49 protein-coding genes and 1 pseudogene (1 of these 50 only partly in view) are annotated in these 55,873 nt (G+C 72.4%); 20 read left to right on the top strand and 30 right to left on the bottom strand.

Translation table 11 applies throughout. The features are described 5' to 3' along the window. The 4 genes from ACLBXO_RS04625 to ACLBXO_RS04610 all read left to right on the top strand — a co-directional run. Positions 1–1,315 carry the 3' portion of a dihydrolipoyl dehydrogenase gene (locus tag ACLBXO_RS04625; protein WP_447684633.1) on the top strand. 71 nt of this gene lie to the left of the window's left edge, so only the last 1,315 of its 1,386 coding nucleotides appear in the window; its start codon lies beyond the left edge, outside the window; its stop codon occupies positions 1,313–1,315. An 84-nt stretch (positions 1,316–1,399) separates the two neighbouring features. Further along, complete coding sequence (locus ACLBXO_RS04620) at positions 1,400–4,015, top strand: histidine kinase dimerization/phosphoacceptor domain -containing protein (protein ID WP_447684632.1); 2,616 nt, start codon at positions 1,400–1,402, stop codon at positions 4,013–4,015. Then, a complete protein-coding gene (locus ACLBXO_RS04615) occupies positions 4,012–4,605 on the top strand; it encodes a biliverdin-producing heme oxygenase (protein WP_447684631.1) in 594 nt (197 codons plus the stop codon). The genes ACLBXO_RS04620 and ACLBXO_RS04615 overlap by 4 nt, the downstream gene beginning before the upstream one ends. A 138-nt stretch (positions 4,606–4,743) precedes the next feature. Beyond that, complete coding sequence (locus ACLBXO_RS04610; RefSeq protein WP_447684630.1) at positions 4,744–5,190, top strand: DMT family transporter; 447 nt, start codon at positions 4,744–4,746, stop codon at positions 5,188–5,190. A 70-nt stretch (positions 5,191–5,260) separates the two neighbouring features. Here the strand turns inward: ACLBXO_RS04610 and gmk are convergent, their stop codons facing one another. Together gmk and ACLBXO_RS04600 are read right to left on the bottom strand one after the other, a co-directional pair. Then, positions 5,261–5,923 (bottom strand): guanylate kinase, encoded by a 663-nt coding sequence (gene gmk, locus ACLBXO_RS04605; protein ID WP_056525786.1) that lies wholly within the window; start codon positions 5,921–5,923, stop codon positions 5,261–5,263. Between the two features lie 52 nt (positions 5,924–5,975). Beyond that, entirely contained in the window at positions 5,976–6,833 is an 858-nt protein-coding gene (locus ACLBXO_RS04600) for a YicC/YloC family endoribonuclease (protein ID WP_331313575.1), read from the bottom strand. Positions 6,834–7,102: 269 nt separating this feature from the next. Here ACLBXO_RS04600 and ACLBXO_RS04595 point away from each other — a divergent pair, with 269 nt between their 5' ends. Beyond that, on the top strand, positions 7,103–7,738 hold the full coding sequence (locus ACLBXO_RS04595) for a PAS domain-containing protein (RefSeq protein WP_447684629.1): 636 nt from the start codon (positions 7,103–7,105) through the stop codon (positions 7,736–7,738). A 33-nt stretch (positions 7,739–7,771) separates the two neighbouring features. On the opposite strand, the gene mltG is transcribed toward ACLBXO_RS04595, so the two are convergent. The 5 genes from mltG to ACLBXO_RS04570 form a co-directional block, all read right to left on the bottom strand. Beyond that, positions 7,772–9,187: an endolytic transglycosylase MltG gene (gene mltG / locus ACLBXO_RS04590; protein ID WP_331313444.1), complete on the bottom strand. Its 1,416-nt coding sequence runs from the start codon at positions 9,185–9,187 to the stop codon at positions 7,772–7,774. A 150-nt stretch (positions 9,188–9,337) separates the two neighbouring features. Further along, complete coding sequence (gene mutM, locus ACLBXO_RS04585) at positions 9,338–10,228, bottom strand: bifunctional DNA-formamidopyrimidine glycosylase/DNA-(apurinic or apyrimidinic site) lyase (protein WP_331313445.1); 891 nt, start codon at positions 10,226–10,228, stop codon at positions 9,338–9,340. 124 nt (positions 10,229–10,352) lie between these two features. Next, the gene (locus tag ACLBXO_RS04580) at positions 10,353–11,000 is read right to left on the bottom strand and encodes a Smr/MutS family protein (protein WP_447684628.1); all 648 of its coding nucleotides are present in this window, start codon (positions 10,998–11,000) and stop codon (positions 10,353–10,355) included. Beyond that, positions 10,997–12,193: a murein transglycosylase A gene (gene mltA, locus ACLBXO_RS04575; protein WP_447684627.1), complete on the bottom strand. Its 1,197-nt coding sequence runs from the start codon at positions 12,191–12,193 to the stop codon at positions 10,997–10,999. The genes ACLBXO_RS04580 and mltA overlap by 4 nt, the downstream gene beginning before the upstream one ends. A gap of 32 nt (positions 12,194–12,225) precedes the next feature. Continuing rightward, positions 12,226–12,939: a Tim44/TimA family putative adaptor protein gene (locus ACLBXO_RS04570; protein WP_447684626.1), complete on the bottom strand. Its 714-nt coding sequence runs from the start codon at positions 12,937–12,939 to the stop codon at positions 12,226–12,228. 347 nt (positions 12,940–13,286) lie between these two features. Here ACLBXO_RS04570 and secB point away from each other — a divergent pair, with 347 nt between their 5' ends. Together secB and ACLBXO_RS04560 are read left to right on the top strand one after the other, a co-directional pair. Beyond that, positions 13,287–13,787, top strand: a complete 501-nt coding sequence (gene secB, locus ACLBXO_RS04565) for a protein-export chaperone SecB (protein ID WP_447684625.1) — start codon at positions 13,287–13,289, stop codon at positions 13,785–13,787. A gap of 485 nt (positions 13,788–14,272) precedes the next feature. Next, the gene (locus ACLBXO_RS04560) at positions 14,273–15,505 is read left to right on the top strand and encodes an MFS transporter (RefSeq protein ID WP_447684624.1); all 1,233 of its coding nucleotides are present in this window, start codon (positions 14,273–14,275) and stop codon (positions 15,503–15,505) included. A 109-nt stretch (positions 15,506–15,614) separates the two neighbouring features. Here the strand turns inward: ACLBXO_RS04560 and ACLBXO_RS04555 are convergent, their stop codons facing one another. From ACLBXO_RS04555 to ACLBXO_RS04520, 8 genes are all read right to left on the bottom strand, one after another. Then, the gene (locus tag ACLBXO_RS04555) at positions 15,615–16,490 is read right to left on the bottom strand and encodes an RNA polymerase factor sigma-32 (protein WP_012320644.1); all 876 of its coding nucleotides are present in this window, start codon (positions 16,488–16,490) and stop codon (positions 15,615–15,617) included. 298 nt (positions 16,491–16,788) lie between these two features. Continuing rightward, a complete protein-coding gene (locus ACLBXO_RS04550) occupies positions 16,789–17,394 on the bottom strand; it encodes a CarD family transcriptional regulator (protein ID WP_331313446.1) in 606 nt (201 codons plus the stop codon). Between the two features lie 503 nt (positions 17,395–17,897). Continuing rightward, positions 17,898–18,236 (bottom strand): ferredoxin FdxA, encoded by a 339-nt coding sequence (gene fdxA / locus ACLBXO_RS04545; RefSeq protein WP_012320642.1) that lies wholly within the window; start codon positions 18,234–18,236, stop codon positions 17,898–17,900. 217 nt (positions 18,237–18,453) lie between these two features. Beyond that, positions 18,454–18,762, bottom strand: a complete 309-nt coding sequence (locus ACLBXO_RS04540; protein ID WP_447684623.1) for an RNA-binding S4 domain-containing protein — start codon at positions 18,760–18,762, stop codon at positions 18,454–18,456. Between the two features lie 10 nt (positions 18,763–18,772). Next, on the bottom strand, positions 18,773–22,120 hold the full coding sequence (locus ACLBXO_RS04535; protein WP_447684641.1) for a helicase-related protein: 3,348 nt from the start codon (positions 22,118–22,120) through the stop codon (positions 18,773–18,775). A 101-nt stretch (positions 22,121–22,221) separates the two neighbouring features. Beyond that, on the bottom strand, positions 22,222–22,530 hold the full coding sequence (locus ACLBXO_RS04530) for a hypothetical protein (RefSeq protein WP_447684622.1): 309 nt from the start codon (positions 22,528–22,530) through the stop codon (positions 22,222–22,224). A 216-nt stretch (positions 22,531–22,746) separates the two neighbouring features. After that, positions 22,747–23,037 (bottom strand): DUF1330 domain-containing protein, encoded by a 291-nt coding sequence (locus tag ACLBXO_RS04525; RefSeq protein WP_331313448.1) that lies wholly within the window; start codon positions 23,035–23,037, stop codon positions 22,747–22,749. An 81-nt stretch (positions 23,038–23,118) separates the two neighbouring features. Continuing rightward, a complete protein-coding gene (locus ACLBXO_RS04520; protein ID WP_419539317.1) occupies positions 23,119–24,054 on the bottom strand; it encodes a DUF3108 domain-containing protein in 936 nt (311 codons plus the stop codon). A gap of 377 nt (positions 24,055–24,431) precedes the next feature. On the opposite strand from ACLBXO_RS04520, the gene rpmB reads away from it, so the two are divergent. Continuing rightward, positions 24,432–24,734: a 50S ribosomal protein L28 gene (gene rpmB / locus ACLBXO_RS04515; RefSeq protein WP_012320636.1), complete on the top strand. Its 303-nt coding sequence runs from the start codon at positions 24,432–24,434 to the stop codon at positions 24,732–24,734. A 262-nt stretch (positions 24,735–24,996) separates the two neighbouring features. On the opposite strand, the gene cobT is transcribed toward rpmB, so the two are convergent. From cobT to ACLBXO_RS04495, 4 genes are all read right to left on the bottom strand, one after another. After that, entirely contained in the window at positions 24,997–26,901 is a 1,905-nt protein-coding gene (gene cobT, locus ACLBXO_RS04510; protein ID WP_447684621.1) for a cobaltochelatase subunit CobT, read from the bottom strand. Positions 26,902–26,907: 6 nt separating this feature from the next. Next, positions 26,908–27,414, bottom strand: coding sequence for a DUF29 domain-containing protein (locus tag ACLBXO_RS04505; RefSeq protein ID WP_447684620.1), 507 nt, complete (start codon positions 27,412–27,414; stop codon positions 26,908–26,910). A 5-nt stretch (positions 27,415–27,419) separates the two neighbouring features. Beyond that, positions 27,420–28,403 carry a cobaltochelatase subunit CobS gene (cobS, locus tag ACLBXO_RS04500; protein WP_012320633.1) on the bottom strand — a complete coding sequence of 328 codons (984 nt, stop codon included), beginning with the start codon at positions 28,401–28,403 and terminating at the stop codon, positions 27,420–27,422. Positions 28,404–28,611: 208 nt separating this feature from the next. Further along, a complete protein-coding gene (locus ACLBXO_RS04495; RefSeq protein ID WP_331313452.1) occupies positions 28,612–29,238 on the bottom strand; it encodes a J domain-containing protein in 627 nt (208 codons plus the stop codon). Positions 29,239–29,346: 108 nt separating this feature from the next. Between ACLBXO_RS04495 and ACLBXO_RS04490 the strand changes: the two genes are divergently transcribed. Both ACLBXO_RS04490 and arfB read left to right on the top strand, forming a co-directional pair. Continuing rightward, complete coding sequence (locus tag ACLBXO_RS04490; protein ID WP_331313453.1) at positions 29,347–29,643, top strand: BolA family protein; 297 nt, start codon at positions 29,347–29,349, stop codon at positions 29,641–29,643. Between the two features lie 171 nt (positions 29,644–29,814). Next, a complete protein-coding gene (gene arfB / locus ACLBXO_RS04485; RefSeq protein ID WP_331313454.1) occupies positions 29,815–30,246 on the top strand; it encodes an alternative ribosome rescue aminoacyl-tRNA hydrolase ArfB in 432 nt (143 codons plus the stop codon). A gap of 18 nt (positions 30,247–30,264) precedes the next feature. Here the strand turns inward: arfB and ACLBXO_RS04480 are convergent, their stop codons facing one another. Both ACLBXO_RS04480 and ACLBXO_RS04475 read right to left on the bottom strand, forming a co-directional pair. Continuing rightward, on the bottom strand, positions 30,265–31,059 hold the full coding sequence (locus ACLBXO_RS04480; RefSeq protein ID WP_447684619.1) for a YoaK family protein: 795 nt from the start codon (positions 31,057–31,059) through the stop codon (positions 30,265–30,267). 69 nt (positions 31,060–31,128) lie between these two features. Beyond that, on the bottom strand, positions 31,129–32,076 hold the full coding sequence (locus ACLBXO_RS04475) for a class I SAM-dependent DNA methyltransferase (protein ID WP_447684618.1): 948 nt from the start codon (positions 32,074–32,076) through the stop codon (positions 31,129–31,131). Between the two features lie 68 nt (positions 32,077–32,144). Between ACLBXO_RS04475 and ACLBXO_RS04470 the strand changes: the two genes are divergently transcribed. The 5 genes and pseudogenes from ACLBXO_RS04470 (at position 32,145) to ACLBXO_RS04450 (ending at position 36,314) form a co-directional block, all read left to right on the top strand. Beyond that, complete coding sequence (locus ACLBXO_RS04470; protein WP_331313458.1) at positions 32,145–33,200, top strand: ligase-associated DNA damage response exonuclease; 1,056 nt, start codon at positions 32,145–32,147, stop codon at positions 33,198–33,200. Then, positions 33,197–34,915, top strand: coding sequence for a cisplatin damage response ATP-dependent DNA ligase (locus ACLBXO_RS04465; protein ID WP_447684617.1), 1,719 nt, complete (start codon positions 33,197–33,199; stop codon positions 34,913–34,915). Before ACLBXO_RS04470 ends, ACLBXO_RS04465 begins: the two co-directional genes overlap by 4 nt. Further along, positions 34,912–35,385: a secondary thiamine-phosphate synthase enzyme YjbQ gene (locus tag ACLBXO_RS04460; RefSeq protein WP_331313460.1), complete on the top strand. Its 474-nt coding sequence runs from the start codon at positions 34,912–34,914 to the stop codon at positions 35,383–35,385. Before ACLBXO_RS04465 ends, ACLBXO_RS04460 begins: the two co-directional genes overlap by 4 nt. Before the next feature lie 137 nt (positions 35,386–35,522). Further along, positions 35,523–35,954, top strand: a pseudogene (locus ACLBXO_RS04455) (flagellar hook basal-body protein); the annotation flags it as partial. A 21-nt stretch (positions 35,955–35,975) separates the two neighbouring features. Beyond that, positions 35,976–36,314 (top strand): flagellar hook-basal body complex protein, encoded by a 339-nt coding sequence (locus tag ACLBXO_RS04450; protein WP_419539318.1) that lies wholly within the window; start codon positions 35,976–35,978, stop codon positions 36,312–36,314. Positions 36,315–36,489: 175 nt separating this feature from the next. Here the strand turns inward: ACLBXO_RS04450 and ACLBXO_RS04445 are convergent, their stop codons facing one another. From ACLBXO_RS04445 to ACLBXO_RS04435, 3 genes are all read right to left on the bottom strand, one after another. Next, a complete protein-coding gene (locus ACLBXO_RS04445; RefSeq protein ID WP_331313462.1) occupies positions 36,490–38,025 on the bottom strand; it encodes an efflux transporter outer membrane subunit in 1,536 nt (511 codons plus the stop codon). 143 nt (positions 38,026–38,168) lie between these two features. Next, positions 38,169–41,318: an efflux RND transporter permease subunit gene (locus ACLBXO_RS04440; RefSeq protein WP_331313463.1), complete on the bottom strand. Its 3,150-nt coding sequence runs from the start codon at positions 41,316–41,318 to the stop codon at positions 38,169–38,171. A 16-nt stretch (positions 41,319–41,334) separates the two neighbouring features. Further along, positions 41,335–42,657, bottom strand: coding sequence for an efflux RND transporter periplasmic adaptor subunit (locus tag ACLBXO_RS04435; protein ID WP_331313464.1), 1,323 nt, complete (start codon positions 42,655–42,657; stop codon positions 41,335–41,337). Positions 42,658–42,950: 293 nt separating this feature from the next. Here ACLBXO_RS04435 and ACLBXO_RS04430 point away from each other — a divergent pair, with 293 nt between their 5' ends. The 3 genes from ACLBXO_RS04430 to ACLBXO_RS04420 all read left to right on the top strand — a co-directional run bounded on the left by ACLBXO_RS04430 (position 42,951) and on the right by ACLBXO_RS04420 (position 48,721). Beyond that, positions 42,951–43,958 (top strand): CobW family GTP-binding protein, encoded by a 1,008-nt coding sequence (locus ACLBXO_RS04430; RefSeq protein ID WP_331313465.1) that lies wholly within the window; start codon positions 42,951–42,953, stop codon positions 43,956–43,958. Positions 43,959–44,070: 112 nt separating this feature from the next. Beyond that, positions 44,071–45,345 (top strand): O-antigen ligase family protein, encoded by a 1,275-nt coding sequence (locus ACLBXO_RS04425; RefSeq protein ID WP_331313466.1) that lies wholly within the window; start codon positions 44,071–44,073, stop codon positions 45,343–45,345. A gap of 46 nt (positions 45,346–45,391) precedes the next feature. Continuing rightward, a complete protein-coding gene (locus ACLBXO_RS04420; protein WP_447684616.1) occupies positions 45,392–48,721 on the top strand; it encodes an ATP-binding protein in 3,330 nt (1,109 codons plus the stop codon). A gap of 73 nt (positions 48,722–48,794) precedes the next feature. Here ACLBXO_RS04420 and ACLBXO_RS04415 read toward each other — a convergent pair whose 3' ends face one another. The 4 genes from ACLBXO_RS04415 to maiA all read right to left on the bottom strand — a co-directional run bounded on the left by ACLBXO_RS04415 (position 48,795) and on the right by maiA (position 51,606). Further along, the gene (locus ACLBXO_RS04415) at positions 48,795–49,112 is read right to left on the bottom strand and encodes a hypothetical protein (protein ID WP_331313469.1); all 318 of its coding nucleotides are present in this window, start codon (positions 49,110–49,112) and stop codon (positions 48,795–48,797) included. Then, positions 49,109–49,420: an EthD family reductase gene (locus tag ACLBXO_RS04410; RefSeq protein WP_447684615.1), complete on the bottom strand. Its 312-nt coding sequence runs from the start codon at positions 49,418–49,420 to the stop codon at positions 49,109–49,111. The genes ACLBXO_RS04415 and ACLBXO_RS04410 overlap by 4 nt, the downstream gene beginning before the upstream one ends. A 65-nt stretch (positions 49,421–49,485) precedes the next feature. Beyond that, a complete protein-coding gene (locus ACLBXO_RS04405) occupies positions 49,486–50,817 on the bottom strand; it encodes an NAD(P)/FAD-dependent oxidoreductase (RefSeq protein WP_331313471.1) in 1,332 nt (443 codons plus the stop codon). Positions 50,818–50,958: 141 nt separating this feature from the next. Beyond that, positions 50,959–51,606: a maleylacetoacetate isomerase gene (maiA, locus tag ACLBXO_RS04400; protein ID WP_447684614.1), complete on the bottom strand. Its 648-nt coding sequence runs from the start codon at positions 51,604–51,606 to the stop codon at positions 50,959–50,961. Positions 51,607–51,782: 176 nt separating this feature from the next. Between maiA and moaB the strand changes: the two genes are divergently transcribed. Then, positions 51,783–52,340: a molybdenum cofactor biosynthesis protein B gene (gene moaB, locus ACLBXO_RS04395; RefSeq protein ID WP_331313473.1), complete on the top strand. Its 558-nt coding sequence runs from the start codon at positions 51,783–51,785 to the stop codon at positions 52,338–52,340. A gap of 7 nt (positions 52,341–52,347) precedes the next feature. Here the strand turns inward: moaB and ACLBXO_RS04390 are convergent, their stop codons facing one another. Both ACLBXO_RS04390 and ACLBXO_RS04385 read right to left on the bottom strand, forming a co-directional pair. Beyond that, complete coding sequence (locus ACLBXO_RS04390; RefSeq protein WP_331313474.1) at positions 52,348–53,796, bottom strand: amino acid permease; 1,449 nt, start codon at positions 53,794–53,796, stop codon at positions 52,348–52,350. A 149-nt stretch (positions 53,797–53,945) separates the two neighbouring features. Beyond that, positions 53,946–54,476 carry a hypothetical protein gene (locus ACLBXO_RS04385; RefSeq protein ID WP_447684613.1) on the bottom strand — a complete coding sequence of 177 codons (531 nt, stop codon included), beginning with the start codon at positions 54,474–54,476 and terminating at the stop codon, positions 53,946–53,948. Positions 54,477–54,634: 158 nt separating this feature from the next. Here ACLBXO_RS04385 and ACLBXO_RS04380 point away from each other — a divergent pair, with 158 nt between their 5' ends. Further along, positions 54,635–55,750, top strand: coding sequence for a PA0069 family radical SAM protein (locus tag ACLBXO_RS04380; protein ID WP_447684612.1), 1,116 nt, complete (start codon positions 54,635–54,637; stop codon positions 55,748–55,750). The last annotated feature ends 123 nt before the right edge of the window (positions 55,751–55,873 follow it).

Here is a 55,873-nt window from a genome sequence, read left to right as displayed (position 1 = left end):
CACCGCGGCGGGGGCGCGGTCGGTGCTGATCGAGCGCGGGCCCGGCGGGACGACCTGCGCGCGGGTCGGCTGCATGCCCTCGAAGCTCCTGATCGCCGCGGCCGCGGCCGCGCACGCGGCGCGCAGCACCGACCTGTTCGGCATCCGGGTTCCCGAGGTCGCGGTGGACGGGCCCGCCGTGCTGCGGCGCCTCCGCGCGGAGCGCGACCGGTTCGTCGGCAGCGTGCTCGACGGCCTCGACGCTCTGCCCGGCGACGAGCGCCTCGGCGGCACGGCGCGGTTCGAGAGCGACCGCTCCCTGCTGATCGACGGCGCGACCCGGATCCGCTTCCGGGCCGCGGTCATCGCCACGGGCTCGAGCCCGATCCTCCCGGAGCCCCTGCGCGGCCTCGGCGCGGACGTCCTCACCACCGACACCCTTTTCGAGATCCCCGACCTCCCGGCTTCGCTGGCCGTCCTGGGGGCCGGTGCCGTCGGGATCGAGATCGCGCAGGCGATGGCGCGGCTCGGCGTCGCCGTCACGGTGATCGACGCGGGCGACACCGTCGCGGGCCTGACCGAGCCCGGTCTCGCCCGGCAGGCCGCCGCGATCTTCGGCGCGGACCTGGATCTCCACCTCGGCGCCGGGCTTCGGGAGGCCGTTCCGGACGGCGACGGCGTCCGCCTTCACTGGACCGATCGCCACGGCCGCGAACAGGTCACGCGGGCGGCGCGGGTGCTGGCCGCCACCGGCCGTTCCCCCAATCTGGGGGCCCTGTGCCTCGAAGCGACCGGTCTGTTCCTCGAGCCGGAGGGCCTGCCGGATTTCGACCGGCGCAGCCTCGTCTGCGCGGGGGCACCGATCCTGATCGCGGGCGACGCCGACGGCTGGCGGCCGGTTCTGCACGAGGCGAGCCGTCAGGGCGGCATCGCGGGGGCCAACGCGGCCGCCCTGGCCGCGGGCCGCCCGGTCGCGACGCCGGAGCCCTGGACGCGCCTCGCGATGGTCTTCACCCATCCCCAGGCGGCGGTGATCGGAGCGCCCTACGAGCCGGAGGACGATCGACGGATCGTCGGGGCCCTCGATTTCTCGGACCAGGGGCGCGCCCGCGTCGAGGGCCTGAACCGCGGCGGCATGCGGATCTGGGCCGACCGGTCCGGACGGCTGCTCGGGGGTGAGATGCTCGGGCCGGCCGTCGAGCACCTCGCGCACCTGCTGACCTACGCCGTTGCGGACCAGCAGACGGCCCAGGCCGTGCATGACCGACCGGTATATCATCCTACGGTTGAAGAAGGACTTATCAGTATTATGTCTAAGATCATACAGAGAAGCTGAGCCGTTGTTCTTGCCGACATCACAAGCATTGCGCTCGGCCATTCCGGTCGCCATACCCGTCTGAATGCGCCGGTCTCGTTCCTGATGCCGCCCAGCCAGGCCCCCGATACGGACGTCGATCTCGACGTCATGGCGCCGGACGCGCTCGACCGCCTGGACCAGGGCGTGATCGGGCTCGATGCGGCCGGCACCGTCGTGGCCTTCAGCGAGGGCGCGAGCGCGATCTCCGGGCTTTCGCGCGAGGCCGTCCTCGGGCGCGACTATTTCCGCGACGTGATGCCGGGCACGAACGTGCCGAGCTTCCGCGGGAGGTTCCTGGCGGGCGCGCGCCGCGGCGCCCTCGACGAGAGCTTCGACTACGTCTTCGGCCGGCTGCCGCAGCCGCTCCGGGCCCGGATTCACATGCGTCACGGCCAGATCGGCGGCACGCGCCCCGTGACGTGGCTGACCATCGACCCCGTCGAGAGCCTCGGGGCCGACCTGTCGCGCGAGGCCGTCCTGGCGGCGATCGGCCGGCGGGTCCGCGCCGAACCGGTGGATGCCAGCCTCTGCGAGCGCGAACCGATCCACATCCCGGGCTCGATCCAGCCCAACGCCGTGATGCTCGCGGCCGATGCCGGAACCCTCCTGGTCGCGGCCTACTCGGCCAATGTCGGCGAGATCATCGACCCGATCGAGCCGCCGCTGGCGGGCCGGCCCCTGGCGGACGTGCTGCCGGCGGCGTTCGTCGCGGCGATCCGGTCGCGGCTGGCGAGCGGAACCCTCGACGACGGTGCCTCCCTGCGCCGGACCCTGACCTTCCCGGATCGCGGCACCGCCTATCACGCCGTCGCCCACGCCCATGCCGGCCGCGTCATCGTCGAGCTGGAGCTGGAGCCGGATTCGGCCGAGGATTTCGCCACGGCGAGCCAGGTCGACACCGAGCTCGCCGTCGGGCGCCTGCGCGAGGCCGGGACGCTGATGGAGGCCGCCCGGATCGCGGCCCACGAGATCCGGGCCCTGACCGGCTTCGAGGCGGTCCTGGTCTACCGCTTCGACGCGGACTGGAACGGCGAGGCCGTGGCCGAGGACAAGGTGCCGGGCTGGTCGCGCAGCCTGCTGGGCCTGCGCTTCCCCGCCTCCGACATTCCCGCCCAGGCCCGGGCCCTCTACACCAAGGCCAAGAGCCGCTTCGTGATCGATCGCGACTGCGTCCCGGTCGGGCTGGTCTCGGCGCCCGGCGCGGGCAACGGCCCGATCGACCTGACTTTCGCCCAGCACCGCACGCTCTCGCCGATCCACCTGGAGTACCAGCGCAATCTCGGCGTGAACGGCTCCATGTCGATCTCGATCATGGTCGAGGGACGGCTCTGGGGCCTGATGATCGGCCACCACCGTCGCCCGCACTACGTCACGCCGGAGACGCGCGCGGCCGCCACGGTGCTCACCGACGCCTTCGCCATGCGCGTGCAGGAGATCGAGTCGCGCCGGCTCTGGGCCGAGCGGCAGGCGCATCTCGACGTCGAGGGGCGCCTCGTCCGCGGCCTGACGCGGTCCGACGACTTCGTGGCCGCCCTGACCGCCGGCACGACGACGCTGCTCGACCTGTTCAGCGCCACCGGCGCCGGCATCGTCTCGGGCGAGCGGGTCACGCTGATCGGCCGGACGCCACCGGCGGAGATGGTGCCGGCGATCGCGGCCTGGCTGCGGGCGCGCGTCCCGGCGGGCGAGGTCGTCTACAGCAGCGACAGCTTCAGCGCCGATTATCCGGAGGCCGGCCCGCATCGCGAGATCGCCAGCGGCCTGCTCGCGGCCTTCGTCGACGATTCGCGCGAGAACCTGCTGCTGTGGTTCCGGCCCGAGGTGCCCAGCACGGTCACCTGGGGCGGCGACCCGCGCAAGCCCGTGCTCGCCGGGAGCGGCCCCGTGGCCGTGCTGCCCCGCCGGTCCTTCGAGCGCTGGGTCGAGGAGCGTACCGGCTTCGCCGCGCCCTTCGCGGAATGGCAGGTCCAGCTCGCCGGCTCCCTGGCCGAGGCGGTCGAGGGCGTGGTGCTGCGCCAGCGGCGCAAGATCGACGAGCTCACCGGCCTGCTCGCCGAGAAGGAGCGCCTGCTCGAGCAGAAGGACCTGCTCACGCGCGAGATCGACCACCGGGTCAAGAACTCGCTGCAGATCGTCTCGGCCTTCCTGCAGATGCAGCGCCGCCAGATCGCCGACGGCGAGGCGCGGCAGGCTTTCGCCGACACCTCCGCGCGGGTGATGAGCGTCGCGCGGGTGCACGACAGCCTCTACCAGGCCGATCGCTTCGACGAGGTCGATCTCGGCCAGACCATCGAGAGCCTGTGCAACGACCTCGCGGGGCTCGCCGGCGACGGGCACGCGGTCGACATGTCGGCGGAGCCCGGCCTGATGGTGCCGTACCGCAAGGCGGTGGCGCTCTCGCTGATCGCCACGGAACTCGTCACCAACGCCTTCAAGTACGCGGCCAACCCGGCCGGCGTCGGCCGCGTCGAGGTCAGCGTGTCGGCCTCCGGCCCCGGCGAGGTCCAGCTGCGCGTCTGCGACGACGGGGCCGGCCTGCCCGACGACTGGGCGGACGCGAAGGCGCGGAGCAAGGGCTCCGGCCTGGGCATGAAGCTGATCCGCGCGATGCTCGATCAGATCAACGCCAAGCTCACCGTCGCCAACAATCCCGGCGCCTGCTTCACGATCACCGCGTGAGATCCCGCGACGGCCTGCACGCGCGGCTGCGCGCCGCGACCGACCCGGCCCACCGGGCGCTGGAGACGTCCCTCGACTGGCAGGCGCGGGTGGCGACGCTCGGCGGCTACCGGGATCTGCTGGGACGCCTCTACGGCTTCCACGCGGTCTGGGAAGCGGCCATCGGGTCGGGGCTCGCCGACGAGCCGTTCCTGGGGCCGCGCCGCCGCCTCGCGCTCCTCGCGGCCGACCTCGGCCATCTCGGCCTCCTGCCCGGCGCGGTCGCGGCGCTCCCGAGGCCGGCCGCTCCGGTTCTCCGCGGGCCGGCCGCCGCCACGGGCGCGCTCTACGTGCTGGAGGGATCGACCCTCGGCGGGCAGCTGATCGGCCGCCACATCGCCTCCCTGCACGGCTTCTCCGACGCGGGGCTCGCCTATTACCGGGCGCACGGGCCCGCCGCGGGGGCGATGTGGGCCGCCTTCCGCACGCGCCTGGACGCGTTCGGCGACGACCCGGCCGCGGAGGCCGCGCTCACCGGCGCGGCCGTGTCGACCTTCGCGGCGATGCGCGCGTGGCTCTGCCCGGTCCCGGAGCTGCCGGCCGCCGCCTGAGCCGCTCAGGGGCCCCAGACGCCGTCGCGCTCCGCCGTCGGATGATCGATCAGCCGCGGGACAGCGTGGCAATTGACGGAGTCGGCCGGGACGGTTGTCAATGCCGCCCGCCGTCCCGACCCCGAGGTTCGCCCCGCAATGCTCGCCTTCGCGCTCTCCGCCCTGCTCGCCGTGCTGGCGGGCGCCGGCCTCGTCCTGCAGCAGATCCTGAACGCGAATCTCCGCGCGGGCCTCGGCTCGGCGTCCTGGGCGGGCGTGTCCAGCTACGCGGTCGGGCTCGCCTGCATGGCGCTCCTGGCCGCCGCCCTGCGCGACCCGGTGCCGGCCGCCGGCGTGGCGGAGCGGATCCCGTGGTGGACCTGGAGCGGCGGGCTGTTCGGCGCGGTGTTCATCGGCCTCGCGATCCTGCTCGTCCCGAAGATCGGCGCCGCGACCTTCTTCGCGCTCTTGGTCACGGGCCAGATGCTCGCCTCGGTGCTGTTCGACCACGCCGGCCTGCTCGGCCTCGCGCAGCGGCCCGTCGACCTGCCGCGCCTGCTCGGGATCGCGCTCCTGATCGGCGGCGTCGTGCTGATCCGCCGCTAGAGCCGTGCCCAGACGCGCCCTCTCGCGCCGAACCGGTATCCACTTCGGCGGAGAGCGCTCCAGGGCCGGATCACGGCGTCTCGGCCAGCAGGCCCTCGACGAAGGGGGCGAGGCCGGTGCGGCGCGCCCGCCGGAGGCGCTCGGCCGCCAGGATCCCCTGGAGGGCCCGGAAGGCGTTCTGCAGGTCGTCGTTGACGATGACGTAGTCGTACTCGACCCAGCGCTGGATCTCCGTCCGGGCGTTGGCGAGGCGCTTCTCGATCGTCTCGGCGGAATCCTCCGCCCGGCGCTCCAGGCGCTGGCGCAGTTCGGCCATGCTGGGCGGCAGGATGAACACGGTCACCACGTCCTGGGCGAGCTTGGAGCGCACCTGCCGCGTGCCCTGGTAGTCGATGTCGAAGATCATGTCCCGGCCGGAACCCAGCACCTTCTCCACCGGCCGCCGGGGCGTACCGTAGAAGTTGCCATGGACTTCGGCCCATTCGAGCAGGTCGTCGCGCTCGCGCAGGTCGTCGAACGCCTCGCGATCGATGAAGTGGTAGTGCCGCCCGTCGATCTCGGACGGCCGCCGCCCCCGCGTGGTCACGGAGATCGACAGGTCGAGCGCCCAGCTCGGATCCTGCGCGATCGCCCGCGTCAGGGTGGTCTTCCCCGCGCCCGAGGGCGAGGAGAGGATCAGGATCAACCCGCGCCGCGCGATCGAGTCGGAGACGCTCCCGGCCGGCTCGGTCATGCGCGTGGCTCCCCGACGTTTCGCATCCGTATCCTCACGTCCTGATCCGGCATCATTCGATGTTCTGGACCTGCTCGCGGAACTGCTCGACCACGGCCTTCAGGTCGAGTCCGATCCGGGACAGGCTGATGTCGTTGGCCTTGGCGCACAGGGTGTTGGCCTCGCGGCCGAATTCCTGGGCCAGGAAGTCCAGGCGGCGGCCGATCGCGCCGCCGGCCGCCAGCAGCTCGCGGGCGCTCGCCACGTGGGCGCGGAGCCGGTCCAGCTCCTCGCGCACGTCCGCCTTGCCGGCGAGCAGCATGGCCTCCTGGTGCAGGCGGTCCGGATCGAGGCCGGTGCCGCCGAGCGCCGCGACGGCCGCCTCCAGGCGCGCCCGCACGGCCTCGGGCTGGCGGGCCGGGTTCGCCTCGGCGGCCTCGGTCAGCGCGGCGATCCGCTCGACCTGGGCGGTGACGACCTGTTCGAGCTGACGCCCCTCGGCGCGGCGGGCCTCGACGAGATCCGCGACCAGCCGGACGACGCCCGCGGCCAGGTCCCGGGCGAGGGAGTCGGTGTCCGCCGCCTCGTCCTCGACCTCGATCACGCCGCGCACGCCGAGCAGCCCGTCCATGGTGGCGGGGGAGACCCCCTCGGGGACCGGCACACGGGCCACAGCCTGGGCGAGGCTCGCCAGGAGGGTCTCGTTGATCCGCACCCGCGCCGTCGCCTCCGGCTTGGTGAGCGTCAGCGTCAGCTGGCACTGCCCGCGGCTCAGGGTCTTCTGCAGGGCGGCTCGGGCCGTCTCGCCGAAACCGTCATAGCCGGCCGGCACGCGGGTGCGCACGTCGAGGCCGCGCCCGTTGACGCTGCGGACCTCCCAGGCCCAGTGCACCGGTCCGGCACTGCCCGCCGTCCGGGCGAAACCGGTCATGCTCGCGATCTGGGCCACGCCGACCCCCGTCCCCGTGAAGATCGGGGCCTGTAGCACGGATCTCTCCGGTGGGAAGAGGCCGGTCGCCGTGGCCGCCGCGCCGCGGCCCGCTCGGGGCGCCCCGCGGGCCCACCGCACCGGCCGCGCGCGTCGTCCGGGCGCGATCGGTGCGATCACGTTTCCCCGCGGGTGTCGCGCGGCCGACGTTGCCTTTCGCCGTGAAGGTGTGCTCGAAATCTCGCTCGTCTGCACGTGAACTCGGATGGCGCATGCCGCGATCAGTCTTGGGGAGGGCCGCGCTCACGCCGTTCGGGATGTCCGCGCTGGGCGTCGGTATCTGGGAGGATGCGCCGCACACGGGCTACGTGCGCGGGGACGCGACGATGGCGCGGATCTTCGGCCTGACCGAGGCCGAGGCGGCGGACGGCGTCACCTGGGAACAGCTCTCCGCGCTCTTCCACCCGGAGGATCTCGCCCGGGACCAGATCGAGCGACGCCGCGTCCGCGAGGAGGGCGGGCTCTTCGCCTGGGAGCACCGCATCGTGCCCGCGCCGGGAATCGTGCGCTGGGTGCTGGCGCGCGGCCGGTTCGAGCGCCGCGCGGACGGGCACATCTACGGCCGCGGCATCGTGATCGACATCACGGACAGCCGGGCCGACGGCCCGTTCGAGCCGCCGGCCGGCTTTCTCGGGGCCCCCACCGAGCAGGGGACCGCCGTCGAGCGGATGGCCGATTGCGCGATGCGCCTGTGGGAGATGGTCGGCGATCTCGGGCCCGAGGAGGCGAAGCGAGTGCAGCCGCTGCTCGAGGCCCTGCTGTACGAGCTGGGACGGCAGATCGCCGCCACCCTGTCGGGCGCGCCGCCGGACATGCCGCGGCGCCCGCGGAACCCGCGGGCGCACTGAGCCGGGCCCGACGAGGCCGTCCGGCGCCGCTGCCTAGCGGCGGCCCCGCGGCGCCGGTGCCGGCTCGCTCAGGGTCGGGACGGTCTTGGGCGAGCCCAGGTCGTAGCTGCGATTCTTGAGCGGATCGAGGCGCGTGCCCTCGGAGGCGTCGAAGGCGCGCGTGCCCGGCGTGCCGGTATCCAGCGCGAAGGCCGCGTTGGTGTTGATCCCGTTGCCCGCGGGGGCGCCGCCCGGCGCGTAGGCCGAGGCGCGGCCGGGCGTGGCCGGATCCGGGCTCGGCTCGACCTTGTCGACGGCGTCCGGCGGCGCCTGCCGGCTCTTCTCCACCGCCCGCCAGCGGGCGACGTTGCGCTGGTGTGCCTCGAGGGAATCGGCGAAGGCGTGGCCGCCGGTGCCGTCCGCCACGAAGTACAGGTCCTTGGTCCGGGACGGGTTGGCCACCGCCTCCAGGGCGGCGCGGCCGGGATTGGCGATCGGTCCCGGCGGCAGACCCTCGATCACGTAGGTGTTGTAGGGCGTCGGCCGGTCGATCTCGGAGCGCAGGATGCCGCGGCCGAGGGTGCCGCGCCCGCCCACGAGCCCGTACACGATCGTGGGGTCGGATTGCAGCTTCATCCGCTTGTTGAGGCGGTTGATGAAGACGCCGGCCACCCGGGGCCGCTCGTCGGCGCGGCCGGTCTCCTTCTCGACGATGGAGGCGAGGGTGACCATCTCGGCCGGGGTCCGCACCGGCACGTCGGCGCTGCGCCGCAGCCAGATCTGGTTCAGGACCTCGCGCTGCTTGGCCTTCATCAGGTTGACGATCTGCTGCCGGGTGGCGCCGCGCTCGAACTTGTAGGTGTCCGGCAGGAGCGAGCCCTCCGGGGGAATCTCGTTGATCTCGCCGGTGAGCACGTCGTTGTCGTTGAGGCGGGTGACGATCTGCTCGGAGGTCAGGCCCTCGGGGAAGGTGATGGCGTGCTGGACCTGCCGGCCCGTGGCGATCGTGTCGAGCGTGTCGGAGATGCTCGCGTGGGCCTTGAAGACGTACTCGCCGGCCCGCAGCGCCGGCCGGCCGCCGAAGCGGGCGGCGAACTCGAACAGGCCGGTATGGTCGATCACGCCCTCGCGCTTGAGGGTCTCGGCGATCTCGGACGTTCCGCTGTGGGTCGGGATGACCACGACCTTGTCGGCCGCGAGCGGTCCCGGCTCGCGCACCTGCCGCTGGAACAGCGTGATCCCGATCATCGCCGCGATGGCGATGACGACCGCGAAGGTCAGGGCGCCGCTGATCAGGCCCACGAGGCCGCTGCGCTCGCGCTCGGGCTTCTCCGGCGGCGGGGGCGCGACCGTCGGCTTGATCGCCTCGCCGGGCGAGCGCGGCGACAGCCGCTGCGGCAGGGCGGGCTCGTCCGTCGGATCCTGCGCGGTGGTCTCGGGCGCGGGCGTCTTTGAGCGGCGGAAGAACATCGGGATCCTGTCTGGGCCCGCGCGACCCGTCACGCGTCGCGGGCCGGGATCGGCTGCCCGCAACCGGGTGCGCACGTGGAGGGCCGTAACCCTAGTCGGGTTTGTGGCGAAATTGCCGTTCCGCGGCGCGATAGGCGCCGGGCGGCGCGCTCAGCCCGGGGGCTGGCAGGTGGCGCAGTAGAAGGTCGAGCGGTTGGCCTGCACGATGCGGGTGACCGCGCCGGCGCATCCCGGCCGGGTGCAGGGCAGGCCGACCCGGTCGTAGACCCGGAACGCGTGCTGGAAGGCGCCCGCGCTGCCGTCCGTGTGGGCATAGTCGCGCAGGGTCGAGCCGCCGGCCTTCACGGCCTCCTCGAGGACCTGCACGATCGCCTTGGCCAGGGCGTTGGCCTTCTGCGTCGGGCGCCCGTCCGGTCGGGCGAGGCTCCCGGCCGGGGCCTCCGGATGCAGGCGCGCCCGGTGCAGCGCCTCGCACACGTAGATGTTGCCGAGGCCCGCGATCAGGCGCTGGTCGAGCAGGGCGGCCTTGAGCGGCGCGATCTTGTGGCGGAACAGCTGCGCGATCACCGCCCCGGTGAGCCCGTCGAGGGGCTCCACCCCCATCCGGGCGAAGTGGCGGCAGGCCGCGAGTTCCGCGCTCGGGACGAGATCCATGAAGCCGAAGCGGCGGGCGTCGTTGTAGGTCACCGTGGCGCCGGTGCTCATCGCCATGACCACGTGGTCGTGCTTGGGCGTGCCCTGGGCGCCCTCGAGGTAGAAATCCCCCGGCGACAGGTTGCTGCCGTCGGGCAGCGCCACGTCGAACCGGCCGCTCATGCCGAGATGCATCACCAGCGTCTCGCCGGAATCGAGCGCGGCGGTGAGGTACTTCGCCCGGCGCGCGAGGCCCGTGACGGTCCGTCCCTCGAGGCGGGCGGCGAAGCGTTCGGGGAACGGGAAGCGCAGGTTGGCCCGGCGCAGGGTGACGCGGCTGAAGCGCGCGCCGACCAGGGCGGGCGCCAGGCCCCGCCGCACGGTCTCGACCTCGGGAAGCTCCGGCATCTCTCTCGCGGCTTTTCCGTGCGCGGCGCTCCGTGCGCCGGCTCCGGATATCGGCGGGATCGGTCCGGGCCGCAACCGCGCGGAACCGGCGCGGTTTGCCGCGCGTCCCGCGCCGAAAGCCGCGCTACCGGCGGCGCAGGCGCACGTAGAGCGCGCCGCCGCCGCCGTGGTGGCGGGCGGCCTCCTCGAAGCCGAGGACGATCCCGTGCAGATCCGGCCCCCGCAGCCAGTGCGGCACGCTGCGGCGGAGCACGCCGCGCTCGGCGAAGGCCTCGCCGTAACCCGACCCGCCCTTGCCGGTGACGACCAGCACGTAGGCGTGCCCGGCGGCCCGCGAGCGGAGCAGGAAACCCGTCAGCGCCGCGTGCGCCTCCGCCTGCACCATCCCGTGCAGGTCGATCCGCGCGTCGATCGCCAGCCGGCCGCGTCGCAGGGCGACCTTGGCCGTGCGCTCGAGGCCCGTGCTCGGGGCGTGCCGCTGCGGCGGCGGCTGGTACGGCGCGGCGGTCGCCGGGCGGGGCGGCACCGGCGCCGTCTTGGGGGGATGCTTGGGCGGAGGCTTCGCCCGCGGCCTCTTGGCGGCCGGCGGCGCGCTGGGCTTCAGGATCGGCGCCGAGAGCGCCGGCATGGTCGCGGTCGGCGCCGCCGGCGGCGCGGCGGCCGCCGGCTTCGCGGGCGCCCGGTCCGGCAACGGCGTCACCAGCTTGGCGATCGCGTCCCAGAGTCGGGCCTCGCCCGCGGTCAGGCGGCGCCCCCGGCGCGGGGGTCTCACGGCGCGGCTCCCGGCACCGCGGCGCGGCGCGGCAGCAGGACCACGAAGCCGATCGCGTCGCGGAGGTTTCCGGCGGCCGCGCCGGCTTCCGGACCGGTGCCGACGAACAGGTCGCCGCGGGCCGGGCCGACGATCGCCGAGCCGGTATCGGCGGCGATGACGAGGCGCCCGGCCGCGTCCGGCGCGGCGGCCGGCGCCTCCGCGGGGAGCGGGCCCGCGAGCCAGAACGGCAGGCCGTAGCGCCAGAGGGTCGCGTCCACCGCCAGGCTGCGGCCCGGGCTGAGCGGGGCGTTCGCGGCGCCCGGCGGCCCGAGGGACGGGTCCTCGACCGGGGCGAGGCGGAAGAAGATGTAGGAGGCGTTGGCGCGGATCAGGCGCCTGGCGGTCTCGGGATGCGCGCGCAGCCAGCCGGTCCAGCGGGCGAGCGTCAGGCCCTCCAGGGGCAGGTGGCCCTCCTGGACGATCAGCTTGGCCACCGCCGTGTAGGGGCGGCCATTGCGGCCGTCGTAGAGCACCCGCACCGCGCGCCCGTCCGGCAGCCGGACGCGCCCGGAGCCCTGGACCTGGAGGACCAGCAGGTCGACCGGGTCGCGCAGCCACAGGATCGGCTTCGCGCGCGCGCCGAGGGCGCCGTCGTCGATCGCGGCGCGGTCGGGGTAGGGGGCGAACCCGTCCGCGGTGGCGCGGGCGGCGCGCAGGCCCGGATCGAGCCCCGGGCGGGTCTCGCCGGGGCCGAGGGAGATCAGGTCGTCCGGCCGGGCGAGCACCGGCGTCGGGAAATCCGGGCCCGGCTCGAGGGAACCGACGAGTTCCGGCTCGAAATAGCCGGTCAGGAAGCCGGGCCGATCGGCGCCGGGCCGCGCGACGCGGAACGCCGCGAACCGGTCGCGAAAGAAGGCGCCGGCGTCCGGTACGGGTCCGGCGGCCGCCGCGCAGGCCGCGGCGAGGGCGGCCGGATCCCCCGCGACGCCGTCGGGCTGGGGCAGGGCGGGCGGCGGGGCCGTGCAGACCCGGCGGAAGGCCTCGAGCGCCGCGTCCGCCCGCGCGCCGGGGAAGCCCGGCAGGTCGGCCGGGGCGACAGGGGTCAGGATCGCGTCGCCGACCGCCGCCGGCGCGGCGGACACGGCCTGGCTCAGGACCGAGGCGAGGAGGACGGCCGGGACTGCTCCGGACCGGGCGCGGGGGATCGGCACGGCGAGATCGTCACGGGACGCCGGTCACTGGCTCAGGCGCCGGCCTCGGTGGCCACGAGCTGCCAGTTCGGATCCCGCGAGCCGAGGGTGCGGGCGAACGTCCAGACATCCGGCACCTCGACCACCGTCTCGGCGCTGCCGTCCACCACCTTGCCCTCCGCGTTGCGGGTGGCGGTGATCAGGTTCGACAGGAAGCGCACGGTCACGTGCGCCACGCGGTTGCGCACCTCGACGGCGACGATCTCCGCCTTGTCGATCGACACGAAGGTGGTCTCGAGCGTCTGCCGGTTGCGCTCGCGCTCCGCGATCGCCCGCTCGAACGCCTCGCCGACCTCCTTCGAGAGCAGGCCGCGCAGGGTCTTCCGGTCACCCTTGGCGAAGGCGATCATGATGGCGTCGTAGGCGGACTTGGCGCCCTCGATGAAGGCGCGGGGATCGAAGCTGGGCTCGGCCTGGACGCAGGCCTCCAGCCCGCGGGCGACCTCGGACCCCGGCTCGGCGATACCCCGCCAGTCCCGCGGTGCGGCGGCCGGCGCCGGCGCGGCCTGGACCCGGTCGGCGCCGGGCAGACGCACCACGTTGTCTCCATCGGAGCGCGCCTGCGGCTCGGTGCGGCTGCGGTCGACCGGCTTGAACGGCGAGCGCTCCGCCCCGGTCTTCTGGCCGAGCACCGAGCGCAGACGCCAGATCACGAAGACGGCCAGCGCGAGGAAGATGATCGTCGTAACGTCGAAACTGTCCTGCATCACCGATCCGATGGTGGCCGCGGCGAGACCCTGTGCCCCCTGCTCAGGTCACGCGCGGTGCGGCGCCGGCTAAGCGCGCAGAGGTCTGGCCGACTCATATCCGACCAACGCGCCGGGAGCGAGCCGGTTGTGTCGGCCGGACGATCGAACCCACGCGTCAATCGCGTCAGCCGTCGATATGGGTCGCGCAGGCCGCCGGCGCCAGCGCCGGACCCGCTCGCTTGTCCAGGCTCGGCCCGCGTGTTAGCGGCCCTGCCGTTTGGGCAGTTCCGCGGCGTGATCCAGCCGCTCCCGCCGCGACAACAACCCGCGCCGGCCCTGCCGGTCGATCGAGAAGGATGATCCGCATGGCCGATTCCCCGGCAGCGAACGGCAACGGCGGCGGCATGCCGCAGGGCGATGTCCCGACCATCAATGCCCTGGCGCAGTACACGAAGGACCTGTCCTTCGAGAATCCGAACGCGCCGCGCTCGCTCCAGCCCAAGGAGGGCCAGGGGCCGCAGATCAACATCCAGGTGAACGTCAACGCGCAGCAGCTCTCCGAGACCGATTTCGAGGTCGAGCTGAAGCTCGAGGGCGACGCCAAGGTCCAGAACGAGGTGCTGTTCGCCTTCGAGGTCACCTATGCCGGTGTCTTCCGGCTCCTCAACATCCCGGCCGACCAGATCCACCCGGCGGTGATGATCGAGTGCCCGCGCCTGCTCTTCCCCTTCGCCCGCCAGATCGTGGCCGAGGCGGTGCGCAACGGCGGCTTCCCGCCCCTCTACATCGACCCGATCGATTTCGTCGGTCTCTACCGGCAGAAGATGATGGAGCAGCAGGGCGCCCAGGGCCCGCTCGCCTCGTAAGGGCAGGACGGGCCGGTGGCTGCTCTGCGGCCGCCGGGACCGCGACGGGCCGCCGCCGGCGCGCAGCACGACGACGGGGCACGGCAGGTCGGGCGGCCTGAACCGGCTGCCGACCCCCGCGGCGCCGGCCGGTGCCGTGCTCGGCGCCAGGGCCGCCACCCCCGCCGTCACGCCGCCGACGGAGACCTCGGTCCGGGGGCGCCCGACCGCGTCGGGAACCCGCATCGCCGTGCCCCGGATCGGGCCGGGGTCCGCGATCTCGCCCGGGCCCCCGGCCGCGCGCCGGCGGACGTCTCCCTCAATCGCGGCGAGGCCGATTCGGAGACGTGGTCGTCCGGGACGGGCCGAGGCAGCAGTGCGGGCGACCGTGAGACCGGCGCCGCGACGCCGCTGCGGGGGCCGTGCGGCGACGATGGCGACGATCCGGGCTTGACCGTACCGGGAGCGGAGTACAGGTCCGGAGCCCGAAACGGCTCCAGGATCGCATGGCTCCCACCGCAAACCTCGCCCTGATCAACCTGTTCATCGGTGACATCCAGGGCGGCCTCGGACCCTTCCTCGGGACCTGGCTGGCGCAATCGGCCTCGTGGAGCCCCGCGCGGGTCGGGTTCGTCATCACGCTGGTGGGGATCGGCACGCTGTTCCTGAGCGGTCCGTTCGGCGCCCTGGTGGACCGGTTCCCGCGCCCGCGCCTGCTGATCGCGATGGCCTGCGCGGCGATCCTGGCGGGCACGCTGCTGCTCCTGCCGGCCCGCAGCTTCCCGGCGGTGCTGTGCGCGCAGCTCCTCGCCGCGGCGGGCGGGACCCTGCTGCTCCCGGCCGTCGCGTCGCTGACCCTCGGGATCGTCGGGAAGGACCGGTTCCCCGCGCAGCAGGGGCGCAACCAGGCCTTCAACCACGTCGGCATCCTGATCGCGGCGGGCGCCATCAGCCTCGGCACCGGCTATTTCGGCCCCGCGATCGCGTTCTGGGTGCTGGGCGGCATGGCGCTCGCGGCGATCGTCGCCACGGTGACGACGCCGGCCGGCGCCTGGAACCGCCGCCGCGCCGTCGGCTGGAAGGAGGAGGACGCGGACGAGCCGGAGCGCAGCGGCATCCGCCAGGTTCTCGGGAATCGCCGCCTGCTGGTGCTGACCGTCGCGCTGACCCTGTTCAACCTGGGGAATGGCGGCATGCTCTCGCTGCTCGGCCAGAAACTGGTCGCGACCGCGGCCGACGCGACGACCTGGACGGCCCGCTACGTCATGGTGGCCCAGCTGGTGATGGTCCCGGTGGCGCTGTTCGCCGGATCGCTCGCCGACAGGCGCGGCCGCCGCCAGCTGCTCATGGTCGCCTTCGCGGTCCTGCCGGTGCGGGCGCTCCTGTCCGGCCTGATCGACGACCCGGTCTGGCTGATCGCCGCCGAGGTGCTGGACGGCGTCGCCTCCGGCATCGTCGGGGTGGCCGTGCCGGTCGTCGTCGCCGACCTGACCTGGGGATCGGGCCGCACGCAGACGGCCATCGGCAGCGTCAACGCCGTGCAGGGCGTCGGCGGGGCGCTGTCGGGGTGGTACGGCGGCCTGTCCTACGGGCTGTTCGGCTGGACCGGCGCCTTCCTGGCCCTCGGCGTGCCGGCGCTCGGCGCCCTCGCGCTGGTGATCTGGCTCGACGCCACGCCCGAGCCCGGCCGGCGTCGCCGACGGCGCGAGCGGCGCGACGCCGCCGCGCAGGGAGCCTGAACCGGTCGCGCCGCGCGCGCGGGAGCCGCCCGCACGACCTGCCGGAACGCGAGAGCCCGGCCTCGGAGGGCCGGGCTTCGGGTCGCGCGCGGGACGCGGCCGGGGCGGCTCAGCCGATATGCGGGCTGCCCGTCGCGGCGGGGAAGCGGTCGGCCAGGGCGCGGCGCAGCTTCTCCAGGGCCCGGTTCTCGATCTGGCGGACGCGTTCCTTGGAGATACCGAGCCGCTGGCCCAGGGCCTCCAGGGTCGCCTGATCCTCGGCGAGGCGGCGCTCGCGCAGGATGCGCAGCTCGCGCTCCGACAGCACCGTCAGGGCCTGCTGGAGCCAGCTGAGCCGGCGCTCGCCGTCGACCGTGGCGCTCACCGTCTCGTCGGGCAGGTCGGCGCCGTCGACGAGGAAGTCCATCCGCTCCGAGGAGGCGTCGCTGTCCTCGCCCACGGGGGCGTTGAGCGACATGTCGGGGCCCGACAGGCGCGCGTCCATCAGGGCGACGTCGTCCCGGGAGACGCCGATGGCGCTGGCGATGCGGCGGTGGATCTCGTCGCCGACATGCTCCTCGGTCGATTGCATCAGCCGGGCGCGCAGCCGGCGCAGGTTGAAGAACAGGGCCTTCTGCGCCGAGGAAGTCCCGCCGCGCACGATCGACCAGTTGCGCAGGATGTAGTCCTGGATCGAGGCGCGGATCCACCACGTCGCGTAGGTCGAGAAGCGGACGTCCCGCTCGGGCTCGAAGCGGGCCGCGGCCTCCATCAGGCCGACATGCCCTTCCTGGACGAGGTCGGCCATCGGCAGGCCGTAGTGACGAAAACGCCCCGCCAGGGCGATGACGAGGCGCATATGGGCCGAGATCAGACGGTGGAGGGCCCGCTCGTCGCGCTCGTCCTTCCAGCGGACGGCGAGGCCGCGCTCTTCTTCCCGGGCCAGGAAGGGTGCCTCCATGGCAGTCCTTATGAACTGCCGTCGAATTCCCGCGATCTCAGCCATCCGCCTGCCTCTTGTTGTCGAGTGCTGTTGCGGCGTCGAGCCGATAGCCCGACGCGCAGGCGTCACCGGGAGGCGACGCCAGGCAACCGACAACGGAAGGCCGAACGCGAAAGTTCCGCCCCGATGCCCCACAATGCGACAGCCGGGCGGCCACGAAATCGTGTTCCGTGCGATCAGATGGGATCCGGCCGCGCGTCGTCCAGCCCGGTCGTCGCGGAACGACCGCGTCCGGCCTGCCGGGGCACAAAAAACCCGGCCCTCAGGGCCGGGTTCGATGACGTTCGCGGTGGGAGGCGCCTCAGGCGGCCTCCTCCTGAATGTCGTCGCCCTCGCTGTCCCCGTCGGCCTCGGCCTCGGGCTCCGCCTCGCTCTTCGCCCGGCGGGGTGACTTGGCGAGGCTCTGCTCGATCAGCTTCAGCGCCTCGGTCTCGGTGATGCGGTTCACCGACGAGATCTCGCGCACGATCCGGTCCAGGGCGGCCTCGTAGAGCTGACGCTCGGAGTAGGACTGCTCCGGCTGGGCCTCGGACCGGAAGAGATCGCGCACGACCTCGGTGACGGCGAGCAGGTCACCCGAGTTGATCTTGGCCTCGTACTCCTGGGCGCGGCGCGACCACATGGTGCGCTTGATCCGGGCGCGGCCGGTCAGCAGGTCGAGGGCCTTCTTCACCAGTTCCGGCTCGGCGAGCTTGCGCATGCCGACGCTGTTGGCCTTCGCGGTGGGGACGCGCAGGACCATCTTGTCCTTCTCGAACGATACGACGAACAGCTCAAGCTTGTAGCCGGCGATCTCCTGCTCCTCGATCGCGGTGATGCGACCGACGCCGTGGGCCGGATACACGACAGCCTCGCCGGTCTTGAAGCCCTGCCGGCCTGCGGTCGTCGTCTTCTTGACTGTGGTCATGCGAGAAGGGCCTCCACTGGCGCGCAGCGTTCGGCGCCGCGCGAAACCGTGTTCTTCCGGGCGGGACACCCGGTCTGCCTCGCCGCTCCCGGACCCGACGCCGAGCGCGCGAGTCCGGACGTTCCCCGGCGCGACCGTGCAGGCGTCTGGCCCGTCCGCCGAAGTCACCTTCGGCGGTCGAGCGCGTACTACCCCTAACCCACGAAATTCGAAGGCGTTTCAGATGAAGGGAGCACGTCTGGCGCGAGCGACGGCAGGCGGATTGTCTACCACAATCCGGCGCGCAGATCAAAGCATCCCTGAAGACGCACGCGCGGACCAAGCGCGGCGCCAAAGAGTTTTACACTGGTGCGGCGGGACAGGAATGACCTGGCCGCGTATCAGGGCTTCGTATGACGCGGCCCCGTCGCGCGGTTCAGCGGCGGGACGGGCTCGGCAGATCTTCCCGCACTCTGGGAAGCAAACCGCGGGCCGGCGTCAGAACCTGCGGGGACCGCCCGGGGTCAGTCGCCCGAACCGGGGTTGGGCGAGAAATGCGCCTCGAGCTTCCCGGTCTTGCCGTCCCACTCCTTGGCGTCGGCCGGGGCTTCCTTCTTCTGCGTGATGTTCGGCCAGCTCTTGGCGTAGTCGGCGTTCAGCTTCAGCCACGTGTCGAGGTTCGATTCGGTATCGGGCTTGATGGCCTCGGCCGGGCATTCCGGCTCGCAGACGCCGCAATCGATGCACTCGTCCGGATGAATGACGAGCATGTTCTCGCCTTCGTAGAAGCAGTCCACCGGACAGACCTCGACGCAGTCCGTGTACTTGCACTTGATGCAATTGTCGGTGACGACGTAGGTCATCGGATGTCTTCGTCCTAAAACTCGACTTGGCCCGGGCGGAGCCTGGAGACGGCCCGCGCGCCCGGAGGGTGCTGCGAGGGGAACGCCGGTGAGACCCGGCACGGAGCCGGACCTCGGAGGCCCACGGCTCTAGACGCTGCCTCCCGGACTGACAAGCGCGCGGGCGCCGCATGGGTTCGCGTCGGGTCGCGCGCGCGGCCGCTGTGGCGCGGCCTCATCACTCCGAGGGCCCGTCCGAGCCGACCTCGAACGACAGGGCGCCGCCCGACAGGTCGTCGTAGAGCAGCCGCGCCTCCGGCGCCGGGCCGCGGCGCAGGCCGAGACCGAGCACCCGCACCGCCAGCGTCGCGTGCGGCGCCGCCACCGTCACCACGTCGCCGATGCCGACCGCCTTCGCGGGGTTCTCGGCCCGGCTGCCGTTCACCCGCACGAAGCCGTCGGAGGCCAGCCGCGCCGCGAGCGACCGGGTCCGCGCGAAGCGCGCGAACCACAGCCACTTGTCGAGGCGCTGCCGATCCTCGCGCATCCGCCGCGGGTCAGCGCTTCCCGCCGTCGCCGGCCTCGAGCTGCGCCTTCAGGGCCGCGAGCTTGGCGAAGGGCGAGTCCGGGTCGGGCGCCCGCTCGCGCCGCGGCGGCCGCTGGTCGGGACGCGGGCCGGAATGGCGCTGCTCCGCGCTGCGCTGGTCGTCGCGGCGCTCCGGCCGGCCGGCCTCGAAGCGGTCGCGACGCGGGCCGCGGTCTCGGCCGGGCCGCGGGCCGCCGCCGTCACCCTCGGCCCGGCGCTGATCGGGCCGGCCCCCCTCGGGACGTCCATGTCCCGGGTGCTGGCCCTGCTGGCCGCCGTCGCGACCCCGGCCGGCCCCGCGGGGTCGGTTCTGCGGGCGCTGGTGGGCCGGACGCTGGTGGCGCTGCAGGCGCCAGACCTCGATCTGCGGGATCTCGGCGGCCGCTTCGCCCTCGGCACCGGCGGTCTCCGCCGACACGTCCGCGGCGGGTTCGGGGTCGGCGTCGGCGGTGGGCGCGGCCTCCTCGGCGGCCGTGTGCTCGGCGGCCGCTGGCTCGGCGGCGGGCTCGGCACCCGCGGCCGCCGCGACCGGCTGCTCCGCCTCGGGGTGGGGGGGCTCGGTCGCGGGTTCGTCGGCTGCCGCGTCGACGGGCGCGCTGGCCGCGTCGTCCGGAATCTCGCCCTCGGCGGGCGCCGCCTCGGCATCGGCAGCCGGTGACTCCTCCGCTGCGGGAGCGTGGTCGGCGGCGGCCTCGGCGCCCTCGGCGGCCAGGGCTTCGTCGCCGGTCGGCTCGGCGGCGTCCGCCTGCGCGGCGACGGCCTCGTCGGAGGACGCCTCGGCGGCGGCGGCCGGCGCGGCCGGTGCCGTGGCGGCGGCCGGGACGAGCGGCACCGTGATGGCCGGGCCGGGACGCGCCTCGGCCGTGTAGCCGAGCGATTTCAGGATCGAGGCGAAATCCTCGCCCGAGCAGCCGACCAGCGAGGTCATGCCGACGGTGGCCACGAACCCGTCGCCGTCGGCGGTGCCGTCCGGCGGGGCGCCCGGGGTGGTTCCGGGCCGGTAGGCGATGGCCGGGCGGATCAGGTCGGCGAGGCGCTCCAGGATGTCGACGCGCACCGCGCGCTCGCCGCTGACCCGGAAGCCGGCGGCGCGGTAGAGCCCCTTGGCGATCTCGCGGTCGACCTTGATCGAGGTGCGGCCCGAGCCGGCGAGATGCGCGATCTCGTCGAGGCCGCGCTGGTCGAGGCCGCCGTTGCGCAGGGCCCAGAGCTGGGCCGCGAGCGTGCGCGGCGCCGGCTTCAGAAGGGCCGGCAGGAAGATGTGGTAGGCGCCGAACCGGACGCCGTGGCGGCGCAGGGCCCCGCGGCCGTCCTGGTCCAGGCTGCGCATCTCGTGCGCCACCTTCGAGCGCTCCAGCACGCCGAGCGCCTCGACCACTTGGTAGCCGATCCCCTTGGCGAGGCCGGTGAGATCGGCCGCGGTCTCGATCTCCATGAGCGGCCCGAGCAGCCGCACGATGTAGGCCTTCAGCCACGCGTCGAGGCGGGCCTCGACCTTCTCGCGATGCGCGCCGGTCAGGCTGTCGTCCGCCAGCAGACGGATCTGCGGGGCGAACAGCTTCTCGCCGGGGGTGAGCTTGGCGACGGGCGCGCCGGTCCAGCGGATCGTGCCGTCGTGCGAGAGCACGAGGGTGGAATCGGCGGTCGCGGCGAATCGCTCGGCCCGCGCCTCGATCTCGCCCCCGAGCGCCTTCTCGGCGGCGCTCCTCAGGGTCTTGGCCTCGTGCCCCTCGGCGCTGGCATCGGGAACGAACAGGAATCCGTGAAGGTGGCCGACATGCTGACCCTCGACGGTGACGTCACCGTCGGCGGTGATCTGGGCTTCGAGCATCGTGTTCTCTCTCAGGCGCCGCATCAGGACGCTTGTGCGCCGGTCGACGAAGCGGCTCGCGAGGCGTTCGTGCAGGGCGTCGGACAGCCTGTCCTCTACCCGACGCGTCTCGCCCTGCCAATGTTCTGGGTCGCGCAGCCAGTCGGGACGGTTCGCCACGAACGTCCAGGTGCGGCCCTGCGCGATCCGACGGGACAGCGTGTCGATGTCGCCGTCGGTCCGGTCGATCATCGCGACCTGCTCGGCGAACCACGTGTCGGGGATGCGGCCCGCCATGCCCTTCATGAGGAAGCGGTAGAGCTGCGCCACCAGATCGGCGTGCACCTGCGGGTGGACCTTGCGGTAATCCGGCACGCCGCAGACGTCCCACAGGCGGCGCACCGCGGCGGCGCTCCGCGCCATGTCGCGGATGTCGTCCTCCTTCATGAGGATCTCGAGGGCCTGCTGGTCCTCGCCCATGGGGGCGCGGGTCAGGCCCGATTCGCGCGGGTGCTCGTCGAGGCTCGCCTGCAGGCCCTCCAGGCTCCCGAAACTGAGATCCGGGTTGCGCCACTGCAGGATGCGCAGGGGATCGAAATCGTGGCTCTCCAGCCGCTCCACCAGCTCGGCCTCGAAGGGCGGGCAGCGGCCGGTGGAGCCGAAGGTGCCGTCCGCGAGGTGGCGGCCGGCCCGGCCGGCGATCTGGCCCATCTCGGCCGGGGTGAGCTTGCGGAAGCGGGTGCCGTCGTACTTCCAGTTGGCCGCGAAGGCGACGTGATCGACGTCGAGGTTGAGGCCCATCCCGACCGCGTCGGTGGCCACGAGGTAGTCGACGTCCCCCGCCTGGTACATCTCGACCTGGGCGTTGCGGGTCCGCGGCGAGAGCGCGCCCAGCACCACCGCGGCGCCCCCGCGCTGGCGCCGGATCAGCTCGGCGATCGCGTAGACCTCCTCGGCCGAGAACGCTACGATCGCGGTGCGCCGGGGCAGGCGCGACAGGCGCTTCTCCCCCGCGAAGGTGAGCTGCGACAGGCGCGGCCGCGTGGTGGTGTGTACGTTGGGGATCAGGCTCTGGACCAGCGGCAGCATGGTCGAGGAGCCGATCAGGAGCGTCTCCTCGCGGCCGCGGACGTAGAGCAGGCGGTCGGTGAAGACGTGGCCGCGGTCCATGTCGGCGGCGAGCTGGATCTCGTCGATGGCGACGTACGCCACGTCGAGGTCCCGGGGCATCGCCTCGATGGTGCAGATCCAGTAGCGCGGACGGTCCGGCTTGATCTTCTCCTCGCCCGTGACGAGGGCGACCTTCTCGGGGCCCACCTTCGCGACGACGCGCAGGTAGACCTCCCGGGCGAGCAGCCGCAGGGGCAGCCCGATCATGCCGGTCGGGTGGGCGAGCATCCGCTCGATGGCGAGATGCGTCTTGCCGGTGTTGGTCGGCCCGAGGACCGCGGTGACGCCGCGGGCGCGGGCCTCGCGGGACAGCGAGCGGCTGGGCGTGGGGCGGAGCAGCGCGTCGATGGTCGGCGGTTCCTTCGAGCGGGAAGGCCGTCGCGGCGCCGTCGCGGCGCGGGCGGGGAGGCGGGTTCGACCGGCCGGCCGCGTCGGGGACGCTAGGGCCGGTACGGTCCTCCCCCATATGGGATGCCGCCGCCGCCAGGTCCAATCTGCGGCGTGATCATCGGGTAGATGTCGATCTGCGTCGTCGGCGTGCCCGGCTGGGGCGCCAGGTCGGCGCAGAGCGTGTCGGGGGTCGCGACGAGGGGGCCGCGACGGGGCGGCTTGTTCTCGACGACTTCGGCCGACGAGAAGGCGTCACCGCCGCAGCCCGGATCGGCGGGTCCGGCGCTCAGGGATTGTGCCGCGGCCGGACCTGCGAGCGCGGTCAGGACGAGGGCGATTCGGAGGGCAGGCCAGCACATCCGCCCATTATCGCCGGGAACGTGAAGATTCCCTCCACCCGCGCGACGATGCGTTCGAGCACGCGTGCGGCCGCGGGGCGCCGGTTTGCGCCGCGGGCGTTCCCGTCGTCACGGCCGGCGGGCGCAGGGTGATGTCGGGCCCCGCGCGTCCCCGGGGTCATTCCGCGCCGCCGCGGGAGCGGGCCGCGTCGAATCCGGCCGCGGCCGATGCGCCGATCAGTCGGCGCCCTCGACGAGCACCACCTCGCCGATGCCCGCGGGCCGGCGCTTGGCCACGGCGGCCTGGTACTCGGGCGAGAAGTAGTAGGCGCGCGCCGCCTCGTAGGACTCGAATTCGAGCACGACGTTGCGCGGACGGCCCTCGCCCTCCAGCGCCTCGCAGCGGCCGCCGCGCACCAGCGGCTTGCAGCCGTACTTGCGCATCGCCTCGGAGGCCATGGCGGCGTAGTCCCTGTAGGTGTCCGGGTCGGTGACCGTCATCCGGACGATGATGTAGCCCTTGGGCACTGCTGACCTCCCCGCGCGGCTGCCGCGCCGCGCCGAGGTGCCGGGAAACCGGCCGCCGGTCAAACGCCCCCCTCGCCGCCGCTACTGCGCGGCCAGGCTCGCCTGCGCGACGCTGTTGCCGGCCGTGCCGGTGCCAGCCGTGCCGGCGGTCGCCGACGTGCCGCTCTGGCTCCAGCGCGTGGCCTCGATGATGTTGGTGCCGATCGTGGTGAGCACCGAGATGCGCAGCGGGATCAGGACGCGCGTCCCCTCGACGGGGGCGAGCCAGACCGACATCTCGCGGTTCTCCTCCATGAACTTCACCCCCGGCCGGTCCGGGCGGTGGCCGGCCACAGCCTGATAGCGGGCGTTGCACACGAGGACTTGCCCCGCATAGCCGGGCTTCTGCACCGGGCGGGTCTCGGCGTAGCTCAGCACCACGTTGAAGCGGGTGGCGCCGTCGAAGACCGGAAGGGTCCGGTTGCAGTTCTCCGGGTCGAGGGGCTCGCCGCGCCCCTGGGTCGGCATCAGCAGCGCGCTCACCGGGTCGATGATGCCGCGCTTGTTCGCCGGCGTGACCGGCACGCGGTCCTGCATGTCGACGAGCGGCGGCGTGATCTCGGCCTGGACGACGTTGCCGCGCGCCAGGGCCATGCGCACCGCGATGCCGGAGGTCGCCGTCTGGGTCGCGATGGCGAAGGCGCCGGGCTGCGGCGCGGCCGAGAAGCTTCCGGAGGCCCGGGCGGAGCCCTTGCCGCCGGTGATCGCCCCGACGAGGCCGGTGAGCACGGCCGACACGTCCATCATGTAGCGGTCGCGGTCGAAGGAGCCGGCGAGGCGGGCCGTGCCGATCGGGAGGCCGGCGAGGTTGATCCCGTAATCGACCGCCACGGTCGCGGCGGCGGGCGCGGCCCGCTTGGTCCGCGACGCCCGCGCGCCGGCATCGGTCGGAACCGCGAGGGTCGCGACCGCCAGGAGGCTGCCCGCGAGGCTGCCCGCGAGGCGGCCGACAGCGTGCGTCTTCGACGGCTTGATCATTCGACGGATTGGCGTGGCGCTCATGATCCGGATCGCATCCCAGGGCGGGCGGGCCAAGACACTCGCTCGAACGCACCCTCTCGAACACACCCGCTCGCCGGCGTCCTCTGCGACGCACGGAGCGGGCGAGGCGCCTTCCTGCAGGTGGAAGAAGGCTATATCCCGGCATCGTGGTTAACAGATCGTTGGGCGTCCGGCGCGACGCCGGCCTCCCTCTGCACCTTGACGCACCGCGCCTTCGTCGCCTATAGGCTCGCGCCTTCAACAGGACTCCGCCGGACCTGGAACACGCAATGGGCGCCGCCCGCTGCGACGATGATCGCGCCGGCCGCGATCGGGTCTTCACCGGGCGGAACGAGACGGGATCGTTTTTTATCATGGCGCGCCGCTGCGAACTCACCGGCAAGGCCGTTCAGGTCGGCCACCTCGTGAGCCACTCGAACCGCAAGACCAAGTGCCGGTTCCTGCCGAACCTGTGCAACGTCACCCTCCAGTCCGACGCGCTGGGCAAGCGCGTCCGCCTGCGGGTCACCGCGCACGCCCTGCGCTCGGTGGAGCACCGCGGCGGCCTCGACGCCTTCCTGATCAAGGCCGGCGAGGGCGACCTGTCGCAGACCGCGCGTCTCCTGAAGCGCGAGATCCACAAGAAGCTCGCCGAGACCCCGGCCGCCGCGGCCTGATTCGTCGGGCTTCCAGCCATCCTTCATCGGACGGTTCCAACCGCCGTGGCCCCCGGGGCCGCGGCGGTTTCCGCTTGCGCGCGACAGGCGGACTGATCCGGACAGTCCCGTGCAGGCCGTTTCCGGTCGATGCTTCCGACGCCGCCGTCCTCGCTCGCGATGACGGCAGGGACGCGTCAGTCGCAGCGCTCTGTCACCTCAGGATGAGGTCCCGGACCGGACGGCCCGGGAGCCGGAGCAGCGGCTCGGTCCGAACCGGCGATCAGCGCCGGCCGCCTGCCGCGCGCAGCATGCGGCCCGCCGGCGCCGCGCCGTCCTCCTCGAACAGCTCGGCCAGCTTCTCGGTCATCGCCCCGCCGAGCTCCTCGGCATCGATGATCGTCACGGCGCGCCGGTAGTACCGGGTCACGTCGTGGCCGATGCCGATGGCCAGCAGCTCCACCGGCGAGCGCGTCTCGATCTCCTCGATCATCCAGCGCAGGTGCCGCTCGAGGTAGTTGCCGGCATTCACCGACAGGGTCGAATCGTCCACCGGCGCGCCGTCCGAGATCACCATCAGGATCTTGCGCTGCTCCGGCCGGCCGAGCAGGCGCTTGTGCGCCCAGTCGAGGGCCTCGCCGTCGATGTTCTCCTTGAGCAGACCCTCGCGCATCATCAGCCCGAGGTTCTTCCGCGCGCGCCGCCAGGGTGCGTCCGCCGCCTTGTAGACGATGTGGCGCAGGTCGTTCAGGCGGCCGGGGTTCGGCGGCTTGCCGGCGGCGAGCCAGGCCTCGCGGCTCTGGCCGCCCTTCCAGGCGCGAGTGGTGAAGCCCAGGATCTCCACCTTCACGCCGCAGCGCTCCAGCGTCCGCGCCAGGATGTCGGCGCAGGTCGCCGCGACGGTGATCGGCCGGCCGCGCATCGAGCCCGAATTGTCGAGCAGCAGCGTGACCACCGTGTCGCGGAAGTTCGTGTCCTTCTCCTGCTTGAAGGAGAGGGGCTGGTAGGGGTCGATGACGACGCGGACCAGCCGCGCCGGATCGAGCTGACCCTCCTCCAGGTCGAAGTCCCAGGCGCGGTTCTGCTGGGCGAGGAGGCGGCGCTGGAGCCGGTTGGCGAGGCGGCCGACCACGCCCTGCAGGTGCGAGAGCTGCTTGTCGAGGTAGGAGCGCAGGCGCGACAGCTCGTCGGCGTCGCACAGCTCCTCGGCGTGGATGACCTCGTCGAACCGGGGGTTGAACACCCGGTACTCGGGCCCGCGCGCCTCGTTGCCCTGCCGCTGCGGCGGGCGCGACGCCTCCGAGGCTTCCTCCGACTCCGCGTCCTCGGCCTCCTCGGGCAGTTCGCCCGACGGCGCGTCCGCGGATTCCTGGGCGCCCTCCTCGATCTCTTCGGAGGCCTCCTCGGAGGTCTCGATCTCGGCGCGCTCGCCCTGGCTCTTCTCCTCCGAATCGCCCTCGCTGGGGTTCTGCTCGTCGTCCTGGGCGTCGTTCTCGTCGTCGTTCTCGTCGTCCTCCGCGTCGAACGGCGTCTCGTCCGACATGTCGAGGGAGGTCAGGAGGTCGCGCACCGAGCGGGCGAACTTGCGCTGGTCCTCGATCGAGCCGAGCAGCCCGTCGAGGTTCGGGCCGGCCTTGGCCTCGATATGCTCGCGCCACAGCTCGACGATCTTGGTGGCGGCCTCGGGCGGCTTCTGGCCGGTCAGGCGCTCGCGCACCATCAGGGCGACGGCGTCCTCCATCGGGGCGTCGGCCCGGTCGGTGATGGTCTCGTACTTGCCGCCGCGGTGGTAGCGGTCCTCCAGCATCGCCGAGATGTTGCTGGCGACGCCCGCCATCCGGCGCGAGCCGATCGCCTCCACGCGCGCCTGCTCGACCGCGTCGTAGACCGCGCGGGCGGCGCTGTTCTCGGGCGCGAGGCGGCGGTGGACGGCCACGTCGTGGCAGCCGAGGCGGAGGGCCATGGCGTCGGCATTGCCGCGCAGCACCGCGACATCCTGGGCCGAGAGCTTGCGCGGCGGCTCGGGGAGGCGGGCCTTGTCGCCGGTCAGCGCCGGCCGGTCGGTGGCGTAGGTGACCTCGACCTCGGAGCGCCGGGCGATGGCGCGCAGGCACCCGGCCACCGAGCGCTTCAGGGGCTCGGCCACGGGTTCGCGGCGCTCGCCGGGCTTGCGGTTGGAGATGGACATGCGGGGCTACCGGTCGTCGTCGAACGCGAAGGGGCGGTTCAGGATCTCGTCCCAGCTGTAGGGACAATCCGCGGGCAGGGATTTGAGCGCGCGTTTCATCTCGCGGGCTGCCCCGAGGCGACCAAGCCGGAACGCATCGTGCCGGATCTCGTCGAGGCTCGACTTCAAGCCGGGGCTCTTCCGCATCTGGATGAGGGCGCGCTCCCGATGCTCGGCGATGCTGAGTGCCCAGCTGCGGCTTCGCCGCGCCGGTTGATAGTCCCACTTCAGCATGTGTAGAAGGATGATCTCGACTGCGCTCTGAAGCCGGTAATACTCGCTCAGGCCCACGTCGCTCAGCTCCTCGGCGATATTCTCGAGGTCGAGCGCGTCCACACGGCCGGCGCGGAGCAGCGCCACCTGCTCCTGAACCCAGGTGTAGAGATCGTCCGCGTAGCGCGTCCGCACCCGGGCGTGCGCAGTCGCCGGAGCGTCCTCGCGCGTCGGGGCCGGATGCGCCATCGCGTCCTCCATGCGGGTCAGCTCAGCGCGACGTTCACCGCGCTCTCGGGCAGCTCCTTGCCGAAGGCGCGCTGGTAGAACTCGGCCACCAGCGTCCGCTCCAGCTCGTCGCACTTGTTCAGGAAGGTCACCCGGAAGGCGAAGCCGATATCCTTGAAGATGTCGGCGTTCTCGGCCCAGGTGATCACCGTGCGCGGGCTCATGACGGTGGAGAGGTCGCCGTTCATGAAGGCGTTGCGGGTCAGGTCCGCGACGCGCACCATCCGGTTGACGATGTCGCGGCCCTGGTCGCCCCGGTAATGGGTCGCCTTCGAGAGCACGATGTCGACCTCGCGGTCGTGCGGCAGGTAGTTCAGCGTCGTGACGATCGACCAGCGGTCCATCTGGCCCTGATTGATCTGCTGGGTGCCGTGATAGAGGCCCGACGTGTCGCCGAGGCCGACCGTGTTGGCGGTGGCGAACAGCCGGAAGGCCGGGTGCGGGCGGATCACGCGCTTCTGGTCGAGGAGCGTCAGCCGGCCCGAGAGCTCCAGCACGCGCTGGATCACGAACATCACGTCCGGGCGGCCGGCATCGTACTCGTCGAACACGAGGGCGACGTTGTTCTGCAGCGCCCAGGGCAGGATGCCGTCCTGGAAGGCCGTGACCTGCTTGCCGTCCTGCAGGACGATGGCGTCCTTGCCGACGAGGTCGATGCGCGAGACGTGGCTGTCGAGGTTGATCCGGATGCAGGGCCAGTTCAGCCGGGCGGCGACCTGCTCGATATGGGTCGACTTGCCGGTGCCGTGATAGCCGGTGACCATCACGCGCCGGTTGCGGGCGAAGCCGGCCAGGATCGCGAGGGTCGTCTCCCGGTCGAAGATGTAGTCCGGGTCGACATCCGGCACGTGCTCCTCGGGCTCGGCGAAGGCCGGCACCTTCAGGTCGAGGTCGATGCCGAAGACATCGCGGACGGAGACGGTGCGGTCGGGCAGCGCGGCGGGCGTAGCGTCAGAGAGCATTCGGAACCTCGTGAGGCGCGGGCGCTCCACTCCCAAACAGTGAAGCATCCGCGCGGAAGGACGTCGAGCCGGGCCTCCGCGGCGGGGCGGAGCCATCCTTAGACGGCTGCGCGCTCGCGCGCCACCGACCGGCATGGATCCCATATAGGGCCGCCCCGCGCGGTTTGCCCTATCCTGGGTGCGAACCGGCGTGCATCGTTCGTGCCGCTCAGCAGAGATTGGCCGCGCGGAGCACGTCGTGGGCGCGGATGATGTCGCGCAGCCGCTCCTCGAACGACCGGTCGCCGCCGTTGGCGTCGGGGTGGAAGCGCTTCACCAGCACCTTGTACTGCGCCTTGATGGCGGCCGAGTCCGCCCCCTCCTCGAGGCCCATCACGTCGAGGGCCCGGCGCACCGTCGCCGAGTGCTTTGGCTTGCGCGGCTCCTCGGGCTGGCGGGCGCGCCGGCGCGCGTCGCCGACGCCCTCGCCGCGCAGGATCCCGAGCGGGTCGACATAGGCCCAGTCGCGCGCCGGCTCGTCCGCCGGCTTGGCCTGTCCGGTCCGGTTCACGCCCATCGCCCAGGTCGGGCGATGACCGATGATCGCGTCCTTCTGGTAGGCCTGCACGGCGGCGTCGTTCATGCCGTCGAAGTAGTTGTAGGTCGCGTTGTAGGCGCGGACATGGTCGATGCAGAAGCGCCAGTACTGGCCCTCCGCCTTCCGCCCCTTCGGCGCCCGGTACAGGCCCGGATGCGTGCAGCCCGGACTCTCGCAGCCGGCTTCCGCGGCGGGCTTCGGCTCGTCGCAGGACGGTTTGATCCGGATGCTGTCGAACAGGCGCGAGTTGAGATCCATGACGGGCCGATTATGAGGGGGCGGACCTGAGACACAAGGGCACCGGGCCTGATGACGCATGCGCGGGATCGGGCTTGACGGCACCTACGGACACGACGCGAGGGCACGATGGTGGACGGTGTGGGCGCGGGCGGCACCCTGCGGGACTGGATGGAGGCGCGGCTGCGGGAGCAGCTCGCGCCGGCGCGGCTCGACGTGATCGACGAGTCGCATCTGCATGCCGGCCACGCCGGAGCGCGGCCGGGGGGCGAGACCCACTACCGACTCGACATCGTCGCGTCGGCCTTCGAGGGCAAGAGCCGCGTGGAGCGGCACCGGTTGGTGAACGCGCTGCTCGACGACGCGTTCAAGCGGGGGCTGCACGCCCTGGCGCTCCGCGCCCGCACGCCGGCCGAGGCAGCCTGAACCGGGGCGCCCGGAACGGGGGCGTATTTCTCCGACGGGGCGCGGTGAGCGGGACGGGAGGCACGGGACAGATATGGTGACGGGGCCGCCGATCCGCATCCGCCCGCTCGTCGGCGCCGTGCCCGCGGCGGGGGCGCCGCGCGCCGTCGGCGCGCTGCCGGGGAGGCCGCCATGCCCCTGCGGGTGACGCCGCGCATCCTCCTCGACGAGGACGAGATCGAGCTGTCCTTCATGCGCGCCTCCGGCGCCGGCGGACAGAACGTCAACAAGGTCGAGACCGCCGTCCAGCTCCGCTGGGCGGCGCTGGCGTCGGCCGCCATCGACGAGCGGGTGAAGGCCAATCTCGTGCGGCTCGCCGGGCGGCGGATGACCAAGGACGGCGTCCTCGTCCTCGCCGGGCAGCGGCACCGGACGCAGGAGCGCAACCGGGCCGACGTGCTGCAGCGGCTGGTCGATCTCGTCGCGGAGGCGGCCAAGCCGCCGCCGCCGATCCGCCGGCCCACGAAGCCGACCCGGGGCTCGCAGGAGCGGCGCATCGGCGCGAAGAAGAGCCGCGCCGCGATCAAGCAGGGCCGGGGCAGCGTCAAGGATTCCGACGGCTGACCCCGCTCCGCCCGCGTCTCAGTGGATCGCGTCGATGACCTCGGCCTTCGGGCTGGCATCGGGCGCCGGTGACGAGCCGGCCACCAGGGTGCTGCCCGGCTTGGCGACGGTCAGGGCGATCGCGATCAGGGCCAGGATGGCGGCCAGCGCTGCCGGGAACAGGAAGGCCGACTCGCCGTAGCGCATGTCGAGCAGGCCGCCCACGACCGCGCCGGTGCTCAGCCCGGCCCAGAGCGGTGCCTGGATCCAGAAGGAGGGCGCGACCGTGCCGAGCAGCAGGTTGGCGCAGCCCGTGCCGAAGCGCACGACGGCGCCGGTGACGTAGGTGAGCGCGAGGGAGCGGCCGCCCTCGTCCTGGAGCGTCGCGTTCTGGAGGCCGAGCGCCAGGACGATCGGGTAGGCGTGCAGCGGGTAGGCGAAGGTGCCCCAGGGCATGAAGAGCCCGCCCGCGAGCAGCAGGGCCTGGAGCGTGAGCAGCACGGCGAGGCGCCAGCGCCCGACCCAGGCGGCGATCAGCGTCCCCAGGAAGGCGCCGAAGCAGAACATGCAGATGGTGCTGGCGACGCGGGTGACGTTCTCCCAGTCGCCATTGGCGACCGCCACGCCGAAGCGGGTGGTGTTGCCCGACATGAACGACATGAAGAGCTGCGAGAATTCCAGGAAGCCGATGGAGTCGGCGCAGCCCGCGAGGGCCGCCAGGGCGATCGCGAACGGGATGCGTGTCCGCGGATCGGCGGGAAAGGACTTGTCGGCCGGAGGTTCGGGCTTCCGCCCCGGTGCTGCACCGCCTGTCCGACTTCCGTATTCCGCCATGCTGATCCCCCGATCGAGCCGCCGCGCCCAGCCGCGGTCGACTGACAATGGACGAATAGCGGAGCGGTTTCATGCCGATGTGCGCCGCAACACAACGACGCGCCCCGGCACCGGCCGTCCGCCCTCGCGGCGGATTTCCGCGGGGCGTGCCGTCAGCATCTCCAGGCCGCGCGCCGGGGCCATCGCCGCGATATGGGCCTCCGCGTGGGCGTAGCGGCCGTCCTCGCCCAGGACGGAGCCGGATCCGTCGTGGGACTGGACCGTGAAGGCACCGACGCCGCCGGGCCGCAGCACCCGCCCCACGCCCGACAGGAACGACGCGAGATCCGCGACGTAGATCAGGACGTCCGCGGCGAGGCAGAGGTCGACCGAGGCCTCCGGCATGTCGGCCAGGACGGCGGCGACGTCGCCCGCGACGAGGCGCTCGTAGAGCGGCCGGCCGCGCGACGTCTTGGCCCGCGCGAGCGCCAGCATCCCGGGGGAGAGATCGATCCCGGTGAGATGGTCGACCCGGTCGCGCACGACCTCGCCCATCAGCCCCGTGCCGCAGCCGAGATCGAGGGCCACCGCGAAGCGCTCCGGATCGCGCGGCAGGGCGTCGCGGACGAGCTGCGGGCCGACATAGCCCAGACCCTCAACGAGGTGGCGCTCGAAGCGCGGCGCGTAGCCGTCGAACAGGGCGCGGATATAGGCCGGCGACAGGACCGGCAGGCCGTCGCCGCCGCCCAGGCGGACGAGATGCGTGCGTACGCCCAGCCTGTCCTCGGGGTCGATGTCGAGGGCGCGGGCATAGGCCTGCGCCGCCGCGTCGCGGAGGGCCGGATCGGTGCCGGCGGCGGCCAGACCCGCGCGCGCCCGGCCGAGCAGGAGCCAGGCCGGCGCGTAGCGCGGGGCGCGCTCCAGAACCTGCTCGGCGAGGTCGGCGGCGCCCGCGTGGTCGCCGTCGGCGAGGCAGGCCTCCGCGTAGCGGTAGCGGCGATCGGCGAGGAGGTCGCCGGAACTGAGCTGCGAGGCCATGCGTCTGCCGGGTCGGGGGCGCCTATATACCGGGGCCACCGGCGGACTCCACCGGCAGCACGGACCCGATGCCGATACGCGCCAGCGATCTCCTCACCCTGACCCGCGAGGGTCTCTACTGCCCCCTCGGGCGCTTCCACGTCGATCCGACCTGGCCGGTTGAGCGCGCGCTGATCACACACGGGCACGCCGACCACGCCCGCGCGGGCCACGGTCAGGTGCTGGCGACGCCCGAGACCCTGCGCATCATGGCGGTGCGCTACGGCGCGGATTTCTGCCGCCAGCGGCAGGAGGCGCAACTCGGCGCGGCGCTCCGCGTCGGCGACGTCACCGTGCGCTTCGCCCCGGCCGGCCACGTCCTCGGCTCGGCGCAGATCGCCATCGAGCGGGACGGGGTCCGGGTCGTGGTCTCGGGCGACTACAAGCGCGCGCCGGACCCGACCTGCCTGCCGTTCGAGGTCGTGCCCTGCGACGTGTTCATCACAGAGGCGACCTTCGGCCTGCCGGTCTTCACCCACCCCGACACGCGGGGCGAGGTCCGCAAGCTCCTCGAATCGGTCAGGCTGTTCCCGGAACGGGCCCACATCGTGGGGGCCTACGCCCTCGGCAAGGCGCAGCGGGTGATGGCGCTGCTGCGCGAGGAGGGCTGGGACCGGCCGATCCACCTGCACGGCGCCATGGAGAAGCTGACGACGCTCTACAAGGAGGAGGGCGTGCCGCTGGGCGACACGCCGAAGGTCGTGGCCGCCGAGCGCAAGGACCTGCACGGGGCGATCGTGCTCTGCCCGCCCTCGTCGATCCAGGATCTGTGGTCCCGCAAATTCCCCGACCCGGTGACCTGCTTCGCCTCGGGCTGGATGCGCGTGCGCGCCCGCGCCCGCCAGAAGGGCGTCGAGCTGCCGCTGGTGATCTCCGACCATTCCGACTGGCCGGACCTGTGCCGCACCATCCGCGACACCGGCGCCGGGGAGGTCTGGGTGACGCACGGCCAGGAGGACGCGCTGGTCCACTGGTGCGGGACGGAAGGCATCCGGGCCAAGCCGCTCCACCTGCTCGGCTACGGCGATGACGGCGAGGTCGAGGGGGCCTCGGAGGCGGCCTCCGAGGCGGAGGCGGCGGCGTGAACGACTTCGCCCACCTGCTCGACCGCCTCGCCTACGAGCCGCGCCGCAACGCCAAGCTGCGGATGCTCCAGGATTACTTCGCGCGCACGCCCGATCCCGAGCGGGGCTACGCGCTGGGCGCCATGACCGGCACGCTGAGCTTCCGCGAGGCCAAGCCGGCCCTGATCCGGGGGCTGGTGGAGGCGCGGATCGACCCGGTCCTGTTCCGGCTCTCGCACAATTACGTGGGTGACCTCGCGGAGACGACGGCGCTGATCTGGCCGGGACCGGCGGAGGCGCCGCGGGAACCGGGCCCCGGCCACAACAACCCGCCGCCGCATGTCCCGACCCTCGCCGAGGTCGTGGAGACCCTCGCGACCATCCCCAAGCGCGAGCTGCCCCGCCATCTCGCCGACTGGCTCGACGCCCTCGACGAGACCGGGCGCTGGGCGCTCCTGAAGCTCGTCACCGGCAACCTGCGGGTCGGCGTGTCGGCGCGGCTCGCCAAGACCGCGGTCGGCGCGCTCGGCGGCCACGACGCCGACGCCGTGGAGGAGGTCTGGCACGGGCTGACCCCGCCCTTCGCGACCCTGTTCGCCTGGGTCGAGGGCCGGGCCGCGCGGCCCGAGACCCTGAACCCCGCGCCGTTCCGGCCGCCGATGCTGTCGCACCCGATCGAGGAGGAGGCCGACCTCGAGAAGCTGGAGGCCGCGGCCTTCTCGGCCGAGTGGAAGTGGGACGGCATCCGCGTCCAGCTCGTCGGCGGCCTCGACCGGGCCGGCCAGCAGGTCGGGAAGGTCTATTCCCGCACCGGCGAGGACATCACCGGGGCGTTCCCGGACCTCGCCGAGGCCATCACCTTCGCGGGCGCCCTCGACGGCGAGCTGCTGATCCTCCGCGAGCGGCGGGTGCAGAGCTTCAACGTGCTGCAGCAGCGCCTGAACCGGAAGGCCGTGACGGGCAAGCTCCTGGAGGAGTTCCCGGCCCACGTGCGGGCCTACGACCTGCTCACCCTGGAGGGCGACGACCTGCGCGGGGAGCCCTTCGCGGACCGGCGGCGGAAGCTGGAGGCGCTGGTCACGCGCCTCGACCACGCGCGGATCGACATCTCGCCGCTCGTGCCCTTCGCGGATTGGGAGGCCCTGGCGGCCGCCCGGGCGGACCCGGCCTCGGTGGGCGCCGGCGCGGATGCCGACGCCATCGAGGGCGTGATGCTCAAGCGCCTCAACAGCCCCTACCTGCCGGGACGCCCCAAGGGGCCGTGGTGGAAGTGGAAGCGCGAGCCGCACATCGTCGATGCGGTGATGATGTATGCCCAGCGCGGCCACGGGAAGCGCTCGTCCTTCTACTCGGACTACACGTTCGGGGTCTGGCGGGCGGCGCCCGAGGGCGGCGACGAGCTGGTGCCGGTGGGCAAGGCCTATCACGGCTTCACCGACGCCGAGCTCGCCAAGCTCGACCGCTACGTCCGCAACAACACCACCAAGCGCTTCGGCCCGGTGCGCGAGGTCGCCCACGGCCGCGAGGCCGGGCTCGTCCTCGAGATCGCCTTCGAGGGCGTTCAGCGCTCGACCCGGCACAAGTCTGGCGTGGCGATGCGCTTCCCCCGGGTCAGCCGCATCCGCTGGGACAAGCCGCCCGCGGAGGCCGACCGGATCGACGTGCTCGAACGGATCCTCGCCCGCGGCGAGCGCGAGATCGCGCCGGGCACGGCGCTGATGGAGAAGACCGCATGAGGCAGGCACACGGCAGGGTCGGGCCGGTCGAGGCGCTGGCCTCAGGCCCGGTGGAGCGCCACGCCAGCGGCCGCCTCACCGTCGCGACCCCGGGGCCGGGCTTCACGGACTTCACCGCGGCCGTGGCCGCGTTCGTGCGCGGCAGCGGCGTCCGGGACGGGCTCGTCACGGTGTTCTGCCGGCACACCTCGGCCTCGCTGACCATCCAGGAGAATGCCGACCCCGACGTCCAGACCGACCTGATGACCGCGCTGGACGGGTTCGCGCCGCGGCAGGCCGGCTACGTCCACGGTGCCGAGGGGCCGGACGACATGCCGGCCCATATCCGCGCGCTGATCACCGATTCGGCCCTGACGATCCCGCTGGTCGGCGGACAGCTGGCGCTCGGCACGTGGCAGGGGATCTACCTGATCGAGCACCGCGACCGGCCGCACCGGCGGGAGATCGTGCTGAGCGTGCTCGGGGCGTGACGCGTCCGACGGCGCCGCGCGGGGCGGCCCGCGCCGGGCCGGCAATACGCGGTCACACACCGTCGGTTAACCATAGTGGGCCCTTATCGGTCTCCGTCGGATCGGGGACCGTGCCGCTCCGGCGAACGGAGACCCCGATGGGCCTTTTCACCGCGCTCTCGAACTCGATTTCCGGCGCCTCGGCGCAGTCGCTGGCCCTGAACAACATCTCGGGGAACATCGCCAACACCCAGACGGTGGGCTTCAAGTCCACCGAGACGCGGTTCGCCGACATGCTGGCCGAGACCGGCGACAGCACGCAGCTGGCCGGAGGCGTGATGCCGAGCACGCGCAACAGCCTCAACATCCAGGGCACGATGCAGTCGACCGGCGTGGCGACCAACCTCGCGATCTCGGGCAACGGCTACTTCGTCGTCAAGAAGAACACCGGGACGCCGGACAGCCCGGCCTTCGCCGGCGACACCGGCTACACGCGGCGCGGCGACTTCGCGCCGGACGCCAGCGGCTACCTCTCCAACGGCGCGGGCTACTACCTGTTCGCCGGCCCCGCGGCGACGACCCCCGTGCAGGTCCCGACCGGGGCGAGCACCCTGGCGAGCCTCGCGGTCTCGCCCGCCGGGACCCTCACGGGCACGGCCGCGGACGGCAGCACCCTTGCCCTCGGCACGCTGCAGCTGGCGCAGTTCGGCATGCAGGACAACCTCGCCTCGCTCGACGGCGGCACCTACGTGGCCACCGGCCAGTCCGGGACTCCGAGCTACGGCCTCAACGGCGCGACCATCACGGCCGGCTCGGTGGAGCAGTCGAATGCCGGGATCTCGGACCAGTTCTCGAAGATGATCGAGACCCAGCAGGCCTACACGGCCAACACCAAGGTCATGAGCACGACCGACCAGATGCTCCAGGACGCCATCGCGATGTACACCTGACGCGGTCCCGCGGGGCGCACCCGGCGGTCGTCCACGAGCGCGCGGGCGCCCGGCATCGGAGTCGTCGTCGGCCGCGGCGCGACGACGGGGATCGGAGGGAGCGAGCCGCAGCTCCGCAGCCCCGACGCCGTGCGCGCGCATCGGGATTCGGGGGCGCGCGGCGTCGGCGATCCGGTCACAGGATCTTCAGCGGGTCCTTCTCGGGCGGGGGCGGCGCCACGTCGGCGCGGTTCCACCAGCCGCCGCCCAGGGCCACGAACAGCGCGGCGGTGTCGGCGTACTGGGTGGCGCGCGCCGCCGCCGAGGTCACCAGCGCCGAGAGATAGCCCTGCTGGGCGATCAGAACCTGCGACGAGGTGATCGCTCCGGCCGTGTACTGCTTGCGGATCAGGGCGAGGCTCTGATTCGTGGCGCTCACCGCGGCGTCGGCGGCGGCCACGGCCTTCGCGTCGGCCTGGAGCGCCCGCAGCGCGTCCGCGACGTTCTGGAAGGCGGTGATCACCGTCGCCTTGTACTGCGCCTGCGCCTCCGTCAGCGACTCCTCGGCGGCGCGCTGGCGCCGGAACAGGGTGCCGGCATCGAAGATCGGCGCCGTCGCCTGCCCGATGATCGTGAAGAACGCGGCGCCCGGACTGGTCACCTGCGCGATCCGCGTGGCGCTGGAGCCGCCCGTGGCGGTCAGGCTGAACTGCGGCAGGCGGTTCGCCAGCGCCACGCCGACATTGGCGCTCGCCTGCTGCACCAGGGCCTCCGCCGCCTTCACGTCGGGCCGCTGCTGCACGAGCCGCGAGGGCAGGCTCACCGGGAGGCGGGTCGGCAGGCGCAGGGCGGCGAGGTCGAAGGTCTCGGAGACCTCGTCGGAGGGCAGGCGTCCTGCCAGCGCGGTCAGCAGGTTGCGCTGCTGCGCGAGCGCCTTCTCCAGCGGCGGCAGCAGCTGCTGCGACAGCGCCAGCGCCGCCTGCTGCTGCACCACGTCGGCCCCGGCGATCTGACCCAGCGACAGCTGCTTGTTGTAGAGCTGCAGAACCTCGGTCTGCGCCTGGATCACCTTGCGGGTCGCGTCGATCTGCGCGCGCAGGGACGCCTCCTGGATCGCGGCGGCGACGACGTTGGCGGTCAGGCTCAGGTAGGCCGCCTCCAGCTGGAAGCGCTGGTTCTCGGTGGTGGCCTCCAGGGACTCGATCTGCCGGCGGTTCCCGCCGAACACGTCCGGATTGTACGAGACCACCGCCTGCGGCGTGGACAGGCTGTAGAGATACTGGTTCTGGTTGTTGAGGGGCGATTGCAGGTCGAGACCGGGCGCCAGCGCCCCCTGGATCTGCGGCGTCGCGGTCAGGCTCGGATAGAGCGTGCCCTTCTGGGCGAGCACGTTCTGCTGCGCCACCCGCAGGGAGGCCTGGGCCGCCTCCAGCGACGGGTTGTTGGCGAGCGCCTGCTCCACGAGGCGGTTCAGCGCCTTCGAGTGGAACAGTGTCCACCACTGGCCGGGGATGTCGGCGCCGGACACGAAGCTCTGGTCGGCCGAGCCGCCCTGCCGGGTCCGGATCTTGTCGGCCGCGGAGGGGTTCTGCAGCGGTTCCCTGGTGTAGCGGCCGACCGGCGGGGCCTCGGGCGCCACGTAGTTCGGGCCGACCGCGCAGGCCGACAGGCCGAGGGAGGCCGCCAGCCACGCGGTCGCCCGTCCGCACCGTCTCGGCGCAAAGCTCACCATCCCGCCCCCGAAAACCACACCTCGGTAGAGCGGCGCGACCCGCTGCCAAGTCAATCCAGCCGTCCCCAGATGGCGCGCGCGGCGCGGTCCTTGTGGCGCCCCTGCAACGGGCGGCGCGCCGGCCCGGACGATCCCGAGCCGGCTCACGCGGCGGCCCGATGCGCGGGCCGCGCCTGGGCGTCCGGGTTCGGGCGGCGTCGGGAGAACAGGGAGATCAGCACCGGGACGATCACGAGGATCAGGTTCGGCGCCAGGATGATGCCGCCCACCACCACCAGCGCCAGCGGCTTCTGCACCTGCGAGCCGATGCCGGTGGAGACCGCGGCCGGCAGCAGGCCGACGCAGGCCGCAACGCAGGTCATCATCACCGGGCGCATGCGCACCACCGCGGCGTGCCAGACCGCCTCCTGCCGCTTCCAGCCCTCGTCGAGCAGCTGGTTGTAGTAGGCCAGCAGGATCACGCCCTCCATGGTCGAGATCCCGAACAGCGCGATGAAGCCGATCGCGGCCGAGATCGAGAACGGCGTGCCGGTCAGCGCCAGGGCGAAGATGCCGCCGATCATCGCCATCGGGATCACCGACAGGGTCAGCAGCATGTCGGCCACCGACGAGAAGTTGATGTAGAGGAGCAGCGCGATCAGCAGCAGCGTGATCGGCACCACGAGGCTCAGCCGGGCGGCCGCCTCCTTGAGGTTGGTGAACTGCCCGACCCATTCGAGCCGGTAGCCCGGCGGCAGGTCCACCGCCTCGCCGACCTTGCGCTGCGCCTCGATCACGGCGCTGCCGAGGTCGCGGCCGCGCACCGAGAACTTCACCGGGATGTAGCGTTCCTGGTCCTCGCGGTAGATGAACGAGGCGCCCGAGACGAGGTCCACGTCGGCGATCTCGGAGAGCGGCACCTGGATCACGCCGCCGTTGGGGTTCTGGGCGCCGACCGCGATGTTGCGGATGCCCGCGAGCGAGGAGCGGTACTCCTTCGCGAGGCGCACCCGCATCGGGAAGTGCCGGTCGGAACCGTACTCGTAGAGGTCGCCCGCGGTCTGGCCGCCGATCGCCGCCTGGATCGTGGTGTTCACGTCGCCGATCGACAGGCCGTAGCGGGCCGCCTTGTGGCGGTCGACGTCGATCCGCACCGTCGGCTGGCCCAGCGATTCGAACACCGACAGGTCGGTGACGCCCGGGACGGTGGCGAGCGCCGCCTTCACGGCGTTCGCCGTCTTGGTGAGCTGCGCGAGGTCGTTGCCGTAGATCTTGACCGAGTTCTCGCCCTTCACGCCCGAGGCCGCCTCCTGGACGTTGTCCTCGATATACTGCGAGAAGTTGAATTCGATGCCGGGGAACTCGGCCTCCAGCTTCCTGCTGAGGTCCTGGATCAGCGTCTCCTTGTCGAGGCCCTTGCGCCACTGGTCGATGGGCTTGAGCGGCGCCAGGATCTCGACGTTGAAGAAGCCCGTGGCGTCGGTGCCGTCGTTCGGGCGCCCCTGGTGCGACAGGACGGTGGTGACCTCCGGGACCTCCTGGAAGATCTTGCGCATGCGCTGGACGTAGGCGTTGCCGGCCTCCAGCGAGATCGAGGACGGCATCGTCCCGCGCACGTAGAGGTTGCCCTCCTCGAGCCGCGGCAGGAACTCCAGGCCGAGATTGCGGGCCGTGAGGCCCGAGACCAGCAGCACCGCCACCATCACGGCGACCGCCAGGACCCGGTTGCGCAGGCCGAAGCGCAGCGCCGCCTCGTGGCCGACGCGCAGCACCCGCACGATCAGGGTGTCGCGCTCCTCGAGCTTCCTCGGCAGCATCAGGGCCGAGAGCGCGGGCGAGACCGTGAAGGTGGCGAGCAGGCCGCCGAGCAGCGCGTACGCGTAGGTCTTGGCCATCGGGCCGAAGATGTGCCCCTCGACGCCGGTCATCGTGAACAGCGGCAGGAAGCCGACGATGATGATCGTCGCCGAGAAGAAGATCGCCCGGTTCACCTCGCGGCCGGCGATCGCGATGGTGCCGAGCCGCCCGGTCAGCCCGTCGGGCGGGTCCTCGCCCTTCACGTGGTCGGGCTCGGCGATGTGGCGGAAGACGTTCTCCACCATGATCACGGTGGCGTCGACGATCAGGCCGAAATCGATCGCGCCGAGCGACAGCAGGTTGGCCGAGTCGCCGCGCACCACCAGGATCAGGATCGCGAAGCCGAGCGCGAACGGGATCGTGGCCGCCACGATGATCGCGCTGGTGAGCGAGCCGAGGAACAGCCACTGCACCACGAAGACCAGCACCACGCCGAAGACGAGGTTGTGCATCACCGTGTGGGTGGTGGTGTGGATCAGGCCGGAGCGGTCGTAGATCCGCTCGATCTTCACGTCGGGCGGCAGGATCGTGGAGCTGTTGATCTTGTCGATCTCGGCCTCGACCCGCTCCAGCGTCGGCAGGCTCTTGCCGCCGCGGGTCATGAGCACGATGCCCTCGACGATGTCGGGCTGGTTGTCGTGGCCGACGATGCCCAGCCGCGGGGCGTTCGACACGCGCACCTCCGCCACGTCCCGCACCAGCACCGGGGTGCCGTTGACGAGGCTGATCATCGTGTCGCGGATGTCGTCCATGTCGCGGATCAGGCCGATGCCGCGCACCACCGCCGATTGCTGCCCCACGTTCAGCGTCTGGCCGCCGACGTTGATCGAGGCGTTGTTCAGCGCGTTGGTCAGCTGCACCAGGGTCAGGCCCTGGGCCTGGAGGCGGTTCAGGTCGACCGCGACCTCGTACTCCTTGGCCTTGCCGCCGAAGGCCGTGACGTCGACGACGCCGGGGATCGCCTTGAACCGGCGCTGCAGCACCCAGTCCTGCAGGGTCTTCATGTCCATGGGCGAGTAGCCCGCCGGGCCGACGAGCTTGTACCGCATGATCTCGCCCACAGGGCTCGTCGGCGAGATCTGCGGAGTCGCGCCGTTGGGCAGCGTCGGGGCCTGCGACAGGCGGTTGAGCACCCGCTGCAGCGCCTGCTCGTACGTGTACTCGTAGTTGAACTGAACCTTCACGTCTGAGAGCCCGAACAGCGAGATCGTGCGCACCACCTGGGCGTTCGGGATGCCGGCGAGCGCCACCTCCAGCGGGATGGTGATGTAGCGCTCGATCTCGTCGGCGGACTGGCCCGGATTCTGAGTGATCACGTCGACGAGCGGCGGGACCGGATCCGGGTAGGCCTCGATGTTGAGCTGCGTGTAGGCGCCGTAGCCGACGCCGAGCATCACCACGAACAGCAGCACCACCAGCACGCGCTGGCGCAGCGAGAAGGTGATCAGGGCGTTCATCGGACCGGATCCCCGCTCAGGACGCCTTGTCGCCGGTGGCCGCCCGGTCGATGAACAGGGCCCCCCGGGTGACGACCTGCTCGCCCGCGCGCAGGCCCTGGACGACCTGGGCGTTGTCGCCGTTGATCAGGCCGAGCTTGATGTCGCGCGCCTCCACGGCGCCGTCCGGCCGCGCGACCCAGACGTGGGTGCGGTCGCCCTCGTACACGATGGCGGCCAGCGGCACGCTCGGGCTCGGCTCGCCCTTGCCGGTGATGATCGTGTAGGTGGCGAACATCTCCGGGCGCAGCACCCGGTCCGGGTTGTCGACCTCGCTGCGCACCGCGAGCCGGCGCGTCGCCGGGTCGAGGCTGGAGGCCATGTAGTTCACCCGGGCCTTGAACACCCGCGCGCCGAAGCCCGCGACCTTCGCCTCGACCTCCTGACCGATGCGGATCCGCGGGATCTCGCTCTCGCGGACGTTGGCCACGAGCCAGACCGTCGACAGGTCGCCGATCACGAAGACCGGGTCGCTGGAGGCCGAGAGGTACTGCCCGATGCCGACCTTGCGCTGGACGATCGTGCCGGCGATGGGCGCCCGGATCTGCGTCTCGGCGCTCATCGTCCCCTTCTTCTCGAAGGCGGCGATCTCGGCGTCGGTCTTGCCGAGGAGGCGCAGGCGGTTCTTCACCGCGTCGAGGGCGCCCTCGGCGGTCTTCAGGTCGCTCTGGGCGGCGATGACGTCGTTCTGGGCCGACTGGTAGTCCTTCAGCGCCGTCGCGTGGGCCTGGAACAGCTCCTGCTGGCGCTGCGCGATCGTCTGGTCGAGCTTCAGGAGCGCCTGCTGCTTCTGGAGGTTGTTCACGGCCGCCTGATAGTCGTTCTGCGCCTGGACCATGTCGGTGGCCTCCAGCGTCAGCAGCACGTCGCCGGCCTTCACGTCGTCGCCGGCGCGGACCAGGACCTTCGTCACCCGGCCGGCATAGGGCGAGACCACCGGGACGTTGTCGTCCTCGTTGAGGGCGATCCGACCCTCGGCCGAGCCCTCGGGCCGGAACATCAGGTTGGCCACCGGCAGGATCTCGAAGGCCGCGCGCTGCTCCTTGGACGGCCGGAACACCCGCTCCACGGGGCCGGCCTTCTCCGCGTCGATGCCCGGGTCCGGGTTGCCCGGGGCGAACAGCCCGGTCACGGCCGCGACGAGATGCGCGGCGGCCTCGCGGGTCCGGTCGGGAAACGCGACGGCGGCGCCGACGGCGGCCGCGAGCAGGACGACGATGACCAGCAGGCCGGGCCAGCGGCGCCTGCGCGCGGGGACGGCGACGGCCTCGTCCTGGTCCAGCGGATTTCGGGCGTCCATGCGGATGATCTTCTAGGTCCGGACCGAGAGTCCGGGCTGGGTGACGAGAGTACGATACGTGCCCGGACGACGCCTACATCAATGCGGTCGCTGGTGCTTTTCTATGGCGCGCCGCGGGAAGATTCCGGCGGTCCCGCGTGCCTAGAGCAAAGCTTGTCAGACAGGCAATCGATCCGGCGCCCCGGTCGCGAAACCGTGTGGCCCCGTCTTCCTTTGACGGGATTTGTTACAATATGACAACGCTCGCGGGTCCAGGCCCGCGCGATCCCGCACCTGTCACCGAAGAACCCGTCATGTCCGATACGAGCAACGCTTCCGTCCCGGCCGCACCCGGTTCCGCCGCCGGCAAGATCCCGGTCACCGTGCTCACCGGCTATCTCGGCGCGGGCAAGACCACGCTCCTCAACCGGATCCTCACCGAGAACCACGGCAAGCGCTACGCCGTGATCGTCAACGAGTTCGGCGAGATCGGCATCGACAACGACCTCGTCGTCGGCGCGGACGAGGAGGTGTTCGAGATGAACAACGGCTGCGTCTGCTGCACGGTGCGCGGCGACCTGATCCGGATCATGGACGGGCTGGTCAAGCGCCGGGGCAAGTTCGACGCGATCATCGTCGAGACCACCGGGCTCGCCGACCCGGCCCCCGTGGCGCAGACCTTCTTCGTCGACCAGGATGTCGGCGAGGCCGCACGCCTCGACGCCGTGGTGACGGTGGCCGACGCCAAGTGGCTGTCCGACCGCCTGAAGGACGCGCCGGAGGCCAAGAACCAGATCGCCTTCGCGGACGTGATCCTGCTCAACAAGAGCGACCTCGTCTCCCCGGCCGACCTCGACCGCGTCGAGGCCGAGATCCGCACGATCAACCCGCTGGCCAAGCTCCACCGCACGCGGAACTGCGCCGTGCCCCTCGACGCGGTGCTCGAGCGCAACGCCTTCGACCTCGACCGCATCCTCGACGTCGAGCCCGACTTCCTCGAGGCGGGGCACCACCACCATCACGATTCCGACATCCGCTCGGTCTCGGCCAAGATCGAGGGCGCGGTCGACCCGGACAAGTTCATGCCGTGGATCTCGAACCTGACCCAGACGCAGGGTCCGGACATCCTGCGCTGCAAGGGGATCGTGGCCTTCCCGGACGAGCCGAAGCGCTTCGTCTTCCAGGGCGTGCACATGATCCTCGACGGCGACGTTCAGGGCGACTGGGGCAAGGACGAGAAGCGGGTCTCCCGGGTGGTCTTCATCGGCCGCAACCTCGATCCGGCGGCGATCACCGAGGGCTTCGAGGCCTGCCGCGCCTGAGCCGGGGAGCCGCCCTCCGGGCTGCCGGGCGTCGGGAAGGCGATTCTCAACGTTTGGATGGCATCACGGACGGCGCGGGCCCGCGTAACCGGCCCGCGGAGTCCGCGTATCCATGGCCCACACCGCAGCGCCCGCAGGCCCGGTCCCGTCCGGGTCGGCGGGCGGAATCCCGCTCATCGCGGCCGTCGAGGGGCTGGCCAAGGCGCTGTTCGCGGCGTTCATCTTCTTCGCCTGCTTCGCCTTCTCGGAGACGTCCCCCTACGACGCGGTCGCGATCCCCACGATCCTGCTCTGGCTCTGCCTCGGCGTGCGGCTGCACCGCGGGGCGGTGCCGCTGGTGGCGCTCCTCCTGCTCTACCTCGCGGCCATCGTCACCGCGCTGCTGCCCTACCTGAACGAGGAGTTCCCGGTCACCTGGACCGTGCAGCTGATCTACCTGTCGATCACCTGCGTCTTCTTCGCGATGTTCTTCGCGGACGACACGCAGGCCCGGATGGAGCTGGCGCTCAAGGCCTACACGGCGAGCTGCGTGTTCTCGGCGGCTCTGGGCATCGTCGGCTACCTGCAATGGCTCGGGATCGAGGACCTGTTCTACAAGTACGACCGGGCCTCGGGCACCTTCCAGGACCCGAACGTCTTCGGCTCGTTCCTGACGCTCGGCGCCCTCTACCTGATGCACGGCCTGCTCACCGGCTCGACCCGCCGGCCGCTCGTGTCCCTCGCGGGCCTGCTGATCATCGTGGCCGGCATCTTCCTGTCGTTCTCGCGCGGGTCCTGGGGCGGGAGCGTCGTCGCGGTGCTCCTGATGGTGGGATCGGTCTATGCCGGCAGCGCCTCCCCGCGCCTGCGCCGCCGCATCGTGCTCCTGACCCTCGCGACGGTCGTCCTCGGCACCGTCGCGGTGATCGGGCTGCTCTCGGTCGACCACGTTCACAAGATGTTCGAGACCCGGGCGGCCCTGACCCAGGATTACGACCAGGGCGAGACCGGTCGCTTCGGCAACCAGATCCGCGGCTTCGCCATGCTGCTGGAGCGGCCGTTCGGGATGGGGCCGATGCACTGGCGCCTGACCTTCGGGCTCGAGCCGCACAATTCCTACATCGGCTCCTTCGCCAACGGCGGCTGGCTCGGGGGCGCGGTGTTCATCGGCCTCGTGGCGGCGACCGGCCTCGTCGGGTTCCGGCTCCTGGCGCGGCCGTCGCCGGTCCGGGCGCACGCGCAGATCGTCTGGCCGGCGCTGCTGATGTTCTTCCTGCAGGCGGTCCAGATCGATATCGAGAAGTGGCGCCACGTCTACATGATGCTGGGCATGGTCTGGGCGCTGGAGGCCGCGCGGCTGCGCGCGGGCACGCGGCCGCAGGCGGGCGCGCTTGAAACGCGGCGCTAGGCGCGGCATCGCTCGGTCGCGGCCGATCGGCACCCGGAGACGGTACGTGAGCACACAGCCGGACAGCGAGCGCGACCGGCTCGCGGCCCTCGAGGCCCTCGCCATCCTCGGGACCCCGTCCGAGCCGCATTTCGAGGCCGTCTGCCGGACGGCCCGGCGCCTGTTCGGCGTGCGCAGCGCGTTCGTGGCCTTCCTCGGCGACACGCATCAGTGGCTGAAGACGCCCTGTGCCGGGGTGCCGACCACGATGCGGCGGGAGGAGAGCTTCTGCCAGCACACGATCCGCAGCGACGCCCTCGTGGTCGTTCCCGACGCGCGGCAGGACGCGCGCTTCCGCGATCTGCCCCTCGCCGCCGCGCCGGACGGGATCCGGTTCTACGCGGGCATCGCCCTGAGCCTCCAGCCGGGCCTGCGGGTCGGGACCCTCTGCCTCGCCGATCCCGAGCCCCGCGCCGACTTCGCGCCCGAGGACGCGGCCGCCCTCCGCGACCTCGCCGAGATCGTCGTGGCGCATCTGCGCCTCACGGAAGCCAACGCGCGGCGCGACCGCGAGATCGCGCAGGCGGCGATCCGCGAGGCGCTGATCCGGGAGCAGCACCGGGAGATCAATGCCCGGGCCCGCGCCCAGGAGGCGGCGAATGACCAGCTCACCATGGCCGAGCAGCTCGCCAGCGTCGGCAACTGGCGCGTGGGTCTCGCGGACGGGCAGCCGGTCTGGTCGGCGAGCCTCTACGCCATCGCGGGCCGCGACCCTGCGACGCCGCCGCCGCGCCTCGACGCCTTCTCGCAGATCTACCATCCCGACGACCGCGCCCGGCTCGAGGCGGTCGTCGCGGACGCGATCGCCCGCAGGGTCCGGTTCGACTTCGAGGCCCGGCTGCTGCGGCCGGACGGCGAACTGCGCGACGTGGTCGTGCGCGGCATGGCCCGGGGGGAGGGGCCGGGCGCCGGACTGTTCGGCGTGCTGATCGACGTGACCGAGCGCCGGCGCGCCGAGGACGAGGTGCGCCGCAGCGAGCTGCGCTACCGGGGCCTCGCCGAGGCGCTGCCGCTCCTGGTCTGGACCATGCGGGTCGGGGACGGTCGGGCGACCTACGCCAACGCGCAGTTCCAGTCCTATTACGGGCCGATCGGGCCCGAGCGCGCGGAGCGCCTCGTCCGGAACCACCCCGAGGATGCCGCCGCCATGGAGGCGGCCTGGATCAAGGCGGTCGAGACCGGCACGGGCTACGGCGGCCAGTGGCGCATCCGCCGCCACGACGGCGTCTACCGGTGGCACAAGCTCGCGCTGATCCCGATCCGCCTCGACCCGGCGGACGGCGCGGTGGCGGAGTGGCTCGGCACCGCCCTCGACGTCGACGACATCGTCACGGCGCGGCTCGCCGTCGAGGAGGCGAGCGGCCTGCTGGACATCGCCCTCGACGCCGCGGAGGCCGGCACCTGGGACTGGGACATGCGCACCGGGCTCGCCGTGCTCAGCCCGGAGAGCGCGCGGATGCACGGCCTTCCGGAGACCGGCGCGGCCCACACGATCTCGGCCTCCGCCTGGACGGCGCTGATCGATCCCGACGACGTCGCCGATGTCTGGAGCGAGATCCGGCGGGCGGTCGAGTCCGGCACCCCCTACGCGGCCGAGTTCCGAGTCGGCGCCCGCTGGCTCTACGCGCGGGGCCGGACGCTCTGCGGCGCCGACGGGCAGCCGCAGCGCATGGTCGGCCTCCACCTCGACATCACCGAGCGCAAGGCGGTCGAGGCGGCCCTGCGCACCGCCACGCGGGACGCGGAGGCGGCGCGCACCGAGGCGGAGCGGGCGAGCGCGGCCAAGAGCGAGTTCCTCGCCGCCATGAGCCACGAGATCCGCACGCCGCTGAACGGCATCCTGGGCTACGCCGAGCTGCTCCTCGACGCCGACGCGATCCAGAACGAGGACCGTCGCCGCCTGGAGCTGATCCAGAGCAGCGGCGCGGCCCTGCTCACGGTGGTCAACGACATCCTCGACTTCTCGAAGATCGAGGCCGGCGAGCTGACCCTCGATCCGGTCACCTTCCCGCTGGTCCCGGTCGTCGACGGCACGGTCTCGATCGTGCGCGGCAGCGCGCTCCGGAGCGGTCTCGCCATCGAGGCCCGGATCGACCCGGCCCTGCCGACCTTCGTGGTCGGCGATGCCGGGCGCCTGCGTCAGGTGCTGCTCAACCTGCTGAACAACGCCGTCAAGTTCACGCCCGAGGGCTCGGTCACGGTGACCGTCGAGCGGGAGGGCGGCGGCCTCGCTCCCGACGGCCGCCCCGGCGACGCGGTCCGGTTCTCCGTGGTCGATACCGGCATCGGCATCGCGCCGGCGCAGCAGGACCGGCTGTTCAAGCGGTTCAGCCAGGTCGACGGCTCGATCAGCCGGCGCTTCGGCGGCACCGGCCTCGGGCTGGCGATCTCCCGGCACCTCGTGTCGCTGATGGGCGGCGAGATCGGGGTCGAGAGCCGCGAGGGGAAGGGCTCGACCTTCTGGTTCCGGCTGGTGCTGCCCCGCGGCGAGCAGGGCACCGCGACCCCGGACGCCGCGGCCGACGCGGGTGTGCCGCCGCGGCCGGCCACGGCTCCGGCCGCCGGCCAGGTCCCGGGCGCGCCGCTGCGGCTGCTCCTCGTCGAGGACGTGCCGCTCAACCAGGAGCTCGCCTGCGCGGTGCTCGAATCGCAGGGCTACGCGGTGGACGTCGCCGGGGACGGCGCCGAGGCGATCACGGCTGTCGGATCGTCCGTCGCGGCGGGCCGGGCCTACGATCTCGTGCTGATGGACGTCCAGATGCCCCGCGTGGACGGGCTCACGGCCACGCGCCGCATCCGCGCCCTGGCACCGCCCGCCTGCGACGTCCCGATCGTCGCCATGACCGCCAACGTCCTGCCGTCGCAGATCGAGGAGCTGCGCGAGGCCGGGATGGACGATTACGTCGGCAAGCCGTTCCGGCGGGCCGACCTCTTCGCCACGATCAGCCGCTGGACGGCGCCCGGCGCGCGGCGGCCGGCGCGGGCCGAGGAGCCGCGCCGCCTGCCGCAGGTGGATTCGGCCGTGCTCGACGCGGCGGTCCTCACCGAGATGGAGGCGAGCTTCGGCGCCGATCGCGTCGGAGCGCTGCTCGATCTCCTGGCCAACGAGCTGTCCGAGCGGTTCCGGCCGAGCGAGACCGACCGCCTGCAGATCGCCCACGACGCGCACGCCCTGGTGGCGGCCGCCGGGCTGCTGGGCTTCGTCGGCCTGTCGAGCCTGTGCCGGGAGGTCGAGGCCGCCGCCCACGCGGGCGCCGACCTGATGCCGCTGATCCGGCGCCTGGAGATCCAGCGGGCGACCGCGCTCCGCGCCATCCGGCAGCTGCGCGCGGCGTGAGTCCGCGCGCGGTCTCGAGGACCTTGTCCGTCATCGCTTCGCCGCGCGCGCGATGGCGGCGGCCCCGAGGCCGTCAGTCGGGAACGGATTCCCCTGGCTCCTCGGGCAGCGGGTCGCCGGTCCAGGTCGTCGCGAAGGCGGCGAGCTCCCGCGCGTCGGCGAAGGCCGCCACGGTGACCTCGCGCGCGGCCGCCGGCGCCCCCGGATAGGGGGCGAGCTGGACCGTCACCCGGGCGAGCCGGCCGCTCGGGGCCTTCTCGGCGATCCAGGCCTGCGCCTCCGGCGTGAAGCGCTCCGGGCCGTCCAGGGCCCGGGCGTCGGTCCGCAGCACGACCACGTAGGTGCCGAGGCTCGGATCGGCCTCCTGCACCGCCTTGACGATGTCGATCACGGGTTTTCCGCGAAGTCGTTGATCTGCACCTGGGCCTGCGCCGCGGTGAAGTTCGGGATGTCGGCGAAAATCTCCTCGCCGTGGGCGGCCACGGCCTTCTTGAAGGCGTCGATCGACTCGAAGGTCAGCAGGGCCATGACCTGGAACGGGGCGGTGCCGCCGTCCGGCGTGCCGGCGCCCTTGACGACGTTCGCGTCGTGGAGTCCGAGGGACGACCAGCGCTCGCGCACCAGCGGCATGTGGTGGCCGAGGTAGTAGCCCATGTCGAAGCTCGGGCCGGCCGGGTACATCACGCTTACCAGGATCATGGCGTTTCCTTCCTGTGAGGCGCCCGGTCGATCCGGGCGCCCGTCCTCGGTTCGTACGGCGACGGTCAGTGCAGCTTCACCCGCGGCTCGGTGCGCCGGGTGAGCGCGCGGGCCAGGGTGTCGAGGGCGGTCTTGGCCGTGCCGTGCAGCGCCCGCTCGTGCATCTTGTAGAGCGAGCGGTACATCATCCGGGCGAACAGACCGGCGATGAGCATGTTCTTGCCGCGCACGAACCCCATCAGGCTGCCCACGGTCGAGTACTCGCCCAGCGAGACCAGCGAGCCGAAATCCTTGTAGCGGAACGGCTTCAGCGGCTTGCCGTCGATCTTGGCGGGGATCTGGCTGATCAGGTGGCTCGCCTGCTGGTGGGCCGCCTGCGCGCGCGGCGGCACCGGCGTGTCGGAGCCGGCCTCGACCAGGTAGGCGCAGTCGCCGATCGCGAAGATGTCGGGGTCGCGGGTCGTCTGCAGCGTCGGCGTCACCACCAGCTGGTTGGTCCGCGTCGTCTCCAGGCCGCCGATGCCCTGCAGGAAGGGCGGCGCCTTCACGCCCGCCGCCCAGACGACCAGCTCGGACGGGATGAAGGTGCCGTCCGCGAGCTGCACGCCGTCGGCGCGGACCTCGGTGACCCGCGCCTTCACGCGCACGTCGACGCCGATCTTGCTGAGGAGCTGCATCACCTCCGCCGAGAGGCGCTGCGGCACCGCCGGCAGGATCCGGTCGGCGGCCTCGACCAGGGTGATGCGGATGTCCTTGCCCGGGTCGATCTTGTCGAGCCCGGTCGAGACGACGTGGCGCAGGGTCCGGTGCAGCTCGGCGGCGAGCTCGGTTCCCGTGGCGCCCGCGCCGATCACCGTGACGTGGAGCTGGCCGGGCCGGACCGGGCCGGCCTGCGTGTGCGCCCGCAGCGAGGCGTTGACGAGGCGCTGGTGGAAGCGCACCGCCTGGTCCTGGGTGTCGAGGGCGATGGCGTGCTCGGCGACGCCCGGCGTGCCGAAATCGTTCGTGGTGGAGCCCACCGCCATCACTAGCGTGTCGTAGGGGACGGCGCGCTCGGGCGTGACCTCGCGCCCTTCCGCGTCGTAGCTCGCGGCGAGCTGGATCGTGCGCGCCTCCCGGTCGAGCCCGGTCATCCGCCCGATCCGGTAACGGAAGCCGTGCATGTGGGCGTGGTGCAGGTAGTCCACCGCGTGGTGGCCGACGTCGAGGCTGCCGGCCGCCACCTCGTGGAGCAGCGGCTTCCAGATATGCGTCCGGGCGCGGTCCACGAGGGTGATGTGCGCGCGCTTGCCGCGCCCGAGCTTGTCGCCGAGCTTCGTCACCAGCTGGAGCCCGGCGGCGCCGCCGCCGACCACCACGACGCGATGAAGGCCCGACTCGTTCTCGACGGATGCCATCGACTCTCTTTCTCCCCCCCGGACCGGGATCAATCGCCGGCCTCCTTACACGGCCTGGGTTGCCGAATACCACAACGCCGGCCGCGATCCCCGGTCACGAGTGCGACGGCGCGCACCGGACGGGAGGCGCGCGGAGCCCGGTCACGCCGACGGAGCGCCCGGCTGACGCAGCGGGTGTGCCTCCGCGACCGCCGGCAGGGCGAGGCAGGCCTCGGCGATCCGCGCGACCGTCGGGTAGGCCGCCGTGTCGATGCCGAAGATACCGGTCCCGACCCAGAGGCTCACGAGGCAGAGGTCGGCGTGGCTCACCGAATCGCCCTGGCAGAACCGGCCCGTCCCGGGCTCGGTGGTGAGGCGCGCCTCCAGGGTCCTGAGGCCGGTCTCGAAGGCGTTGCGCAGGAAATCCAGCATCCGCTCCCGGGGCAGGCCGTAATGCTCCATCAGGAAGGTGCGCACCCGGGGCACGTAGAGCGGGTGGGTGTCGCACGCGACCACCTGCGCCAGCGAGCGGGCCCGCGCCCGGGCCCGCGGCGCCTCGGGCAGGAGGCGCACGCCGCCCCGCGTCTCTTCTAGGTAGTCGAGGATCGCCAGCGACTGGGTGAGCGGCGGCCCGTCGCCGTCGAACAGCGCCGGCACCGCGCCCTGCGGGTTGATCGCCCGGAATTCCGGCTTGTGCTGGTCGCCCGCGTCGAGGTCGATGAAGGTCTCCTCGTAGGCGATGCCCTTCAGCTTCAGCGCGATCCGCACCCGGAAGGCCGCGGCCGAGCGCCAGTTGCCGTACATGTGCATGGGTCAGCGATCTCCGACGGGACGGGCGAGCACAGCCGACTTCGCGGCGGGCCGCAAGGGGGGGGAGCGGGGGCGGAAGCGGGGGCGGAAGCGGGGGCCGCGCGCGCGGCGGCCCCGGGGGCGACAAGTGGTCCCGCCGGTCCCATATCGGTCTCCCGCCCCGGAGAGCCCGCACGATGGCCGATCAGACCGACGCCCGCCGCTTCATCCCCCTGAACATCGCGGTCCTGACCGTCTCCGACACGCGGCGCCCGGAGGACGACCGCTCGGGCGACACCCTGACTCAGCGCCTCACCGAGGCAGGGCACACCCTGGCGGCCCGGTCGATCGTCCCGGACGAGATCCCGGCGATCCGGGCGCGGGTGGAGGCGTGGCTGCGCGATCCCGGCGTCGACGTGGTCATCACCACCGGCGGGACCGGCTTCACCGGCCGCGACGTCACCCCCGAGGCGCTGGAACCGCTGTTCGAGAAGCGGATGGACGGCTTCTCGGCCGTGTTCCACCGGATCTCGTACGACAAGATCGGGACCTCGACCCTGCAATCCCGCGCCACCGCGGGAGTCGCGCGGGCGACCTACGTGTTCGTGCTGCCGGGCTCTCCCGGTGCCTGCCGCGACGCCTGGGACGGGATCCTGGCCCAGCAGCTCGACTACCGGCACCGGCCCTGCAACTTCGTGGAGATCATGCCGCGCCTCGACGAGCACCTGCGGCGCGGCGCGAGCCTCACGGTCTGAGGCGGCGCTAGGCCAGAGTCCCCTCCTTGCGGCGCAGGACCGAGTGCTTGCGGCCGTAGAAGAAGTACACGACGAGGCCGATCGCCATCCAGATCACCAGCCGCAGCCACGTGTCGAGGGGCAGGCCGACCATCAGGAGCAGGCAGGACAGGATGCCGAGGATCGGCACGACCGGCACGGCGGGGGCCCGGAACGGCCGCTCCATGTGGCGCTCGGCCCGCCGCAGGTAGAGCACCGAGCCGCAGACGAGGATGAAGGCGGCCAGCGTGCCGATGCTGACCATCTCGCCGAGGATGTGGATCGGCACCAGGGCCGCCACCACGGCGACCGCGGCCCCGATGAGCGCCTGGCTGCGATACGGCGTCTGGTAGGTCGGGTGGACGCGGGAGAACATCTTCGGCAGCAGGCCGTCCTGCGCCATGGTGAAGAAGATCCGGCTCTGGCCGTAGAGCAGGACGAGGATCACCGTGGTCAGCCCGGTCAGAGCCCCGAGCTTGATCAGGAGGGCGAACCAGCCGATGCCGATCACGTCGACGCCCTTGGCGATCGGGTCCGGGACGTTCAGGTCCTTGTAGGGCACGAGCCCGGTCAGCACGGCGGCGACGAGCACGTACAGGATCGTGCAGACCGCCAGCGAGCCGAGGATGCCGATGGGCATGTCCTTCTGGGGCCTGCGCGCCTCCTGGGCGGCGGTCGAGACCGCGTCGAAGCCGATGAAGGCGAAGAACACCACGCCCGCGCCGCGCAGGACGCCGCTGTAGCCGAAATGGCCGAAGGTCCCGTCGTTGTCCGGGATGAGCGGGCTCCAGTTCGCGGCGTTCACGTGGCCCCAGCCCAGGGCGATGAAGGCGACCACGACGGTGAGCTTCACCGCGACCATGATGTTGTTGAAGCGCGCCGATTCTTTCGTGCCGCGCATCAGCAGGATCGTGATCAGCGCCACGATCAGGACCGCCGGCAGGTTCAGCAGCGCGGTCCCGCCGCCCTCGATCGGCGTGCCCGGCGCGTTGGCGAACTGCGCCGGGATCACGATGCCGACGCTCTTCAGGATGCTGGTCACGTAGCCCGACCAGCCGACCGCCACGGTGGCGGCGCCCATGGCGTATTCGAGGATCAGGTCCCAGCCGATCAGCCACGCGAAGAACTCGCCGAGCGTCGCGTAGGTGTAGGTGTAGCTGGAGCCGGCCACCGGGATCAGCGCGGCCATCTCGGAGTAGCAGAGGCCGACGAAGGCGCAGGCGATGCCGCCGAGCACGAAGGACAGCATGATCCCCGGCCCGGCATACTGGGCCGCGGCGGTGCCGGTGAGGACGAAGATGCCGGCGCCGATGATCGCCCCGATGCCCATCGCGGTGATCGAGAGGGCGCCGAGCGACTTCGAGAGCTGCTGCTCGCCCTCGCCGCTCTCGACGATGTCCTCGACCGACTTGCGCCCCATCAGGCCCGACGAATCCATGGCACCATCCTTCGAGGTCGGGGCGGTTCGGCACGCGTCGACACGCCCGGAGGCGGCGACGATTCTGTCACGCTTCCAGAGTTGTAGAGGCAAATCGACCGACAACAACGTGAGTCGGCGCAAGATTCTTCCGGCCAGGATCCGTGGGGTCAGGCGCGTTCCACGCGCGCGATCAGCGGCCTGACCTTGAGGCGGCCCGCGAACGCGCCCTCGGCACGCAGCGCCTCGCGCCGGACGACGTCGCCGGCCCGGGCCTGCCGGGCGCCGGCGACCGTCTCCACCCGTCTGACGATGCCGCCGAGCCAGCTCCCGGCCGGTCGGTGCAGGCGGCCGAGCGCCGTCTCCGGCCGCGCCGTCCCGACGAAGCGGTCCAGGGTGCGGATCCAGCCTTCGGCCGGGACGTCGCCCGCCTCCAGGCACAGGATCCAGTCCCGCCGGGCCGCGGCGGCACCCGCCGCGTAGGGATTCCCGCCCCGGTGCAGCACGAGGGTCGCGCCCGTGGCTTCCGCGACGGCCGCCACGGCCTCGCTCTCGCGGCCCGCGACGATCACCGCGTCGCCGACGAGGCCGCCGGCCACGCCGGAGACGAGCACGCTGAGCGTGTCGGCCAGGCGATCGATCGCGTCCGGATCGGCCGGTTCGGCCAGATAGGTCACGGCTGAGAGCATGAGCGCGCGCATAGACGATTCTGCGCCGCCGTAAACTGCCCCGCCGCCTCCGCGCGGACGCGCCGCGGCCCGGACGGGCGATGGAGCCGGATTTGCCTGAAAAAGAGGCGTTTGCCGACGTCGTGTTCGCTCTATGTTCCGGTCCCGATCCGGGCGGAGGACGAGGCGTCATGGGGGACACGCGCGACGGGACCGCACCCGGGGCCGCGCCGCGACTCGGCCCGAGCGCCGCCGATCCGGCCGCCCGGCGTGGGCGCGGCGCGACCGCCAACCCGACGGGCCGGTACGAATCCGCCCGGCACGAGGCGTTCCACGACGAGACCTGGACGACCGACGCGCCGGCACCCCTGCGCACGCACGTCACGCCGGAGCGGTCGGCCCGGATCATCGCCCGGAACAGCTCGCCCGACATCCCGTTCGATCGGTCGATCAACCCGTACCGCGGCTGCGAGCACGGCTGCATCTACTGCTACGCCCGCCCCACCCATGCCTGGCTCGGCCTGTCGCCGGGGCTCGACTTCGAGTCGCGGATCGTCACCAAGCCGGACGCCGCCCGGCTCCTCGCCCGCGAGATCGCCGCGCCAGGCTACCGACCCGAGACGATCGCCCTCGGCACCGCTACCGACCCGTATCAGCCGGTCGAGCGGGAGCACCGGCTCACCCGCGCGGTGCTGGAGGTGCTGCGCGAGGCCCGCCACCCCGTCAGCATTACCACGAAGTCGGACCTGGTGCTGCGCGACCTCGACCTCCTGGCCGAGATGGCGGCGGATAACCTCGTGCTGGCGGCGATCTCGCTGCCCACGCTGGATCCGGGCCTCGCACGCCGCCTCGACCCGCGGGCGCCGCGGCCGGGCAAGCGGCTCGCGACGATGCGCGCGCTGAGCGCGGCGGGGGTGCCGGTCATGGTGAACGTCTCGCCGGTCATTCCCGGCCTGACCGATCACGAGATCGAATCGATCCTGACCGAGTCGCGCGCGCACGGTGCGACGCGCATCGGCCACGCGCTGCTGCGCCTCCCCGGCGAAGTCGCCGATCTCGTGGCCGACTGGTTCGCCGAGCACTATCCGGAGCGTCGGGCGCGGGCTTTCGCGCTCCTGCGGGACGCCCGGAGCGGGCGCGAGAACGACCCGCGCTTCGGCCACCGTTTCCGCGGGGAGGGGGCCTACGCGGCGATGATCGGTCAGCGGGTCCGCCTCGCCGGCACGCGACTCGGCTTCGCCTTCGGCCGGATGGAGCTGAATCGGGAGTCCTTCCGCAAGCCGGGGGCACAGCTGACGCTGTTCTGAGCCGGCGGGGCGTCGAGCCCGGCGAGCCGGGATCGTACGAGCGGAGCGCTCTTCGGGCGAAATGACTCCGCTGTCGGTGCATCAGCGACCGATCATCCATCTCGAATTCAGATCGACACGGCG

This window comes from Methylobacterium sp. C33D (assembly GCF_053345825.1).
The sequence above is the reverse complement of the archived record's forward strand: the minus strand, read 5'-3'. Positions and strand labels throughout refer to the sequence as shown.

Excerpts from the sequence above, each read along its gene's own strand:
- ACLBXO_RS04540 (WP_447684623.1), bottom strand. The coding sequence starts at position 18,762 with ATGCGCGAGGATCGGCAGCGCCTCGACAAGTGGCTGTGGTTCGCGCGC.
- ACLBXO_RS04620 (WP_447684632.1), top strand. The coding sequence starts at position 1,400 with ATGCCGCCCAGCCAGGCCCCCGATACGGACGTCGATCTCGACGTCATG.
- arfB (WP_331313454.1), top strand. The coding sequence starts at position 29,815 with ATGCCCCTGCGGGTGACGCCGCGCATCCTCCTCGACGAGGACGAGATC.
- gmk (WP_056525786.1), bottom strand. The coding sequence starts at position 5,923 with ATGACCGAGCCGGCCGGGAGCGTCTCCGACTCGATCGCGCGGCGCGGG.
- ACLBXO_RS04530 (WP_447684622.1), bottom strand. The coding sequence starts at position 22,530 with ATGTGCTGGCCTGCCCTCCGAATCGCCCTCGTCCTGACCGCGCTCGCA.
- maiA (WP_447684614.1), bottom strand. The coding sequence starts at position 51,606 with ATGCACATGTACGGCAACTGGCGCTCGGCCGCGGCCTTCCGGGTGCGG.
- fdxA (WP_012320642.1), bottom strand. The coding sequence starts at position 18,236 with ATGACCTACGTCGTCACCGACAATTGCATCAAGTGCAAGTACACGGAC.
- ACLBXO_RS04445 (WP_331313462.1), bottom strand. The coding sequence starts at position 38,025 with ATGGTGAGCTTTGCGCCGAGACGGTGCGGACGGGCGACCGCGTGGCTG.
- cobT (WP_447684621.1), bottom strand. The coding sequence starts at position 26,901 with ATGTCCATCTCCAACCGCAAGCCCGGCGAGCGCCGCGAACCCGTGGCC.
- ACLBXO_RS04505 (WP_447684620.1), bottom strand. The coding sequence starts at position 27,414 with ATGGAGGACGCGATGGCGCATCCGGCCCCGACGCGCGAGGACGCTCCG.
- ACLBXO_RS04425 (WP_331313466.1), top strand. The coding sequence starts at position 44,071 with ATGGCCCACACCGCAGCGCCCGCAGGCCCGGTCCCGTCCGGGTCGGCG.
- ACLBXO_RS04495 (WP_331313452.1), bottom strand. The coding sequence starts at position 29,238 with ATGGATCTCAACTCGCGCCTGTTCGACAGCATCCGGATCAAACCGTCC.
- ACLBXO_RS04595 (WP_447684629.1), top strand. The coding sequence starts at position 7,103 with ATGCCGCGATCAGTCTTGGGGAGGGCCGCGCTCACGCCGTTCGGGATG.
- ACLBXO_RS04390 (WP_331313474.1), bottom strand. The coding sequence starts at position 53,796 with ATGGATTCGTCGGGCCTGATGGGGCGCAAGTCGGTCGAGGACATCGTC.
- ACLBXO_RS04460 (WP_331313460.1), top strand. The coding sequence starts at position 34,912 with ATGAGGCAGGCACACGGCAGGGTCGGGCCGGTCGAGGCGCTGGCCTCA.
- ACLBXO_RS04405 (WP_331313471.1), bottom strand. The coding sequence starts at position 50,817 with ATGGCATCCGTCGAGAACGAGTCGGGCCTTCATCGCGTCGTGGTGGTC.
- ACLBXO_RS04385 (WP_447684613.1), bottom strand. The coding sequence starts at position 54,476 with ATGCGCGCGCTCATGCTCTCAGCCGTGACCTATCTGGCCGAACCGGCC.
- secB (WP_447684625.1), top strand. The coding sequence starts at position 13,287 with ATGGCCGATTCCCCGGCAGCGAACGGCAACGGCGGCGGCATGCCGCAG.
- ACLBXO_RS04610 (WP_447684630.1), top strand. The coding sequence starts at position 4,744 with ATGCTCGCCTTCGCGCTCTCCGCCCTGCTCGCCGTGCTGGCGGGCGCC.
- ACLBXO_RS04555 (WP_012320644.1), bottom strand. The coding sequence starts at position 16,490 with ATGGCTGAGATCGCGGGAATTCGACGGCAGTTCATAAGGACTGCCATG.
- moaB (WP_331313473.1), top strand. The coding sequence starts at position 51,783 with ATGGCCGATCAGACCGACGCCCGCCGCTTCATCCCCCTGAACATCGCG.
- ACLBXO_RS04435 (WP_331313464.1), bottom strand. The coding sequence starts at position 42,657 with ATGGACGCCCGAAATCCGCTGGACCAGGACGAGGCCGTCGCCGTCCCC.
- ACLBXO_RS04570 (WP_447684626.1), bottom strand. The coding sequence starts at position 12,939 with ATGCAGGACAGTTTCGACGTTACGACGATCATCTTCCTCGCGCTGGCC.
- ACLBXO_RS04560 (WP_447684624.1), top strand. The coding sequence starts at position 14,273 with ATGGCTCCCACCGCAAACCTCGCCCTGATCAACCTGTTCATCGGTGAC.
- rpmB (WP_012320636.1), top strand. The coding sequence starts at position 24,432 with ATGGCGCGCCGCTGCGAACTCACCGGCAAGGCCGTTCAGGTCGGCCAC.
- ACLBXO_RS04550 (WP_331313446.1), bottom strand. The coding sequence starts at position 17,394 with ATGACCACAGTCAAGAAGACGACGACCGCAGGCCGGCAGGGCTTCAAG.
- ACLBXO_RS04490 (WP_331313453.1), top strand. The coding sequence starts at position 29,347 with ATGGTGGACGGTGTGGGCGCGGGCGGCACCCTGCGGGACTGGATGGAG.
- cobS (WP_012320633.1), bottom strand. The coding sequence starts at position 28,403 with ATGCTCTCTGACGCTACGCCCGCCGCGCTGCCCGACCGCACCGTCTCC.
- ACLBXO_RS04430 (WP_331313465.1), top strand. The coding sequence starts at position 42,951 with ATGTCCGATACGAGCAACGCTTCCGTCCCGGCCGCACCCGGTTCCGCC.
- ACLBXO_RS04480 (WP_447684619.1), bottom strand. The coding sequence starts at position 31,059 with ATGGCGGAATACGGAAGTCGGACAGGCGGTGCAGCACCGGGGCGGAAG.
- ACLBXO_RS04470 (WP_331313458.1), top strand. The coding sequence starts at position 32,145 with ATGCCGATACGCGCCAGCGATCTCCTCACCCTGACCCGCGAGGGTCTC.
- ACLBXO_RS04600 (WP_331313575.1), bottom strand. The coding sequence starts at position 6,833 with ATGACCGGTTTCGCCCGGACGGCGGGCAGTGCCGGACCGGTGCACTGG.
- ACLBXO_RS04380 (WP_447684612.1), top strand. The coding sequence starts at position 54,635 with ATGGGGGACACGCGCGACGGGACCGCACCCGGGGCCGCGCCGCGACTC.
- ACLBXO_RS04520 (WP_419539317.1), bottom strand. The coding sequence starts at position 24,054 with ATGATCAAGCCGTCGAAGACGCACGCTGTCGGCCGCCTCGCGGGCAGC.
- ACLBXO_RS04475 (WP_447684618.1), bottom strand. The coding sequence starts at position 32,076 with ATGGCCTCGCAGCTCAGTTCCGGCGACCTCCTCGCCGATCGCCGCTAC.
- ACLBXO_RS04440 (WP_331313463.1), bottom strand. The coding sequence starts at position 41,318 with ATGAACGCCCTGATCACCTTCTCGCTGCGCCAGCGCGTGCTGGTGGTG.
- mltG (WP_331313444.1), bottom strand. The coding sequence starts at position 9,187 with ATGTTCTTCCGCCGCTCAAAGACGCCCGCGCCCGAGACCACCGCGCAG.
- mutM (WP_331313445.1), bottom strand. The coding sequence starts at position 10,228 with ATGCCGGAGCTTCCCGAGGTCGAGACCGTGCGGCGGGGCCTGGCGCCC.
- ACLBXO_RS04410 (WP_447684615.1), bottom strand. The coding sequence starts at position 49,420 with ATGATCCTGGTAAGCGTGATGTACCCGGCCGGCCCGAGCTTCGACATG.